A 57,671-nucleotide genomic window follows, 5' to 3' on the forward strand; every position below is an offset into this window, starting at 1 on the left:
GTCACCCTTGGAATTCATCAGCAAATTGTCCTTGCCTGTCTGATAAGACCCCGTCCGTCTGCCCAGCGCGAAGTTAGCGGAAGGGCTAATGAAGGTCCATTTGATCGAATCGGTGGCTTGCAGAATTTCCAGGTTCTTGCCTTGATTCGATGCGGTCGGCAAGAAGATCGCCGGAAATCCTGGTGTATCCATCACCCGGGTCGTCTTCGCTTCATCGACATACAGGCTGCCTGCCCCGCCGACAACGATCAATCTCGTATTCGGTGCTCCCTTCATCGCTTCGATCAGCACATTGCCAGCGTCCACATGCTGATGCTCTTGACCCCCGGGCGCGCCGAAGGCGTTCACCACGATATCGAAGCCTTGCAGATCCCCCGCCTTCAGATCGAACACATCTTTCTCCAGCACAGGCACTGTTTTATTATCCAATTTGGATGCATCGCGTACGATCGCGGTAACTTCATGTCCCCGATCCAGCGCTTCCTTCATAATACGGCTGCCTGCCTTGCCTGTTGCTCCTACGATTCCGATCTTTGCCATTGTAATTACCTCCAAATAATATAATGATATCTATCCATGAACATCCATCATGCGTGATGAGATGATATTAAGGATTAACGACCAGACGAATACCGATGCCAAAAGGATCAGTCACTGAGATCAATCCAGCTTCTTGCTCATACACAGCACCCGCTTGCTGTAGGCGGCTCCCAACCTCTTGAAGCGCTTCTTGGTCAGGTAATGTAATCGTGAAATACCGCAGTCCGACAGCATCCTCCGGATTCGGCGGCGCTCCGGTGCCCGCCCATATATTCAGACCAATATGGTGATGATAGCCCCCAGCCGAGATGAACAGCGCATCCCGTCCATAATGAGATACGATATCGAAACCCAGAACCTCAGTATAGAATTGCTTGGCCCGGTTCAGATCACCAACATGGAAATGGACATGCCCTATTTTGGTCCCTGCGGGCAATCCTCGCCATTCCGCTTGCTCCGAAATATTCAATAAGCCTTCGATATCGACAGGATCCGTAGTCATCTTATACTCGCCTTGTTCGTCCTTCTGCCAAGTATCGCGCGGCCGGTCTGCATAGATTTCAATGCCATTCCGATCCGGATCATTCAGATACAGCGCCTCGCTCACGAGATGATCCCCTTGCCCCACCGGAATCTGATGCTTGATCAAATTTCGCAGGGCCAGTCCCAGCGACACCCGGTCAGGAACTAGAATTGCAAAATGGTACAGGCCGGATACATTGCGTCCAGGCAGCATACGGAATGCCTCATTCTCCTCCAACACAAGCAGTACATGCTCCCCGTCCGCCGTCAGCTCAGCCACATGGCCCTCCTGCTTCAGCACTTGAAGACCTATTACCTCTTGATAGAAACGGAGCGAACGGTCCAAATTTTTGATCTTCAACCGTACGATCCCAATCTCTGCCTTAGGATGAATCGATGCCTTCATTTCTATCCCTCCCTTTCTCTATATCATCTATTGTAATCAAATCAGTTACAAGACCTGTAATCATTATAGTTACAACGCATTTTATTGTCAATCACTATTTTCAGCTATGAATCATATATATTTCTCAAAAAACCTACATAGGTCACGATGAAATAAACCAGATATATTACTGCAAAGACGAGCACGGCCAAAAGATAGTATTGGAAGATCCCTGCCTGAATCCCCGTGTAATAAACAAACCGTTCGCTGGCAAACAAGCCGATGAACATACTGAGCACAATGGATATGACAAAAGGACACATATAATAAACTCCCAATTGCTTCAGAACAACCCGGTTCGTCTCTCTTCTGCTCAGTCCCAGCTGCTTCAGTATGGAGTAGCGGAATTTATACTTAGAGGAATCACTTAACTGCTGAACCGCAAGGATCGTCAGCGCCGCGCAGAGAAACACAATCCCGATATAAGCCAGTACGAATGCCATAGATATCAGGGCCAATCCTACTTCCACGATACTGTTATCCCTTACCAGCACAATTCCCGAATAGCTGATAATATTGCTGCTCCCATATCCATATTGCATCTTCAAATGATAGTCTCCATTGCCATCATAGGAAGGCTGAATAGCTGCGAGACGTTCGCTCAAATCAGAGGGAGCTTTGCCCTCTAAACTCACGGCCAACAGGGAGTAATAAGGGTGCATCGTCTTCATATATGAATCCGGAACGACAATTAGATAATCCGCTCCGTTCATCCCTTTTTGTGACAGCGGCTCAGTGTACATCCCTTTGTAAATCAGATCCTTATCCTGTTGTTCCTCGTCCATTATCGAGCCATTTCGGGCCAACTGCTCCAAGTAAGGCTGTACTCGCTCTACGCAATGAATCAAATAACCGTTACTCCCGATCTCTACCGGACTATAGCCCAGCATGGAGCGAATATAATTATAGTCGCTGATGCCGATGTAAGTATCATAGGTAAAATAGGAGCTGCCTTCTCTCCCTTCGCCCTGCCAGGTCCCCTCCACATGGTCGTAGAGATACTGGTTAATGTGATCTGTATCTTTTTCGTATATGTTGTAAATATGCTGATCTTTGATCGTTGAAGCTTCTGATATGAGGCTTAATTCATGCTTGAAGTCAAATTTCGTGTCCTCGTTGAAGACTTGCACATCAAAGGGCAAGTTTCTGGCCAGCTCTTTATTCTGATAATCGGCGAACATCATGACGACCATCCAGGCTAGCAGCGCCGTTGTAAACAGAATCGTGAGCGTGCCCATCGTGAAGCGCATCGTTTTGATTTTTGAGGACAGCTGCCTAAGCACGAATATATTCGCCTCTTTGTATATGCCCTTACGCTGTTTTTTGATGTAACTGATAAAGAACGAAGACAGCCCTATATACAGGAGATAGATCGCGGCAAGCAAGCCGGCAATATATAACCACACCGACCCCATGCTCATATTCGAGTTCAGGACAAGCACATTAAATATAATGATATAAGCTACGGAAATGAACACAAGTAGCTTTTTCCACGTTTTTTTCTCATTTTTGACGAGCTCATTCTGTCTATCCAGGTATATCAAGCTGTTGATCGTCATCTTCTTGAATTTACGCTTGACCCGAAATAAGGCCAATATATAAGCGAATAAGAACAAACCAAAGGTCAGCAGCAGATTCCAGGGACTGAAATCAGGAGAAATATGATACTCCACATCTACTATAGAATAGAAAATATTAGTAAAAGAAATCTGAAAGAACATCCCCGGAATAGTCCCCACGAGCAGGGAAATCAAGCCAAGAAGGATATTCTCCCTGCGGAAGATAGCGGCGATCTGCTTCTTCCTCATGCCCAGCAGCAGGTAAGTCCCGAACTCGCGACTGCGCTTTTCCATCATAAAATTAATCATGTAGTGAACGAGCCAGATAACGATCATAATGATGAAAAAAGAAGCCATAGCGACAAAGGCGATAAAGATAGCGAATTCCCGATAAAGCTCCTTCATGTCTCTGGAGAACATCATGCCATTAAAGGCAAACATCAGCGAAGCCACTACCGCCATGGTCACGATGTAAATCATATAATCCTTGGAGGATCGTCTCACGTTGCGAAGCGTCAGCTTACCTAGCATCTGCAACATCACCTCCTGTGAGGGAGAGGACATCCAAGATTTCGTTCAGAAACTCACGCCTTGTCCCGTTCCCCCTCACCAGCTCATGGAATATTTCACCATCCTTGAGGAATAAAATACGTCTGCAATAGCTGGCGGAGAATGAATCATGCGTCACCATCAGAATCGTGGCTCCCAGCTTCTCATTCATCGCGGTGAAGGTGTCAAGCAGCGCCGTTGCCGATTTGGAATCCAGCGCTCCTGTCGGCTCATCCGCCAGAATCAGCTTCGGCTCATTCACCAGAGCTCTGGCGCAGGCGCAGCGCTGCTTCTGCCCTCCGGATACCTCATACGGAAATTTATCCTTGATCTGCGCGATCCCCAGCTGCTCCATCGTTTGCTTGCATTTGGCATGGATTTCTTGTTTTCGCTTGCCTTGTAATGTCATGGCCAACATAATATTCTCTTCAATCGTCAGCGTGTCGAGTAGATTAAAATCCTGAAACACAAACCCAAGATTAGCTTTGCGGAACAGCGCCAGCTTCTCCTCGTTCAATGTGGTAATGTCCTGATGTTCAAAATAAATATGACCGGAGGTCACCGTGTCAATCGTGGACAGCATATTGAGCAGCGTCGTCTTCCCCGAGCCGGACGCCCCCATAATGCCGATGAACTCGCCGGAATTTATTTCAAAGCTGACCCGATTCAGCGCTTTTGTAATATTCGACTGGGTTCCGTAATACTTCTCCACATCGCAAACTCTAATCAAACCACTCATGGTGCTTCATTCCTTTCCTAACTGATAACATAAATATAGACCCTATTGTGCCTAGGTTGTATGTAGTTATCTTTCATGAATCTTTCAGTTTTGAAAGGAAAGGATGCTTGGGAAAGAGCAGCGTGATCTCTGTATACTCTCCTTCCCGTGATTGAACGCCGATCTCAAGCCCCAGCTTGTTGCACAGTTTCCGGCAAAGGTACAGACCGATCCCTGTGGACTTCCCCCTGCTCCGGCCGTTGGAGCCTGTAAAGCCCTTGTCAAAAATACGGCTCTGATCCGGAGCGGCTATGCCCATTCCGTCATCCCGAATCATCAGCTTAACTCCGCTTGCCGTCGGCTCAGCCCGGAACGAGATCATCCCTCTGCCTTCTTGCTCCCGCTTGTATTTCACAGCATTCAGCAGAATCTGCCCTACGATAAACTCCAGCCATTTTCCATCACAAAATACCGTGATCCCATCGCATTCCACCTCAGCGCTCATCTGATGATGTATCATTACATATTTGTTCTTCTTCAATACATTCAGTAAGACGGCCTTTAATTCCGTCTCCTTGATGATGTAATCCTGATAGACCTGATCAGACCGGGCATAGAATAGGGCCTGCTCCACATCATGATCCAGCTCGGTCAGATATCTCTCGATGCGCCTGTTATTCCCTTGCTCCTGATTATGGCAAGCCAGGCGAATGCCGGTGATGGGAAGCTTGACCTCATGAATCCAGCCTTCAATAAATTCACGATACTCCTTCTGTTCGTTCTCCAACTGATAGATACGCTCGACCACCGCTTTGTTGGATCGTCTGAGGATTTCCCGATACAGCTGATCCTCCAGCCGCCAGGAGTTCTCCATAAATTCCTGCACTAGATAAGGCTGATCAAGCTTGGACATTAATCGGTTGATATTGTCAAAATAGCGCTTCCGCCCCCGATAGTTGACCGCAGCCCAGCTCAGAAATGCTATGATCCATGTTGCGGCGATAAGGCTCACCGTGACCCGGCTATTCCCAACCGCCAGCAGATAGAGAGAGAGGAGGAACACACCGATTCCGTTCATAAGGATCAGTATGATTTTATCCTGTACATATTTGCCCAAGCTCATATCTGGTACCCTACCCCTCTCTTGGTTCTGATCAAATCCGTCACCCCCAGCTGCTCCAGCTTGCTTCTGAGTCGGGTCATATTGACACTAAGGGCATTATCATCGATAAATACATCCTGATCCCACAGGTACTCGATGATATCCAATCTGGGAACAACCTCGCCTCTGCGCTGGAACAGGTAATGCAGCAGCTTGAATTCGTTCTTGGATAATTCCTCCTCGCTGGCGCCATATCTGATCTTGTAGGAGCGAAGATCGAGGGTAAGCCCCTTATATTCGAGCATTTGCTCTTCGTCTCGCCCCTGACCCCGGGTCCGCTTCAATACAGCGGATATTCTGGCTAACAGCACGGAAGGGTGATACGGCTTGGATATATAGTCATCGCCCCCGAGAGTAAATGCCTGCAATTCGTCAATCGATGTATTTCTCCCGGTTATAAAAATGATAGGGACCTTGGAAAACTTGCGGATGCTGGTGCAAATGGAGAAGCCGCTGTATTCCTGGAGATGAATATCGAGCAATACCAGATCAGGATTGTTATCCTTCACCTCGTCCTCTGCCGTCAGAAAGTTGTCGGTACAGATCGGCTCATAGCCTGCATTTCGCAACAGAATTTCCAGCTCTTCTCTAATGAATGGTTCGTCCTCTATTATTAAAATCTTCAACATAGAATCTCGGCTCCTTCGATCACAGAAAAGATAGAATAACCGGCGCAGCCTACGCCACCCCGGTTATTTGAAGTATGTCCTTAACGCTTCTGCTCTATCATTCTATCATTCACAGCTTTTAGCTTCCTGCTCCCCGATATCCTCTACGATATCCTGTAACGTGATCTTCGCCAGAGTATCCTCCATCGCCTTCTGCGCTGCCGAGAAGATCGGTTCAATCGCAGCCTGAATATTCCGCCCCACCGGACATTCCGGATTAGGCTTCTCATGCATGGAGAACAGGCCATCCTCTTCGACTACATGCACTGCCCGGTATACATCAAGCAAGGTGATCTCCGACATCTCGCGAGCTAATTTGGCTCCGGCTACGCCTGGGCGCACATGGGTCAGTCCTGCCTTGTTCAGCATACTCATAATCCGGCGAATAACAACTGGATTCGTGTTGACACTTCCAGAAATGTATTCCGAAGTAGAGACGCCATCTTTGTTCAGTTCCAGCAGCGACAATATATGAATAGCCACGGCGAATCTTGAACTGATCGTCATGAGTATCTCCCCCTTTCGCTATCCATTGTAACAATGATAGTTACACTAGTGTGGAAATGTCAATAGGATATATTTTAGAGCCGGTCCAGCAGAATCATCATATGCTCCAGCAACGAGTCAAAATCATCGACAATCTCCTCACCAAACTTGCGGTGAAATTGCAGCGACAGCTTCAGCAGATGCGGTGCTTCCTTGTTGCCGTAGACTGTCCTGATCTCCAGTAAGGGTTCATAGCGAGCGCCCCATATTTCCTCGGCGTAGCGGACAATACGCGGACACTCCTCTTCCGGATGTCGGACCGGGATATAGAATACCGGCTGCATGGAACAGCCCGGCTTATGCTGACTCAGCTCCATAATTTCCGCGGCCAGATCGGCTGTATCCGCCCAGAGACGAAGCTCGGCGTGAATCTGCTTTTTCTCCGGCAGGCAGAAACGAAGCGCATAATAGCGAGACATCGTGGATAATTCGACGCGATCCTGACGCCCAACAACATGGAGCTGTCCTCTCAGATCGAGATCATACACGGTGCCCTCGAGTACAACCTTTAGGTTTTCAAATATGGTCGGGTCAAACATGTGTATACTCCCTCTCTGATCCAGATGCAGGTGATCCTGCTTATTTTGAGAAAAAAAGAGCACTTTCCGCACTAAAAGGCAGAAGCACTCCCCATCCGATCTATAACATAAAGCACTGATTACTGCTCTTATTCATACACGATCATATCACGGATTTGCTTGGCTAACTCAATATACGGACCCTCGGATAAATTGTCAAACCCAAGGTGGTTCGCCCGCATGCTAAGCAGCTGATCCCCAGGACACACTCCAAATTGCTGCCAGGTCTCCTCCGGCAGTTGAATATACCTGTCCTTGTCCAGATACGCCCAACAGAAGAGACGTTGCTTGAAGGCGATCGCTTCCCCCGCCGGAATCGAAAAATTCTGAACCTCTGGTACATTATTAAAAATGGAAGCAAGCGGAGAATTAGAGATTAATTCTTTACAGAGAACGCTAAACCCCTTCAACGTATTCCGGCCTGACATCAGAATCACATTGGATTCTGGCGAAATGAAATATTCCTTCAGGGCTTGATCCGACAGGCAGAAGGAGCCGTCAGGGAGTATTTTGCTCCAGGCGTAGAAGTACTTCCCAGCTTTGGCGGTTACCGCCATAAATATCATCCCCCGAGAGTATAATTTCTATTTTAAGGATCGTTCAAAAAGTCCATTTCCGGATTTTTTGAACTCATACTATATTAGTAAATTAATCATCTCTTATGATGCAGGATGGAGATATGATATTGATCACGGTTACATGATAAAAATCTCACACCGGATTTACGTTTTCTGGGTTCTGAACATTTTAATGGCACGGATGGCAGCGATTTTAAGCATCATATACACGGGAATCGCTAGCAACATCCCTAATATCCCGGCGAAATCCCCGGCAATCAGCAGCAGCACGATCGTCGTGAGCGGATGAATATTAATCGTCTTACCGTAAATATAAGGCGAGATCAGATTGGCCTCTATTTGATGAGATACGACTACAACGACTATCACCCAGATCACCATAGCCGGAGAAATCGTGAAGGCGACGATGACACAGGGGATAGACCCCAGCAGCGAACCGAAATAAGGGATAAAGCTGAATAGAGCCATGATTAACGAGAGCATTAATGGATATGGCAGCCCGATAATCCAAAATCCGATCAGTGTCATTACAGCAAGGACGACAGCACCGATCATCCGCCCCGCGATAAATCCTCGAAGCATATTATCGATTTCCTGCAGCACCTGATCCCCGTCCTCACGGTAACGGTCAGGAAGCGCGCTGACCAGCATCGGCCGAACCCGATGGTCATCCTTCAGCATGTAATACAGCATAATCGGCACGGTACCGACGACGATGACGAAATCATTCAGGAAGCTGAATATATGCGATATATATCCACTCGCCGCTTGAATCGCTGAATTGGCATATTCCATCAGCTTGTTCGTAATCGGCAGGTCTGAGCTGTTGACCATGGAGAAGTACCGGTTCTCACGGATCTCGTTCATTTGGCTCTGCAAGCCGTAGACTAGCTTCGGCACATTATTGATGAACTCCGTAATCTGATACTGCAGCGGCGGCCAGACAACGACCAGGAAGATCGTGATCACGCCTGCGAACATGAGATAGATCAGCAGAATGGACAAGATCCGGTTCATCCGCCTCTCTTCCAAATAAATGACGATCGGACGAAGCAGATAATATAAGAAGGCAGAGATGGTCAGCGGCACGATCAGAATCTGAACCATCGTCACAAGTGGATTAAATATAAACCGGACCTTGGATAATAAATAGATGATCGTTAGCGCCATAATAATACCGAGGCTTCTCCGGTAATAGGGTCTATCCATCATAATAGGCGGTCACCACCTTTAGTCCATGATAATTAGATATCTATGATTATTCTAGGCTTCAGAATATGTATTCCAGGCAGCATCAAGCAAAGCATCGAACCATTCGTCGTCCTGTTCAATCCGTTCGTCAACGGCCAAAAGTTCTTCTTCGATTCCCGGTTCCTTCGCGTAATGCAGGCTGTAATCCCAGTCCCAGCGGTGCTTGCTGAAGAAGGTGATTTCATAATCCGCCTTATGCGATTCAATCTGAAACACCGTCTTGCCCAGATAGCTCCCGTCTTCTTCTTTATGCATTTCAGCCTGTAAGATCTTCATATTCATGCTGGGTAGCTCCTTTGTCAGTTAATTATGGGGAGTGAAAATGATTCGATATTTCCGCATTTTTCAATTATAATCGTAATTCGAGGCAGAAGCACCTCCTCATTGCAATATCGTACCATTTTTTTGCTCAATAGCAATAACTAGAATTATGAGGTGAACATCCGTTGTCCAAGCAAAAAAAGAAGCCGCGCTCTCTTACACCGGCTGAGATTCTATCCTACGGTTTCGGTATTATTATCATTATCGGAGCTTTTCTATTGTACATGCCCATTTCTTCTGTTAACGGGCGTCGTTTAGATATAGTGAATGCCTTCTTCACCGCTACCTCGGCTACCTGTGTAACCGGACTGGCTGTCGTGGATACAGGTACTCATTTTACCCTATTCGGTCAGATTGTAATATTGTCGCTCACCCAGTTGGGCGGACTCGGGTTCATGACCTTCGGCACGCTCATCGCCCTGGCTCTGAATCGGCGAATTACGCTGAAGGACCGACTCGTGCTGCAAGAAGCGATCAATTACAATTCCATGGACGGCCTGTTGATGCTGATCCGCCGCGTCGTCCTCTATACGGTAACGATCGAAGGCATAGGAGCTCTGCTGCTCTCGGCCAGATGGGCCATGGAAATGCCGCTCGGCAAGGCGATATATTTCGGGATCTTTCATAGTATATCCGTATTCAACAACGGCGGATTTGACCTGTTCGGCTCGCATTACGACGCAAGCGGGTTCAGTAACTTCCGCAATGATCCCTTTATTAATATCGTGATTATGCTGCTGATTTTCCTGGGTGGGATCGGCTTTATCGTCATTCATGATCTGCTGCAATTCCCCAAGTCCAAGAAATTATCGCTGCATTCGAAGATCGTGTTGACCATGTCCGCTTGCCTGATCGCTATCGGGGCGCTGGTTATTTTCGTCATCGAGATCTTCAATCCGGCTACGCTCGGGGAGCTGCCGCTCGGCAAGCAAATAACCGCCTCCTTCTTCCACTCCATCAGTTCAAGATCTGGAGGGGTTAGTACAGTGGATGTCAGTGCCATGCAGCATTCTACTCAATTCTTCCTCGTGCTGCTGATGTTCATCGGTGCGGCGCCTGGTTCTACGGGAGGCGGGATCAAGGTCACTGTATTCGCCATTTTACTCGGCGCAGTGTATTCCATGATCCGAGGCAAGCAGGATATCGTCTTCTTCAAGAAGCGGCTGCCTCAGGAATCCATCCTTCGCGCGATTACGCAGACCCTGATGTCTCTATTCCTGGTCATTTCTGCAGCAATGGCCCTATCGGCGCTCGAAGACAGGGAGTTTCTTCCCCTTCTATTCGAGACGACCTCCGCCTTTGCTACGACGGGCTTGAGTCTGGATCTGACGCCAAGGCTTACAACAATTAGCAAAATCATCCTATGCTTCGTCATGTTCATCGGGCGGATCGGACCGCTGACACTCGCCTATGCTATTAGGCCTAAGCCTAAGAAAGATCTGATTCGCTATCCGGAAGGAAAAATTACCATCGGTTGATTAAACCAAGTTCTTTTATTGGATAGTAACGGTAAATCGTAGTATGATAACAGAATAACCCTTTTTATTGGAGGAGTAACTATGGCTATTGAAAATTTTCAAGAGAAGCTGCAGAAGTATGCCGAGCTTGCGGTCAAGATTGGTGTAAATGTGCAGAAAGGCCAAACCTTGGTCGTCAATGCTTCCGTTGATTCTGCAGAACTTGTGCGTTTGATCGTGAAAAAAGCCTATGAGGCAGGCGCAAGAACAGTTAAGGTGAATTGGAGCGACGATACCGTCACCCGTCTTCGTTACGACATGGCTGCTGAAGAATCATTCCTGGACGAGCCTAAATGGTATGCCGGTGAGATGCTAGAGCTGGTCGAGAACGGCGCTGCCATACTCCATGTCATCTCCTCTGATCCGGATCTTCTTAATGGCGTATCGACAACGCGAATTACGAACCATCAGAAAACCTATGGAGCGGCAATGAGCAAGTACCGTGCGCTGCAAATGGCGGACAAATTCAGCTGGTCGATCGTCGCTGTGCCGTCCCAAGCCTGGGCTGCCAAGGTCTTCCCGGACTTGCCGCAGGATAAGCAGGTTGAAGCCCTGTGGGAAGCGATCTTCCGTACAGTTCGCCTCGATCAGCCTGACCCGGTTGCCGCATGGCGCGAGCATATCAAGAACCTGTCGGAGAAAGCGGACTATCTGAATAGCAAGAGGTATAAGAAGCTGCACTACATCGCACCCGGTACCGATTTGAGCATCGAGCTGCCTGCAGGACATATCTGGGTGGCAGCCGAGAGCATCAACGCGAAAGGCAACACCTTCCTGGCCAATATGCCGACGGAGGAAGTGTTCACCGCACCGCTCAAGACCGGTGTGAACGGTACAGTATCTAGCACGAAGCCGCTGAGCTACAACGGTAACATCATCGACCGTTTCAAATTAACGTTTGAAAATGGCCGTATTATCGATAGCTCGGCAGAAGTCGGCGAATCCGTGCTTAAGCATTTAATCGAGCTGGACGAAGGCTCCCATTATCTTGGGGAAGTAGCGCTCGTACCGCATGGCTCACCTATTTCCCAATCTGGCATTCTATTCTACAACACGCTGTTCGATGAGAATGCCTCCAATCACCTGGCCATCGGTAATGCCTATGCCTTCAACCTGGAAGGTGGCAAAGCGATGAGCAAAGAGGAGCTTAACGCAGCCGGATTGAACTCCAGCTTCGCCCATGAAGATTTCATGGTCGGCTCTGGAGAAATGGATATCTTCGGTGTGACAGAGGATGGTTCAGAGGAACCGATCTTCAAGCAAGGCGCTTGGGCGTTCTAATTAGCCCCAATAGCGATGCCACGTTTCGTTAGATTTGGAAAACGCCTCTTTTGACGCAATTAGCGATACCCTGTTTCGTTATAAACTAGATAACGCGAAAAATCCCGGGAAGGCCTGCAAAGTCGCAGGCTTTTCCGGGATTTTCGAGGTAGGATATGGTCGCCGCTGCTTCAAACCAAATGGCAAGCGACATAATGCTCGCTGCCCATATGGCGAAATTCCGGTACTTCGGATTTGCAGCGTTCTACCGCAAACGGACAGCGTGTATGGAACTTGCAGCCGGAGGGCGGATTGGCCGGGCTCGGAATATCGCCCTTCAGCACGATTCTATCCCGCTTCAGCTTCGGAATCGGGATCGGGACCGCGGATAACAGCGCCTTCGTATAGGGATGAAGCGGATTCTTGAACAGTTCATCCCGCGGCGCCGTCTCCATCATCGTGCCGAGATACATCACCCCGATCCGCGTACACAGATGCTCTACTACGCTCAGATCATGCGAGATAAAGAGATAGGTCAGGCCGCGCGTCTCCTGCAAATGACGGAATAGATTAATAATCTGGGCCTGAATGGACACATCCAGCGCCGAAACCGGCTCATCCGCGATGATCAGATCCGGATTCAGCACCAGCGCGCGGGCGATTCCGATCCGCTGCCGCTGTCCGCCGGAGAATTCATGCGGGAAGCGGTCGATATGATAGGAAGATAGACCGCAGGAGGCCAATACCTCCTCGACCCGCTCCCTCACCTCTCCCGCCGGAACAAGGCCATGGTCAATCAGCGCTTCGCCGATCGCATCCCCGACCCTGACCCGCGGATTGAGCGAGCCGTACGGGTCCTGGAAGATCAGCTGGAGCTGCGGACGAATTTTGCGCATTTCCTGAGGGGATAAGGTATATAAGTCCTGCCCCTTAAAGATAATGTCCCCGGCTGTCTTCTCCGTCAGACGCACGATGCTTTTCCCAACTGTACTTTTCCCGCTGCCGGATTCCCCGACGAGTCCGAAGGTCTCCCCGGGCTGGATAGCAATACTAATATCATCTACTGCGCGCACATGACCGACCGTGCGATTCAACAGACCTGCCTTGATCGGAAAATACTTCTTCAAATGATTGACTTCCAACAATGGCTCAGACACGAGCAGTCGCCTCCTTCTCATACAGCCAGCAAGCGACCTTCTGCTCCGTGCCTAACTCCTGCAGCTCAGGGGCTTGTACTTTGCAGATCTCCAGGCAATGCTCACAGCGATCATGGAAATAGCAGGATTCCGTCAGATCTAACGGATTAGGCACTTGCCCCGGTATGGAATACAGCTCATCCTGACGCTGATTCAGAATCGGCTTCGCCTTCAGCAAGCCTTGGGTATAGGGATGCCGCGGATTCGCGAACAATTCCGTCACTTCGCCCTCCTCGACCACCTTACCGGAATACATGACGATCACATAATCGGCCATCTCGGCCACGACTCCCAGATCATGCGTAATCAGCAGAATCGACATGCCTGTCTCTTCACGGAAATTACGCAGGATGTCGAGAATTTGCGCCTGAATCGTCACATCCAGCGCCGTGGTCGGCTCATCGGCAATCAACAGCTTCGGCTCACAAGAGATGGCGATCGCGATCATAATCCGCTGCAGCATGCCCCCGCTAAGCTCATGCGGATAGGAATTGGCGATTTGCTCCGCCCGCGAAATGCCGACCTGCTCAATCAATTCAATCGCCCGTTTACGGGCTTCCTTCTTGCTCATTCGCAAATGCTCGATCAACGGCTCCATAATCTGCTGCCCGATCGTCAGCACCGGATTCAGCGAAGACATCGGCTCCTGGAAGATCATCCCGATCTCCTTGCCGCGGATGACCCGACGCTCATTCCTGTTCAGCTTGAGCAGATCTGTTCCCTCTAGATCTATTTTGCCGCTGACTACCTTACCCGAAGGGCCTTGAATCAGACCCATCACCGACATCGCAGTGATGCTCTTCCCGCAGCCGGATTCACCTACGATGCAGACCGTCTCTCCCTTGCGTACCTGCAGGCTGACATCGTCGACCGCCTTCACAGTCCCTTCCTCTGTATAGAAATAAGTGCTTAAATGCTCAATATCAAGCAAATGACTTGCCATTATCACTGCCACCTACCTTTTATGTTTGGGATCCAGCACATCTCTCAGCCCGTCGCCAAAAATATTGATCGCGATGACTGTGATGAAAATACATAGCCCCGGCGGAACCCATAGCCATGGTCTCTCCTGGAAGTCGATCAGGTTGTTAGCCGCATCGATCATATTCCCCCAGGTCGGGGTCGGCTGAATGACGCCGAGCCCGAAGAAGCTCAGCACCGATTCCATCAGGATCGAGCCGCCGATATTCAATGTGGCGATAACGATCAAGAGCGGCGTAATATTCGGCAGCAAATGATGGAACAGCTTACGGCGATCCCGCAGCCCGAGCACAATCGTCGCCTGCATATATTCGCGCTCCCGTAGACTGAGCATCTCGCCTCTGACCAGCCGCGCCAGTCCCGGCCAGCCGACGACGCTGAGCATCAGCATGACGATATACATCCGGTAATCCGTCGGAACCTTCCATGCCGACAGCATCGCCCCGGCGATGAACAGCAGCGGCAGACTGGGAATCGTCAACAGCAGATCCGCGATCCTCATAATGATCTGATCCACAACGCCGCGATAATAACCGGCAATCGCGCCCAGCAAGGAACCGATGAATACCGATAGAACCATCGACGCGAAGCCGACGGTCAAGGAGATGCGGCCGGCCAGCATGACCCGGGTCAGAATGTCGCGTCCCAGCTTATCCGTTCCGAGCCAATGCTGGGCACTCGGCGGCTTATTCATCATCGCCAGATTGTTGTGATTGCCCGAGTATGGCGAGAAGAGCGGACCGATAAAGCATAGTAAAATCATAAATACAACCGTCACAAACCCGCTAACAGCGAGCTTATTTCTCATAAGGCGTCTGATCGATTGCCTCCACAGCGAAGACTTCGCGACTGGCGCCTTCACAGGCGTCTTCGCTCCTCCGGAGGCCAGATTACCACTTACAGCTGACATAGGGCACATGACCTCCTTATAGTTTGACTCGTGGATCAGCCAGTTTATAGAGCAAATCCGACAGCAAAGTCCCGATCACCGTCAGAATGGCAATGAACATCGTAAATCCCATCAATAGCGGATAATCCCGCGATGAGAAGGAAGACATATAGAGCTGGCCGATTCCGGGCCAGTTAAATATTTTCTCAATGATCAAAGAACCTCCAAACAAGCCCGGCAGCTCGAAGCCCACCAGAGTGATCGCCGGAAGCAGCGCATTGCGCAGAGCATGTGTGAACAGGACCTTGCGTTCCTTCAGCCCCTTGGCCCGGGCCGTCCGGATATAATCCTGCTTGATGACATCGATCATATTGCTGCGGAAATAACGGGTTAAGGAACCGAGGCTAAGCAGCGTCATGACCATAACCGGCAGCGCCATATGCTGAATCACTTCCTTAACATAAGCGAGCCCGGTCGCGTTGCTGCCTGTCGTTGTCATGCCCCCAGGAGGCAGCCATTTCAAATCGACCGCGAAGCCCTTGATTAACAGCAGGCCGATGAAGAAGGACGGAATCGACATGGCGGCGAAGATAATGACCATGATTAAGGAATCGAACAGGGAGTATTGCTTGTATGCGGCGATGACACCGATAATGACGGAAATCAGCCAGGTAAAGAAGGTTGATACAATCGCCAGCAAGAAGGAGTTCCAGATATATTCATTAAAAAGCTGCAGAACCGGCTTCTGCTGGGCCAATGAATATCCGAAATTACCGTGGAAGGCGTTCTTCATCCATATAGCGTAGCGTTCTAGAACCGGTTTATTAAGTCCGTATATTTGTCGGAGCTCCTCCTTGCGTTCCGGACTGAGCTTCAAATTGCCGCTTATGAAATCACCAGGGGTAAAGGCATATAAGCAAAATATAAGCAAGGAAGCGGCGAATAAAATAATTATCATATAAGTGAGACGTTTAACAAGATATGTACTCATGATCGGCTCCTTATGATGCATCCCCCATACTGCCAGGCAGTACAGGGGATGGCGGTTAATAATTTATTTCAGAGACCAATTATTCACATCCTGGAAGCCAGCGAACGGATTGTTCACCACGCCGTCCAGACGGCCGTTGTAAGCATAATAGCTCTTTCTGTAGCTTGTAAAAATAATCGGCAGCTCATCGTTCAAAATTTTGTACATTTCCGCATAATACTTCTTGCGCTGCTCTGTATCGCTAGTGGACAGGGCATCAAAATACAATTCCTTCACCTTCGGATTGTCGTAGCCCTTCACTTCGCCGTTGATGAACTGCTGCACGCCATCGGATGGATCGCTCAGAATTGGCGTTGAGAAGGAGACGAGATCATAGTCGCCACTTTCGTACTTATCCACCAGCGCGTTGAAGTCGGCAAATACCTCCGGCTGGAAGTCCACACCGATTTCCTTGAAGCCCTCAGTAGCCAGTGCGATGAAGATATCCGTAGACGGACTCTTGCTGCCCAGGAAATGCAAGGTCAGCTTCTTGCCATCCTTCTCGCGGATTCCATCTGAGCCGACGGTCCAGCCTGCTTCTTCCAGCAATTGCTTCGCTTTTTCCGGATCATACTCATAAGGGTTGATTCCTTCCTCCGTATAAGACCAGGAGATCGGCGCCGTTGGAATATTAGCGACCTGTCCCGCTCCTTGGTTGGCCTCAACATAGATGCTTTGCCGATCCAACCCATAGGTAATCGCTTGACGCACTTTCTTATCCGCATAGGTCTCATGCTGCAGATTAACTCCGAGATATCCGTATACGCTTGGTGTGTAAGGAACGATATTCAAGTAACCCATATTCTTCAGCTTCTTCAGATTGTCCTCAGTTGCCGTGAAGGAACCATAGTCCACTTCGCCAGTCTCCAGATACTGCCAAGTATCTCCCTCGGAGGTTTTATAGATGAAATGCTCAGTCTTTGGCTTGCCCAGATAGAAATATTCATTGGCTACGAAGCGAACCTCCTGACCTGGGATGAACTTCTCCAGCTTGTAAGGGCCATTGCCGACCGGGTTCTCGTGCAGCTTCCTAATGTATTCGAGATCACCGAATTTATAATCCTTGCCGTAATAAGCCTTGGACAGAACCTCGCCGCCAAGTGTGATCGGTGCCGTTGCGATCGGCTTCTCCAGGGTTACTGATACGGTCAGCGGATCGCTAACCTGGATGCCTTCGATCGAAGTGGCTTTGCCTTCTTTATAATCTTGTCCGCCCTTGATGCCAATCGCCGTAATGATCGAATCGCCGTCATAGGCTTTGTCGTACAGCAGCGTCCAGGTAAAGGCCACATCCTCCGCCGTCATCGGCGAGCCATCGCTGAATTTCAAATCTTTGCGTAGATGGAAGGTATATGTGAGTTGATCATCGGATACGTCCCAGCTCTCGGCAAGCTCTGGAACCGGTAAGCCTTGCTCATCCTGGGTGACCAGTCTGGAGTACAACAACGACGATACGTTGCCATCATAACCGCTTTGGTGAAAATAAGGCGTAAATGCACCGCTCGGGTTCTTCAACCCGACGATGATCGTATCCGTGCGTTTCTGCGCCAATGCCGGTAATTTCGACATATCACTGGCCGCAATTGGCTGGTCATCGGTGACTGCACTGTTCTCCGCGCTGGTATTGGCCGCTACATTGCTTGATTCGGAACCTGCTGCGGTATTATTCCCACCGCCACTAGAGCAAGCCGATAGTAACAATGAACCCGCTAGTATTAACGTAGTCAATAGAATTGCACTCTTTCTCATGAACCTCTCCTGCCCCTCTGTAAATATAAATTTGACTTCAACATCTGAGTAGTTCATCCTATGTACATAACCCTATTATTCCGACAGACTCAGTATGTTTTAAAATCCGTTAGTGCTTATTATAAGTATGTCTATCGGTTCTGTAAAGAGAGAACTGAAAAATATTTCTCAATATAGCGAAACTAAAAAAAGCCCTTCCCTCCAAAAACACGAGGAAAAGGCTTTGCGATCTATTTTTCAATATAATCGATTAATTTGCTCTGAAATTCATGCAGCGCTTTGCGTCGTAGGCTGTACTCGGAAGCCGTCTCGCCCTGAATATGAACATAGATCAGCCCGGCACTTCGCAGCTTCGAAATATGATCGTGGGTAATCCCTTTGGACAGCTTCATCTCTCGTACAATTTCAATAAAGGTACGCGGTCCCTGATGTAAATAACGGAGTATCCTAAGTCGGCTCTTCTCGGATATCGCACGGATCATGCGAAAATCATGCGCAGGCATGAAATTCTCCTGTTGGCAGTCCGTCCGGGAGGAATAGTGACAGAAGATTACATTTCCATACTGAATAATGACATTCATCGGTTGAAAATGATACTGCGGAACCAGCAGCAGCTTGTCCACCCCGGGAACGGGCTCGAACACCAGGCCATTCGTCGTCTCGTCAATGAAGGCTTCCTGATCCATCCGGGCCATAGCGGCCTGTCTTTCCTGATAATGCTCCAGTAGTAAATGATGGATCGCCGGAACAGATTTCTCGAAATATTGCCGGTTCCATTCGCTGAATACCGCAATCATCCGCTGCTGAAATTCCCCCATATTAGCCGGAAATTGATTGCCGTAAGGAGCGAATAATTCATACAGGTCTCCCGCCGAGAGCGTTTGCAGCCAGTCGATCACCTCACTGATTTCCTCTTTTCCCGTGGACAACAGGATGAGCAGATAGGTGAACTTCCAATCTCCATTTACCTCCAGCTCATCAAGCATCGCGCCCAGCTCAGGCGTAATTTGCTGCCTAACATCCCGCGCCCAGTTCTGTGTCAGATCGATTTTCTTATGGGATTTACGGCAGATATAGCTATGTAAGCTGCTCATAAATTCGAATTTGCGGCTATATTGTATGTCTAACTGGTACGCCACCTATCTCCACTTCCTCGCTCAATTTAAATATGCATCTGTTGTAAAAGAAGGACACGATGAAATGCTCACCGTGCCCTTCTTTTATCTATAGTTTAAGCGCCAGCTTCCTCTAGCGGAATAAATTCCTGCTGCAGAAATTTGACGCGCGAAATTCTCTTGTTGTCTGTTTCCTCTATGATGTACAAACAGCCGTCATACTCTACAGTTTGGCCTACCTGGGGAGGTAGCACCTCAATTCTAGAATAGAGCCAGCCGCCAATCGTGTCATAATCATCCGAATCCAATTCCAGTCCGAAGCGATCATTGATCGATTCGATCAGCATCAAACCGTCGATCGAGTATACATTCTCTTCGATTTGCTCGATGCCCGGGCGCTCTTCGTCAAATTCATCCTGTATTTCCCCGATAATCTCCTCGATGATATCCTCCAGCGTGACCAGACCGGACGTTCCGCCATATTCATCGATCAGAATCGCAATCTGGCATTTGCTTCGCTGCATCTGCTTCATCAGATTACTGATCGGCATGGACTCAGGAACCGCTATAATGGGACGGATCAGAGGATGATAGTCATCCGACTCGGAACGGATCAAATCCTTGATATGAATAAAGCCTATAATATGGTCTTTATCTTGATTACATACCGGGTACCGGGTACGTTTGCCATCCAGAGCAATCTCCAGATTCTCATCCATCGTATTCTGCGTATATAGACAGATCATTTCCGTACGCGGTATCATCACTTCTCTTGCTGTTGTATCTGCAAATTCGAATATATTATCAACCAGAGACATCTCAGTACTATCGATCAGGCCACTCTCACTGCTCTCCTTCATCATGACACGGATCTCTTCCTCCGTATGCAATGATTCCAGCCCAGAGACCGGCGTAATTCCGAATAATCTCAATAAGCCTGAAGACATGCGATTCAGCACCCATACTGCCGGGTACATGATTCTATAGAATACCTTCATTGGCGGAGCTAATAATAGGGTTACGGATTCGGCTTTGCGTACAGCGATCGTCTTAGGGGCAAGCTCCCCAAGCACCACATGAAGCATGGCGATACACACAAATGCCAGAATCAGTGAAGTCACATGCACAGCGCTCTCGCCCATACCTGCCCATGCGAACAATGGAGCTAGCATTCGAGCCACGACGGGCTCACCAAGGAAGCCTAACCCTAATGAACATAGCGTAATTCCGAGCTGGCAGGCTGATAAATAGCCTTCCAGATGATTCAATAAATGCTTAGCAGTGACAGCACTCTTACGTCCTTCTTCGACCAAAGCATCAATCCGGCCGCTCCTGATCTTTACGATGGCGAACTCAGCCGATACGAAAAAACCATTTAGCAAGACCAATAACAGCATTAGTCCTAATGAAAAAAGACTTGGTAAAGGGTCAGTCAATACGGATCCTATTCCCGCTTACTTACGGAGAATAGGTGCACCTCCTTCGCGGTATAAAATAATATTGTTGTTTATTACGGTTATATATCGTCAACTCCCCAACGAACTCATCTCCTTTTGAAGTCGGTTTTCTTATCAAAAGCCAACTTTTTGAACTATATCTATAATTATATTATTATACACTACACAGTCAAACCATAGTGTATGACTGGAGTTAAGGCGTTTTTTATGAAAATTTTCTACCTCTCTACATAACAGGAAAGAGCCCCCTTATCATACAGGAGGCTTCTCTTTCCAGCGGATCGTTCTTAGCGACAACCTCTTGTCGGAGGTACGCTGCCAGTAGCATATGGATATTGATAATTCAGAGGCTCATCAAATGTAGCATAATCGAGGTTAACCATCAGCAGAACTGTTCTCACTCCCGTGTTGGGATCACTGATAATGATATGATCGCGCCCGGCCGCTTCCAGCACACCCTTGAAGATTTTGGCATTCCATTCCGAATTGTTCTCGTAGGTCATATAGAAAGTTCCGACTTTTCCCAGATTCATACGCAGAATATTCTCGATAAAAGATTGCTCAAAAGCCGGTGTCTGCGTAGGCACGACCGTACCTGTGGAGGTCATGGGACTGCCCGAAGGTACTTGCGGTGGCATCCCGGAAGTTTGGGTCTGCGGGTTATACATTTGCGGAGCATTCGATTGACCGGATGGCATCTGGCCCATTGGCATTTGACCTGTAGGCATCTGTCCTGATGGCATGCCGTAGGTGCCTACCCCTGGATAATTGCCAGGAGCAGTATTTCCAATCTTATAGCTTACTGGGCGGTAGGGTGTAAACATGGATCTTTTTCCTCCTTAAAATTAAAACTTATTTCTTCCGACTTGATCAGAATACATTCGGGCAATCTTCACCAGAAGGTGCAAAGAAGCAATGTGCCTTAAATCTTCCCGTATTCTGCTGATCATACCAAGTGCCCGGGCAATCCCCGGCCGGTCTGAAGAACCACAGCGCATTGCTGGCTGGCCAGATCTTCTCGCCATTAATGACACGTTGGGCTAGACGGATATCGCGATCACGGGCAGCTTGATAGAAATAACCTTTTTGCGTGGCTTCAAAACCACCCGGTGACTGGAATACCATATCATCCATGCTGCGGATATTCCTGAAATCGAGACAATTGCCGAGAATCCGGTTCACGCCTACATTTCCAACCATGAGCATTCCCTGCTCGCCTTCCCCTTCGGCCTCGGCGCGAATCAGTCTCGCCAGCAGCTTAACATCATTGGAGTTCGCTTTAATAACTGCCACGTACCGTTCCCCTTTCCTTACTTCTCAACGCTATATCGTATGTGCGATCGCCTATATTGGTGCATCGGAACTCTATAATTTAATCATGTCAAGGGGATCGAGACACGCTTATGACTGAATGCGATTCCAATTTCGAATATTTAGTGACTATTTCTATGGACGCGCTTACATGAATAGCATATACTGTAAATGAATATGGATAATACATACTTCGTAAGCGTACTCACCCAGAGCTCCTTCCATAAAACCTTTTAGGAGGTTCGTAAATGAAAATCGCGATCATTGGCGGTGGACTTGCCGGCTTAACTGCCGCCGCTTACCTTTCCAACAGTCCAGACACCGAAGGTACGGTGTTCGAGCGCAGCCCGCAAATTGGCGGAAGAGCGTTCACTTATGAGAAATCGGGTTTCACATTGAATTATGGAGCGCATGCAGTATATGGGATCGACAGACACACGCTGCAGAATATGGAGAATGAACTGGGCCTTCAGTTTCAGAGCAGGCAGGTCGATAAACGCAAAGTAGTGTATGCCAAGCGCGAGAGCTTAACGCCGGCTCCTCTCGATTTTGTTAATATTGTGAAGACCGAAGTTCTTACCGGTATGGAGAAAGTCAGATTTATAACCGAAATCGCCGCCATTATCGGTCACCTCCATCAATTGAAGAAGCATCGGACCTTGGGGGAATATCTGGAGCATTCCCAGGCTTCCCAGGATGTCAAGGAATTATGGGAGCATCTGGTCTGCTCCAACTTCTTCATCAGCCCGGAGGATGCGCGCCAAGTATCCGGTGAAGCCATTGCAAGCTATTACCACAATTTATTCCTGTCCGGCCGGCCGGTCAGCTACATTCTTGGCAGTTGGTCAACGATTACCAACCAGTTGCGCAGCAAAGTTGAAGCAAATGAGAAATGGAGCATCGCCCTCAAGGAGCCTGTCGAATCCATCCGTAAGGAGAACGGCAAGTACATTCTGAAGACCAAAACCCGGGAAGATCTGGAATTCGATCAAGTTGTCCTGGCGATGCCTGTTCAGCAGGTAACCAAGCTGCTGGAGACTACACCATGGAATCAAGCGATTGAGCCGTACAAGAACAATACGGCGAATGAAGTGCTCGTATACGATATCGGCCTCTCGAAGATCGTATCACGTCCGTTCCACTACATTAGCGATATGGATAACAAGCTGTTCATCAGTGATGTATCGGCGACCGATCATACTGTGGCGCCATCCGGAGGACAGCTTCTGCAGGGCATCGCTTATCTGAATGATGATGCATTGAGCGATGACGAGAAGAAGCAATACCTGGAGAGCAAGGTACAGCAGATGGAGAAGCTGTTCGACACCTACTATCCAGGCTGGCGGGAAGTTACCGAGGTCAAGCGCATGTCGAAGAAGGCCATGGTATCCAGCGTTAAGAATATCGTGACTAACCGGCTGCTTCCCCATCAATTGCCGGATGTGCCGCTCTACTTCTGTGGTGACGGCTGCGAAGGCAAGGGAGAGCTCGCTGAACGATCCTTCTCTAGCGGCAGGGCTGTAGCCAAGCTGCTCTTATCCCGGACCGGAACACTGACGCACTAATATACATTAATCATTTACGAATACAATCATTCACGAAAAAAAAAAGAGCTGTCCGAAAAGGACAGCTCTTAGCTCTTGCATTAATTTAGAAATTCAGTATTCATGCAGCCCACGATACATTCTACTCGAGCGTTCAAAGCCATAATACCGGCTTCCCTGAAACGTCAGCTTCCCTTCATCTCCTTCAGAGCATCTGCCATACTCCTGTCCGCTTACTGCAAATTCGAGCCGATCTCCGCTCTCCACCTCAAAAGTGATGAAATACTTCGTATCCGAGCGATTGACGGACTGCTCTGTATCATGTCTGTGGGATACCTCGGTACGCTTGCTTACGATGATTGATGTAACGTTCAGGACAGGCTGTCGGTTATTGGCAAAATAACGTCTAAGGCCACTCGCCGAGGTTAGAAGCATCACCCCTAAGATGACGACGAGGAAGATCGGAAAAGCGGTATTCATTACTCCTAGCATTTCGGACCATGATTCCATTCTTCTCCCTCCCTATCTAGTCGAGCGGTACATTTGTTCACGCCCTTTGTTGTCCTTCTATGTATATGCCCGCTAACTCAAAACTTGATATCTGCAATTGCAGGGACCGCTCAAAAATTCCACTTTTGATCACGAAGTACATCAAGAAGTAATTCGACATCGAATCTTGAATTCACTCGGGCCTTCCGGTACTCACGTACCCACCACGTACGCTGCGTTCCTCACGCCCGACTTCATCCAACCTTCTCGGTGCTGAAAACCGGAATTTTGAGCCTTATTGCAGGGACCGCTCAAAAATTCGGGTTTTGATTCCGGGGCTTATCCTTATTTAACAGCAAAAGCCCTCGATCCCGTGAATGGAATCGAAGGCTTATAATGTCGAGGTGACGACAATGGGATTATGCGTAGTATAGTTGCAGCAATTGACGAGTTTCCTCAGCTCCGTCATGTTCTTCGTGTAACATTCCTTTCTCAGCCCAGCAAGCTTGACATGCTTCCTCAGTAGTACACAGATGAGCGTCTTCACAAGTATAGCAGAATTGCAAATAATTACGGGTTGTTTGCTCTTGATTCATTGTTTTCATGACTACTCACTCCTAAGTTTATTTTTTGGTTGGATTCTCTCTTGTTATGTCTTATCTTCTTTCAAGTTAAATATATCACAAAGTCTCAGGGTAACATGTGATTATTTTCACAATATGAGAAGTATCACAATAATTATTTTTGTATAACAAACATACTAAAGAGAAACTGAGTAGAAGTGACCGATAAAGCTTGCAAATACCGCGAATGTTAGGCGGCCTGATAAATTAATAACTTAGAGAACACGAACCAGCGGTTGCCCTATATTGTACCGAAACAGGGTATCGCTATTAGCCTCAAAACGAGCCATTTCAAAATCTGACGAAACTGGGTATCGTTATTTGGGCAAATCAGGGGGGAAACGACGGTTTTTTACTCGAATAACGATATGGTGTTTCGTTAGATTAGAATGGGTGCTGATTTCGAGGAAATAGCGATATGGAGTTTCGTTAGAGCTAATTTCCACAACGTGCGACACGGCACACAGAACACGACTCTTATAGCACGCGCCAGCTCTCACCACCATCCACTGTCTGCATGAGCAGAGAGCGTTTGCCATCTCCCTTGGCCACGAGCAGCCAGCCCACTTTGGCTGAGAAAAATTGCAGTTTTACAACTTGACTATATTCCAGCTTCGTCATAACATCCCTTAGCTTCGAGCTTGGCGGCAGAGGACTCCACGTCTTCCCTTGATTCACAGTGTGATATACGGTCCCCTCGCTAATATTCCACCCTTCCTGACTATTGAGGAAGAACGGAGCCGCGCCCTTATTGGTCTCGGTCATCCAGTCGATATCAAAAGGAGTGAAGGACCAGGTTTTCCCTCCGTCAGAGGTGAAATATCCATTATATTTCGCCTCTTTATCACGAACGCAGCCGATGGGAATCCAGCCTGTGGCCGGATTGCTTGAGAAGAAGGTTGGCGTCCCCGCCAGAAAAGCGCGGCAATTCTTGAATTTGCTCATATCAAAGAACTGATCGCTCTTATTCCAGGACACCCCGCCGTTTCTCGTCACATAAAATTCCGGCTGTCCAAATTCTATAGCGCTAATATAGCCGACTTTCTCGCTGGTGAAGACCATAGAGATGGAGCTTGTCTGAATCGGCGCGGTTGTAGCCGCAGAAGGACTGGTCGGGAATAACGGATTGCTCATCACTTTAATCCAGCTCGCCCCACCATTATTCGTCAGATGAAGCGTTTTCGTCACATCGCCGCTCTGACTGCTGTCAACCGTAAGAATCCAACCCCGTTCCTCATTGATAAAAAATACGGAAGCAACCTCGTTCGCCTTAGGCAAAGAGGCCATCTTCCAGGTAATTCCCCCATCTACCGTCCGAAGCACAATCGCTTCTCCAGTGTCTGTGAAATTACGGATAATCCAGCCATGGGTGGGGCTGGTGAAATATATATCCTTGCCATATTGAGGATTACTCGAAAATAATACCGATGTGGCCGGAGAAATATTCGTCCAGGTCTTACCGCTATCATGAGTGATATACAAGCGGAGTTCACTGCGGGTCGTCCCCCAGGCAAGCCCGGTGGAATCCCCCAGCAGCTGAAAATCCGTCAATCTCGTCTGAATCTGATATTTCTTCGTATCATTCACGGTCGAATCCGCATCCGGCTTATTCCCCGCCGCGTCCGGGTTAATGACAGTCAAGGTTTGTCCTTCTTCGGACCCCTCCTCCAACTGAGCCTTATTATCGGCCGTAGGCGGATCGGAGGCACAGGCCGTCAGCAACATGCCAGCCACCGTCATAATAACGATTAACTTATACCACCTTCTCAAGAAATAAAACCTCACTTTCAAATGCTCGTCCAGCCCTGCTATAAAGCTGCTCTATCCTCTTAAATCGCTACGATTCTATCAAAATTATAGCATAGGGCTCACATAGATTTATAATCTCTTATCCTTGGCGAAGTTCACTGAGAAGTGCTGATCAGGCTTGTAAACGGCGAAGGTATAGCCTTTGTCTCTCAAGTAATCGATAACCTCCGGCAAAATCTTGACCGTCTGCGATCTTTCATGCATTAAGATGACTTCAGTATCACGATGTACCTGCTTCTTGACTTCCTGCAATATCTTGTTCGGACTCTTCGAATAGCTCCAGTCCTTGGAGTCGACCGTCCAGTCCCATAGTTTGAAGCCAGACTTCACAATATCATCACGGAACTTCTTATCGATCATCGGCGCGCTCCCATAAGGAGCACGGATCAGCCATGGCGATGTTCCGATAATATCTTCAATCAGACCCTGTTCCTTCTGAAACTCCTTGATGAACGGCTTGCTTCCCTTGCTTTTATCGTATAATTTCTTCTTGTCATGACTCATACTATGCATACCGATATAGTTACCAGCATCGGCCGCCTTCTTCACAGCCTCCTCATTTCCCGCCAAATTGCTGCCGACCATGAAGAATGTAGCGTGAATCTCATTTTCATTAAGTATTTTGACAATCTCGGATGTAAATTTGCCTGGGCCGTCATCGAAGGTCAGATAGACCACCTTCTGGTCCTTGTTCTGATCCGTCTTCTTAACCGGCTTCTGACCAGCATTATTGTTCTTGCCCTCTGGCGATTGACCTTTATCTTTGTCTGCCGCATTTGACTCAGGAGCTTCCTTGCCAGAATCCTTCTGATCTACAGCTTCTTTATCTTGACCTGCTGATTTGTCTTGCTCTCCTGAATCCGGGACGTTGGAGGGCTCGTCTGAATTTGCCTTCTGATCAGAGGGATCGCCGCTATTATTATCACCTTCATGAACAACCTCAGTTCCTGAAGATGAGGAATTGTCCTTCGGACTTACTAATTGGGGAGAAACTACCGTGGCTGTAGAGCCCGTATCATCCTTCCAAAAGTTCTGAGCTGCTACCACTGATAAAATAATGGCAACCGACGCCAAAAGAACCGCGATAGATACAAGGGGCTTAATTCGACGTTTTTTCTTCTTTCTCGAGCTTCTCGATCTCCAAAACTCTGGATCTTCTGTGTTTCTAAGATTAGACATTCATATCACCGCTGTTTCTATCGTATTTAATAATTACATTAATAGAATAATATATTTAGACTGCGCCTTCCTTACAGAATGGTTACAATCTATTACATTTGGTAATGCGCCTGGCTGAGCATAGATCTCTTCCCTTTATTAAAATCCCTGAATAAAAAACGTCGTTTATTGGCATAAATATACCATTGCAAACGTTGAATCCTTTTTTTCGACAAAGCTTCGGTTCGACATTTTATATTAAAATTTTGTAGTTTAATTTATAACATTTTAGTTCAAAATTTACTGGTTTCATGTACAATGAATGAAGTACAATCTGCCGAGGTACACATACATATGGGTGATGTACTACTTTTCGAATCAATAAGGAGTGAAGTGAATGGAAACTCAAGTCTGTTCAAGTAAAGTAGTTATTATCGGTACCGGGGCCGTAGGAGCAACAACAGCTTACACCTTATTGCTTCGGGAACGGGTATCGGAGCTGGTTCTGATCGACGCGAACAAAGAGAGAGCGCTTGGCGAAGCTCTAGATATGAATCACGGTCTGCCGTTCACCGGCGGCATGAAAATTTGGGCGGGCGATTATAGCGATTGCGCCGGGGCCGACATTATCGTCATCGCGGCTGGAGCCTCCCAGCAGCCCGGCGAGACAAGACTCGATCTGCTGAAGCGTAACGCCAGCATATTTGACAGCATCATCCATAATATCGTGCAATACAATACCCATGGTATCATTCTTGTCGCTACGAACCCAGTGGATATTTTATCCTATGTATCCTTGAAAAAGAGCGGCTTCCCTTCCAACCGGGTTATCGGCTCCGGGACTCTGCTAGACAGCGCGCGCTTCCGCTATCTGATCGGCGAAGCCAAAGAGATCAATCCGCGCAGCATCCACGCCCATATTATCGGGGAGCATGGGGATTCCGAATTGCCGTTATGGAGCCTGGCTAATGTGGCCGGTATCGATGTTGAATTCACGGCTGAAGAGCGCGAACGCATCTTCGAGAGCACCAAGAACGCGGCATATGAGATCATTAATGCGAAGGGCGCTACCTCTTATGCTATCGCCCTGGCACTGGATCGCATTATCGTCTCGATACTTAAGAATGAAGCGTCAGTCTTGAACGTCTCCACCCTGCTGAATGATTACAACGGAGTATCCGATGTCTATCTTGGAGTGCCTTGTATCGTAGACAGCACGGGCGTACGCGAGGTGCTCGATCTTGAGCTGAATGATAAGGAGCTGGAGAAATTCCAGGCTTCTGCGAACAAGCTCAAAGAGGCGATTGCCGAACTGGACCTGTAAGAAAATAAAAAGCAGCCGACATGCGGGGGTGACCTGCGAATCGGCTGCTTTTTTCATTATTCATTTGAGGGACTCATTCTATTCTATGATGGTTATTATCAATAAATCACAATATTCCCTTCGCGTCGCTGCTCACGATCCTGGCGGCTAATGAGACGATTCATCGCTTCCAGATAAGCCTTGGCGCTGGCTTCGATGATATCGGTGCTCACCCCGCGCCCGCTGGCCGACACCTCGCCCTGTCTCAGCACGACATGCACCTCGCCTTGCGCATCCGTTCCTTGGGTCACGGAATGAATCGTATAGTCCTCAAGCTCAGCCGTAATCCCCGTAGCCTTGGCGATCGCTTGATATACAGCGTCCACGGAACCATTTCCTACCGCAGCCTCCTCGACGACATCCCCGTTCTCCATCATGATCCGCACCGCCGCCGTTGGCATCGTCTTATTACCGTAAGATACCTGGATATTGTCGAGCGTAAACGGCTTAGGCCCGTCAGCTAGATTCTCGTCCAGCAATGCCCGGATATCCTCAGACAGAATATTCTTCTTGCGGTCAGCTAGTACCTTGAACTTGGCAAAAGCGATATTGAGTTGCTCCTCATGAAGCTCATAGCCCAGATCAATCAACTTCTCCTTGAAGGCATGGCGTCCAGAATGCTTGCCAAGCACGAGCTTGCTTGAGCTGGCGCCGATTGTCTCCGGGGTAATAATCTCATAGGTGCTACGATTCTTCAGCATCCCGTCCTGATGAATACCTGATTCATGAGCGAAAGCGTTGGCACCCACAATCGCTTTATTGCCAGGCACGCTCATTCCGGTCAATTTGCTGACCATCCGGCTAGTACGGTAGATTTCACTCAGATTCAAGGAAGTCTTCGCTCCATAGTAATCGCTTCTCGTCTCCAGCGCCAAGGCGACTTCCTCCAGGCAGGTGTTGCCCGCCCGCTCGCCGATGCCGTTGATCGTTCCCTCGAACTGGTCAACACCGTTGGCAATTGCAGCTAGCGTATTGGCCGTAGCCATGCCCAGATCGTCATGACAATGCGTGCTAAGCTGAATTTTCTCAATTCCCGGCACACTCGCTTTGATCGTCTTGAACATATTGCCGAACTGCTCCGGGGTCGCGAAGCCCACAGTATCCGGCAGATTGACCACGCTGGCGCCAGCATCGATCGCCATCTTGGTCACTTCACACAGAAAGTCGATCTCCGTACGGCTGGCATCCTCTGCGGAGAACTCCACCTTGCTGAAGAATTTCCGACCGTAGCGAATCGCGGATGCCGCGGTTTCGAGAATTTTCGCCTTATCCATATGCAGCTTATGTTCACGGTGGATCGGCGAGGTGGCCAGCACGAGATGAAGGCAAGGGTCCTCGGCTTCGCGCAGCGCTTCGACAACCGCATCGATATCCTTCATATGACAGCGGGCCAGACTGAGCAGCGTCGCATGCTTGACCTGTCTCGATACCGCGCGGATGCTCTCGATTTCCCCCGGAGATGCCGCCGCAAAGCCAGCCTCAATCCGGTCGATCCCCAGCTTCTGCAGCTGCAGAGCAATCTCAACCTTCTCCTCTGTCGTCAGACTTACTCCTGGAGATTGTTCTCCGTCACGCAGCGTTGTATCAAACACGTAAATTTTTCTCATTCCCCATCTATCCCTTCAAAATTAATAAAAAAACCTCCTTCGCCTCCGCGCCAAGCCATTCACTGACCTAACGCAGGGGCGAAAGAGGTTTACTTCCGCGGTACCACCCTTGTTTTGCCGTCCATGCCAGACAGACCTCCAGATTTCCCCGGAAACTGCCCATTAAACCATGTACATGTACGGCCTCTTAACGAATCACGACCTGTTCACGGTCTGATTCTTCATGCGATAACGGGCACAGACCCGGCAGCTCTTAATGACCTTCCTCTTAACAGTCGGAAATCGGAGAACGGCGTTCGGAAATGCGGCTCCAAGGTGAGTTGATACGTGGATTAAGACGGCGATTTCAGCTGCTACACCGCTCTCTGGACATAAGCCCTCGTATCTGGTCCTTATCATAGCCATTGGTTTGATATATACAATAAAAAAAACCCCTTCATCCCGCACGCAAAATATGCGCTACAGGGACGAAAGGGATTAACTTCCGTGGTACCACCCAGCTTCACTGCACATCGCAAAAATGTACAGCCTCAAAGCAGAGCGAGTTCACTCGCTATCTGCACATGTTAACGGTTGCCAGCCGGCTCTCCCTATCGCTATTCAGCGGTTCAGGACAGCAGCTCGGAGGCGAGTCGGTACTCGGGATTAAGACGGTGATTTCAGCAACTACACCGCTCTCTGGACATAAGCGCCCGCATGACCTGCTCCTCTTCATAGCCAATCTTTTCAAAAACTTGATCATATTATATTCACAAATTCAAATTTTAGTCAACCTTTATTTTTTTTGCATATTGATCATTTCGCTGAAGATCCCGTATCTTCAATGATCAGATTTACATTACATTTCACTTCAGACCTGGTGAAGGCGCTGTCCCAATCCTTCTCCAACTTTCTCCACATTTTGGGGTGCTGAATTCGAAAATGATCGCCAAAACCACCGACGTCCACATGATAGGTATCCCGCATTTTGCGGATGACATCATTCATCATGTCCTCCAGCTGCCGTACAAACAGTTTCTCCACTTCCCTGATATACTCTTCGTTTTCAGACGACTCCCTCGTATCCCAATTCTCAATAAGCCTGCCGATTGTTTTCACATTAACCTCGAAGGATATTTTATCCCCTTCCACCTTGGACTTAATCTTGGTCTTCTCGGAGATCACTTCATACGTGATAGTCTGTCCCCCTTGATCAATGGTTTTGAGTACTCCTCCTTTAACACTTCCTTGAATCCAGGAGAGAGCCTGAACCTCCCATTCCGATAATGATCCGACCAATTTTCTCGTCTTCCCTTTAATAATCGATGCGCCGGCAACAGCGACCTCATCCACCGAGCTAGCTAGATTCTGCAGAGTGAAGCTGGAACCGGAATTGATGATTCCATCCAGCTTGGTAAGGTTTTTGGAGGGCAAAATATTATTGGATTTACCCTGATTCTCAACCAGCCCGACAAGCTCCAGAGACGGAATCTCGCCGGAATTGTTACTGACGAGAACCTGGCTCGCCTTGCCCTTGCTCATTAACACAATGCAGCTCGGCCTGATCGCGTTATCCCTGAGGACGAATTTCAGCAGCTTGTCAATCTCGATTTTCCGGGCCAGCTCCTCCGAAATGACGATCACCTTCACATGATGCCCCATCATCGGTTTGGATCTTCGGTTGGCCATCTGGCGAATCATCTGGAAGATAGAATCTCCGGTCTCTTGAATATTCGAATATAAGTCACTGCTCGATTTATCTGATTTGCTGGAAACCTGTCTTTTCTGAAAAGGAATGATCTGAAAGGTAAGTGTAACCAGTTCCTTCCTGGGATAAATACTACCGCTTTCCGCGAGCTGCTCCTCCTCTGAAGAGCGCTGGGCAACATCCATACCAAGCCCTACAAGAATCGTCTGCTCCTCAATCTCCTTATTGCCCCAGCAGCCCGTCAAGCTGAGCATAAGCAGGAGTGAGAGAGCAATCAGAGTCTGACGCTTCATAGGATACATTTTACCTCACGGCTCCTTTCTTGAAGATCTTGGCATACACAAGCAGTAAAGGAGGCAAAATCACGAATATTACAACACCGATATCCCCAAAAATTTTACTGACCATAAATAGCTCATTCACATCTCGCGGAATCAAAGCGATGAATAATATGATCGGCATGGAACAGAACATGAATGGTCTCATCCGTGTCTTGAAGGTTTGAGCAAACCCCAACGAGGAGTTATACTGCAAAATCGAAAAGGTGGTCAGAATTTGCATGATCCAGATCACTAGTAGAAAGAAATCGAATCTCTCAAAGAAAAGCCCCGTAATTTCAAAGCTGCGCAGCAAATCCACGGTCGGCCAAGTGCTACTGATGACCCCATGGACACTCATCCCCCCGATCACCATTACAAAAGCGACCAGATTCAGAAATAAAGGGATCGAGATGCCGATAATTACTGCCTTTCCAGCCTTCTCCGGATGCTGCATAGAGGCCGTGAGGGTGAACATCAGCTCATGACCTAAGAATACGAGTATCGTTGAGCTTACCCCCTTGATCACCGGAAAGATCCCATCTCCCAACACAGGCAGTAAATTGTCCACCTCGAATATTTTGCCGCTCAAGATCATTGAAAACACAAATACAACGACGGTGCTCGGCAGTATGATCTCATATAGCCGAGCGATTGCTCCAAGTCCGCCCTTGATGATATACAAACCGACCCATATAAAGGACATGATGATGGCCCATCTGGGTATATCCTCAAGCAAATATAGGGTCGTAACCTCGAACATGACTCTCAATTCAAAAGCGGCTATGAAAATGTAAAATGTGGCGATCAATATACTGAATATGCTGCCACACCATTTCCCCATGAGCTCCCGGGAAAATTGGTAGAGCGTTTTCCCCGGAAATCTTTGCGATAATCTCACGATACAGAGCCCGGCCAGCATAATTAAGATTCCGCCCAGAATGATCGAGATCCAGCCATCGGAGGTCTTCATACTATCCGCAAGCACCCTTGGTAAAGTGAGGATTCCCGAACCTAGTATGCAGTTGCTGACGATGACTACCGTCTGTGAAGTCGTGATTTTCTTATCCTCTGTTAACATAGAAATACTCCCTTCATCACGCCATCATTTGTCCCTGCGGCTAGAATCCTTCGTCTTCATCATTATGGGACGCCGATTCATGACCTTCAGCGGCATGCGCACAATGAAATCCTTCCAATCATTCCACCGGAAGGGACTCATCGGGCTCACATACGGTACGCCGAAGCTCTTCAGTCTAGCCACATGGCTGCATACTAGGATGAAGAACAGCACGGTACCATATAAGCCGAGAAAAGCTGCGCAGAACATCGCTAGGAAGCGAAGAATACGAAGAGTAATCCCCGTGCTATAGGACGGAATAGCAAAGGATGAAATCGCGGTTACCGCTACCACAATGACCAGGAAGGGACTGATAATTCCCGCATTCACTGCCGCATCCCCAATGATCAGACCTCCAACGATACCCATGGCAGGCCCGATCGGCTTCGGCAGGCGAATACCCGCTTCCCTAAGAATTTCAATCGAAATTTCCATAATCAACGCCTCAATAATGGAGGGAAAGGGGACGCTCTGCCGCGATTCAATAATCGTAACCACCAGCTCGGTAGGAATCAGCCCTTGATTATACGAGATAAAGGATATATAGATAGCTGGCGTAAATACCGCCAGAAAAGCGGTGAAGAATCGCAGCAAGCGCAGCAGTGTCGCTGGTATCCATCGTTCGTAGTAATCCTCTGGCGATTGAAGTAGCATGCTAAAGGTGACAGGAACGATCAAGACAAAGGGAGTTCCGTCGAGCAAGAGGGCGACCCGGCCCTCCATTAATGCGCCGATCACCCGATCCGGCCTTTCCGTACTCTGAACCTGCTGGAACAAGCTGAAGCTATTGTCTTCAATCAGCTGCTCAACATAGCCTGACTCCGCCACATAATCGAGATCGATCGCCTCGATCCGGTGGATGACCTCATCAACCAGCTCGGAATTAGCAATATCCTCTACATAAGCGACGATCAGATCCTTCTTGACCCTCGACCCAACTTTGAATTTGGTCATCCGCAAGCTCTCATTCCTGCCATGCCGTCTTAATAAAGCCGTATTCTCGCTTAACGTCTCCGTGAAGCCTGTCCGCGGCCCTCTTAACAGGCCTTCCGATACCGGTTCTTCAATCGCTCTACTATTACCGGCTGAGCCGCTAAGCATCAGCACCTCTTCCACGCCTTCTACCAGCAAAGCGACCGTGCCTGTCAATATGTCCTCCACGACTTGATGCAGCTGATGCGTATCACTCACCTGGCTGATCGGCAGGATCAGATTCAGCAGATTCTCCTTCGTGACCGGGATATCATCGTCTGGATGCCCCTCCTCCCCACCCTTATTCATCAAGGATTCCAGAACCTGCGTGTCAACCAGCGTCTTATCATAGAGTCCATCGACATATAAAAGAGCCGCTCTGTTCTCGCCTCCCACCATGAACTCCCTGATGTGTATATCACAGTGCTTCGTCGCCCGCTCCTTAAGCCAAGCGAGATTATCCTCATACCTCTCCATGACCTGCTGTCCGTCCGCTTGACCCTGCTCATGAGGACTACTATTCTCAGCCGCATTGGACTTGTCCCCTGCATTGCCGCTGTCCTTCAGCGAATTCCGCCTGCGCAGATTGGTATGGGCCCATTGAAACAGATAATTGAAGATTATAGGCAGAATCAATAGCATTACAGCTTGAAGAACAACATCCCAACCGGGAAAATGATCCACTATGACTTTCCACATATATCCATCCCCCTAACCGCTCCATCGCCTGAAATTATAGAATCCGTCGATATTACTAGCACGAGTAGTATTTCCGTAGTGAAACAAATCATACGAAGCTGGTTCCGGCAAACGCAAAAAGCGCTTATTTGGCGGAATCCATACCGCAGCAAATAAGCGCATGCTTGTTATGAGGCTAATCGCTCTATTTTAAAAAGGAGGCAGGTCATCTTCCTCGGGCTTCTTCTCCATGATCCGCTGGGCCACAATCTCGAACGGGTCCGGCTGCAACAGCTCTACAGGGGAAAAAGCTTTATCAAACGTGATTGAATCGCCTTCGAGGATGACCGCGTAACGGCCATTCACCCTGGCGATATGAACCTCGTTGCCGAAATCGGCCAGCTTGCCCTTGACTACCGTATCCCCGATCCTGAATTTCAGCTCAATCTCCGGCTTGATCTCCACGATCCGTTCGGCTGCCTCGATCACTTCCGTCGGCTCCCATTTATCCTGAATGACTCTCTTCTCACTCGCTGCCCATAGCTCGATCTCCTTCTCCACCTGCTGGCGTTCCTCTTCATTCTCATCCGGCCATTTGGTCTCCACATAGGTCTGGACGAACTCCATCACCTGTTCATTAACGATTTCCGGGATCGACATTTCATAGGTGACGAAGCGGAGGAAATCTTCGAAATATTTAGCGTGGGAGGACTGATGGATCTTCAGCTCCCATTCATCCACCATACCCTCTTCATACATATACGGATATAGGATCGATTTCATATTTCGCGCGCTGATCGCCATCTCCACCTTGCTGATCAGGCTGTGTTCATCGGAAATCCGGGCAATCTTCGGTTCAAAGTCACATTTCAGCACGAAGATATACGGGTCCTCCGAATATTTCTCCAGCTTTGCCTGGACTACGATCAAGGCGCCACCGCGAACCGAGCTCGCCTCCAGATAGCCCCGGACCAGATCATCACAAGCATTCTTGTAATCCTCCTTGTCCTCGGCGCCGCGCAGCCGGGCGAACATATTGAAGTTCGGATTGCTGTCCAATTCATAGCCAGGCTCAACGATAAAGCGACCGATTTTCGTAGGAGCCTGCTCCACCACAGGATTCTTCTCTACCTTGCGCTTGGCGATCCTGGTGAACTCTCCATCGAGGAATGAGCGGATCTCACTCTCCAGATATTCATAGCCGTCCATCGTCTGAAAGTGCTTGTAATTCTTGACGGTCTGGCCTTCCTTCCCTTCTACCTGAATGACAAAGAATGATAAGTAATTAACCGTAAATTTCATGAAATGATAACCCCTTTACGTACCTGAAAAAATCCGTAGCAGACAACAGCTCATTATATCACGAAAAACGTTGGAATAGGGCTTTAAATCTGCCTTCCTTTTTGTAACAGAGCGGAGTTGTAGCTAGATAAACTGAGAATGGGCATAAAGGATGGATGTGCAAAAAACGTATTTAGGTTTTCTATTATGAATTTTTCATATGATGTAATTTTATAACGATAAACAATGATATTGCTATTTCTCGGCCGCTATCGTGTACAATAGATGTTGAACTCATACTTTCTAGCAAAGGAGATGCGCTCTCATGAATCATAGCAACGTCCCCGCTGAAATTATCGAGCGGGCCAATACACCCAGAGGCGAAATCCAGCTGCAACGTAGGGGGGAAAATTACGAAATCATCAGCAACGGCACATTTCTTATGGCGACTTATAATGGAGAATCAGAGCGACTGCTCGTCCGCAGCGCCTTGCAATATGTATCACAGCCCAAGCATGTATTAATCGGCGGATTAGGAGTCGGTTTCTCGCTGCAGGAAGCGCTGCTTGACCCTCGCATAGAACAGGTCACTGTCGTAGAGATTGAGCAGAAAATCATCGACTGGAACCGCACGGAGCTGGCTGATGTCTCTGACCGGGCTCTCGAGCACCCCAGGACCAGGCTGGTTCACGCGGATCTTATCGAATGGATTGGAACGACCCGCGATAAATTCGATCTGGTCTGCCTCGATATCGATAACGGACCGGATTGGAAAGTGTTCGAGCAGAACCACTCGCTCTATCACGAGAACAGCTTCGATATATTATACCGACTGCTGCAGCCCGGTGGCTGCATTACATTTTGGAGCGCCACAGCTTCTTCGCAGTTTGCGCAGCGGATGGAGCGTTATTTTGGCCAGGTCGAAGTGCTTGAAGTGAAGCAATCCCGCGGGGAACCGGATTATATATTTCTCTCTCGCAAGTCGGAGGTGTAGTGACGAATGAATGTACAAAAAGTAATCGACCGCAAGAAGCTGGACGAAAGAATCGTCCACATGCCCTGGTTCGTGCAGCAGTTCATCGATTATAAGCTGCCGGACCTCTCCCCCTCCACACTGTTAGAGTATGTTCGCGACTATGAGCAGTTCTTCGGCTGGATGCGCGCCGAGGGCTTGTCTGTCGCCGACAATAACGGGGGGGTTACCCTGCTGGAGCTGGAGACGCTGCGGATGGAGAGTGTGGTAGGCTATCGGCTGCATTTGACGACAAGGACCGAAGGGACGAACTCCCGCATTACCGTAGCACGCAAAATGTCCTCGCTGCGCTCTCTGTTTCATTATTTGAGCCAGATCGCCGAGGATGAGAACTTCTATCCGTTATTGAAGCGCAACATTATGGCCAAGGTGGAAATCAAGCGGATTCATAAGCCGAAGGATACCGCGGCCAAGCTGAAGGGGAAAATCCTTGAAGAGGATGAATTGATCGAATTCATCAGCTATATTGCCGAGGGGTATGGACATGACATCGAGAACAATAAGCAGGCGCTCTATTCCTACGAGCATAATAAGGAGCGCGATGCCTGTATCGCCAGCCTCATTCTGAATTCCGGGCTGCGGGTATCCGAAGTCGTCAATCTGAATGTCGATGATCTCGATCTGAACAATAAATTGCTCCAGGTCTACCGCAAAGGCAATAATGACGAGACCTTCAAGACTCCGGTCTATTTCCGCGAGCAATCGAAGGATGACCTCGTTCACTATTTGACGCTGAGACAATCCAGATACCGCACCCCGAAACGGGAAAAAGCCCTCTTCGTCGCTCTGCCCAACGGTCATACCGAAGGCAAGCGAATGACGAAGAGAGCCATCCAGGCGATGATTATCAAATATGCGAAACGCTTCGGCAAGCCTTATCTAACCGTACATAAGCTGCGCCATTCGTTCGCGACCGATTACTATTTGCAAAATGATATCTATAAGACCAAGGAACAGCTTGGACACGCTTCGACCGAGACAACCGAGGTATATGCCCACTTGACCGACAAGACGATGTCCGAAGCGATTGAGCGACGGGTTGATAGTCAATAGGACGACCGACGCTCTATGGGGCTGGGGATGCAATTCCTGCTTCCCTGGCAATCCAAGCTGCGATTTGCTGCGACTCATCCGCGCCAAAATGAAGCGGTGGGGCAGCGATAGCTCTAACACGTGACCCGTCTTGATTCCGCGTCACATAGGCTCTGACCTGGCTTAGCTCCTGTAGCAGAGACAGGTCCTCCCGGCCCCGGAGCAGCACAATCTTCGGATACGCTTCCCTCTTGAAGCCCTCTACCAAGATCAGATCATAGCACTTGAACCGCTCGATCAGCTGCACCAGTGAGGTCGCCTGTTCCTCAATTACCGCCGTCCGGTAAGGCGAAGTGATGGCAATCGCGGCCGCACCATGCTGATGATGCGAATAGGTGTCGGTTCCTTCGCGATCCATCTCAAAGCCATGCGCATCATGCTTAATCACAGCCACCTGCAGATTCATAGCTTTGAAGCTCTCCAGTAATTTGCCGATCAGCGTCGTCTTCCCACTATTCTTATACCCGACGATCTGGATCACTGCCGATTTACTCATCACCATGCGGCGCCAGACAGCTTCAGCGCTTTTACCTTCTCCCCAGCCTGTATCCCGGTGGTCGTCGGGGGGATTACGATCAGAACATCGCTATCCTTAATCGTAATCATCACACTCGATTCATCGAGCAGCGCCGGATAGACGACCGGCTTCCCGGTAGATAGCTCCAGCCGCCCCCTTACAAAACGGGTGAAGTTGTTGATTTTCGGATAATCTGCCCCCAGCTCCGCTTCAATCTCTGGCAGAAAAGGCTGCGGCCTGCCCAGCATCCCGCCGATCAGCGGTCGCACGAACAGCTCAAAGCCCACAAAACAGGCGCCAGGATTGCCGGAAAGAGCAAATAGTAGCTTGCCGTCCTGTACGGCAGCAGTCGTAACACTACCGGGACGCATCATAACCTTGTTGAACAGCAACTCGACATCCGGCCCCTTGACCAGATCGGCCATAATATCATAATCACCAACGGATACTCCTCCGGTCGTGATGACGATGTCATAGCTGGCCAAAGCCTCGGAGATGATCTGCCTTGCCCGGTCTAGCTGATCCGGGATCGCTTCCAGCAGATGAGGCTCCCCGCCGGCCTCGGCGATCTGGCAAGCCAGCATATACGTGTTGCTGTTGCGGATCTTGCCATCCTGCAGCGGCTCTTCAACCTTGAGCAGCTCAGAGCCGGTGGAGAGCACCGCGACCTGCGGACGCCGCATCACTGGAACCTCGGCCAGGCCGAAGGTAGCCAGCACCGAGATTTCTCCGGCAGATATTTTACAGCCTTTATCCAGCAGCTTGTCTCCATCCGCAACCTCAAAGCCGACCGGAGTAATGTTCTTCCCCGGCGGGATCTCCCGTATTAACTTAACATAAGTCACGCCGTCCTGTACCTTCTGTTCCGTCATTTCCAGCATGACGACCGTATCCGCCTCATCCGGCACCTTCGCCCCGGTCATGATCCGGGCGGCAGTACCCGGGAGGATCTGAATGGCGGGCAGGCTCCCACAAGGGATCTGATCGACAACCTCGAGTAGAACCGGCTGCTCCGCACTGCAATTCTGAGTATCCCCGCTAATAATCGCATAACCGTCCATCCCTGAGCGACGAAAATACGGATAAGGATGCGGTGCATAAATATCCTCAGCCAATATCCGTCCTGCGGATTCAGTAATCTTCACCCGTTCTATACCGCTTGTAGCTACAAAAGGCATAATTCTAGCTTGCGCTGCCGCGGCAGAAATCGCCTGGCGGTGAAATTTATCTCCAGTTGATGCTTCCTTATTCATCTCTCTATTCTCCTTCCATCGGCTTGCCCCTCATACTCGGAACAGGTGCTTAAATAATCTCTGAAAATGGCATCTGTACGAGCCGAGACTTCGACGATTTCAGCCTTGCTTAAATGATCATAATGAATTCCCATAATGACCGTGACTGTACGCCTTAGCTCCTGAGCAGCCTGATGGGCCATGCCAGCGGTTAAGACATGCTCTTTGTGGCCTGGCACTGCGGAAGTAATAACCTCTATCTTCTCTCCACTCCAGTATGCTGTGGATGTCGCCCCTATATGAGCAGCCCCGCCAGTAATCAATATCGCGAGATCTCGCCCCATAGGAACAGCCTGTAGCTTAATATCTTCAAATGCCATGTTTGCCTGCCTCCTAAGAACATCCTTGCTATTATTCTATAGGATGCCGCGGATTTCGTCCAAGCAGGATATCTTCTCGGAGATCATGAACTGTTCTAACTGCCCCAGCAGATCCTCTCCAGCACGTAAATTCATAAAATTATAGGTTCCGACCTGAGTAACCGTCGCTCCGGCCATAATAAACTCGATGATATCTGTCGCACTGCAAATTCCGCCCATGCCCATCACCGGGATGGAGACGGCTTGGCTGACCTGATGCACCATGCGCAGCGCAATCGGCTTGATCGCAGGCCCGGACAGACCCGCATAGAGATTATTGAATACGCTGCGGCGTTTATATATATCTATCTTCATGGCGGAGAAAGTATTGACCAGCGACACTCCGTCCGCCCCTTCCTGTTCGCACATCACGGCCATACTGACGATGTCCTCGGCATTTGGGGATAGCTTGATGACGAGCGGAAGTGTTGTCGCAGCGCGAACCTTGCGGACGACCTCGCGCGCCGTCTCCGTCTGGATGCCATAAGCCATCCCGCCCGCCTTCACATTCGGACAGGAGATATTCAGCTCGATCATATCGACCGCAGGCTTGCCTGCAAGCTGTCTTCGCTTCGCATCCGCTTCGATCAATTCCGCCCCTTCTACATAATCCTGAACGGTGTTTCCGCCCAGATTGACAATGCGGACAAGCTCCATCTGCTCCCAGCGCGGACATTCATCACGGAGGAATGCCTCTACTCCCGGATTCTCCAAGCCGACGCTATTCAATAGACCAGACGGTGTCTCAAAGACCCGAATCCCCTCATTACCTGCCTTAGGCTGCAGGGTCAAGCCTTTGCCAGAAATACCCCCAAGGCGGTTAATATCATAAATCGCACCGTATTCCTGTCCAAAACCGAAGGTTCCCGACGCCATCACGATCGGATTCTTAAAGGTCAGCTTGCCAAAAGAACATGATAAGTCGATCATTCGAACACTACCTCCTCAGCTGGGAATACTGGACCGTCTGTACAGGCCTTCTTCCGTTTATCTTTGCATTTCACGCTGCATACGAGACATGCTCCGATTCCGCAAGCCATCCGATTCTCCAACGATACATATACTTTAGCCCGGCCGGAGGAAGCCTGTTGCTTACGCTGCACCGCATGCAGCATCGGATGCGGTCCGCAAGCGATAATTGTGTCATAGGCATCAAAATCCACATCATCCAGGATGACTCCGCCCACATTGACATGTACCTGCCCGCTTGCTGCCTCGCGGAACTCCTCTACCATATAAGGCTCGCGGCTGAAGCCAAGATATACTTCGGCCGCCGGCACCTGCCGCAGGGCATAATAAAACGGGGCAATACCGATTCCCCCGCCAATAAAGGCTGTCTTGCCCTCCGGAGCCGTAAATCCGTTCCCCATTGGACCTTCGAGGGTAAGCTTGTCTCCCTTTTTCAATCGCGAGAGCAATGCTGTACCTTCCCCGACCACCAAATATAGAAATTCAATTCGTTCAGGCGTAATGTCAAAAATACTGAGCGGCCTGGACAGCAGCGGATAATTGTCCCAGGCGCGAATCATGTAAAACTGGCCCATCCTCCCGGCGAATTGACCGGCGACAGCCAGACGAAATACTCCTGGTGATACCTCGATATTGGATATTACTTCCGTCAATTTGTTCAGTCCCCTTTCTGTATCGTAGACGCCTGTTTTCGCTTATGTTCAGACACTTCATCTTAAGATGCAATTTTTTCACCCATCAGTCTGTGACAAACCTCACTACAATATCAACAGGTGAATAAATGAAGCGTTTTCTCGCAAAATTAATAATTCCATCATAATATTGGTCGAATATGGGCATACCAAAACATGACATTTATTTTTGGAGAAGAGGTAATGCTATGTCCACAGGGCTTAAACGCTGGATGATCGTCATCACAATACTGCTTCTGCTGTTCCCGAGCTCCGGGAGCATGCAAGCCGAACGGTCGTCACCGGGTGCACCGGGTGCGGAGGACACGGCACCTACATCCACAGAGGCCAGCACCAAGCCGCTTAATCTGGCGGAACTGCAGCGCAAGTATTCCGAGACCTTCGTATTCCGCGGTCCCCGGGTCAAGCAGGTGGCTCTCACTTTCGATGATGTGCCTGATCCCCGCTTTACCCCGCAGGTGCTGAAGATTCTGAAGCGTGAAGGAGTCAAGGCGACCTTCTTCGTCGTAGGCAGCCGGGCCAAGAAGCACCCGGATCTTGTGCGCAATATTCATAAGGATGGCCATATCATCGGCAACCACTCCTATACTCACCAGCAATTCAAGAAACATACGCTCGCTGAGTTCCAATCCGAAATTCTGCGCACCGAGAAGGTGATTCAGAATATCGTCGGTTACCGTCCGAGACTGATTCGACCCCCGTACGGCGATATTAACGAGGCACAGGTACGCTGGGCCAAGCGTCATAACTACCGGGTTGTGAACTGGAACGTCGATTCTCTCGACTGGAAAGGTCTCGACAAGGAGAAGGTCAAGCAGAATGTACTGGAAACCGTAGGACCCGGATCGATTGTATTGCAGCATGCCGGAGGCGGCTATGGCACCGATCTGAGCGGGACGATAGAAGCACTGCCTGAGATCATTCGCGAGCTCAAAGCCAAAGGGTATCAGTTCGTGAATGTGGCGACGATGCTGCAGACCGAGAAGCATAAATTATGATACAAAACGGGCCGCACCAGATTGAGAAAATCCGGTACGGCCCTGTTTATTGCTTCTATTTTAATACGTATAGCTTAACTTCCTGATATCCAAATTGATTCACGAATGACGGGCTGCCTGGAATGAAAATATCGATTCGCTTTCCTTTAATCGCGCCCCCGATATCCGTGGCCGTAGCAACGAACGCCTTCTTCGGCAAGCCATCATGACTATGTCCGGTGACCAGCACCTTGGTTCCCAGCGGAATGACCTTCGGGTCAACGGCGATCGTTCCGAGCTTAAGCGGATTACCATAGAAATCTACCGCGCCATAGCCGCCATTCTCACTCGGTGCCGAGGAGTAAGCAGATGCCTTCACATCGACGGTTTTGCTATAATTGAAGCTCTTGCCCCAGGCTTCGACGATCTTCTGATCAGCAAGCACGTTGAGCGTTGGCAGAATCGCTGCTGGGCTCGTAGACGCCGCCTTCACCTCAGGGGCAGCTGCCTTAGTACTGTTGCTATTATCGCTATTGCTATCATCAGGAATTGTGATACTAAGGCCCTCGTAGATATTCGTAGCCTTAACGGATGGATTAGCTGTAATCAGCTTGTCCATCGACACTCCATATTGCTTCGACAGAGTATAGAAGGTATCTCCTTCCTTCGCTGTATGTAACGAGTCAGCCAGCGCAGGAACGGTCTGCATCGCTCCGAATAATCCGGCAGTGATCATCGCCGTCTTCATAATACGCTTGAAAGTCCATGTATGTTGTTTCTTCATGTTGTCCTCCTTTTATGCGCCTGCGGAGTTAGTTGTCGGATTCGGGAAAGGAAGTTCCCTACGCAAGGAAGTAACAATCTTTTTAATAATTTGTTACTATTCTACCTGCGCTTCACCCCAAGAATGCTAATCTGGTATCGCTCCATTATCAGACTAGCTCTTCGTTAAATCGTCCCCCGCACTTGTTCTAGCAAGTTTCGGCCTTTTGAATATATCACAACTTTGTAACCAATAGCTCATGTAATTGTTACCATTTTCGCACAAAGCCTGATACGACGCGGATTTCCACAACTAAAATAATGACAAAAATTACGTCATCTTCGTAGATTATAGACTAGTGAAAGTGGGCTGGTGGCTGTTGAGTCTTGGTGAGTTAGCTGAGTAAGTTAGAGTAGTAGAGTAATAGAGTTTCATGTGAGGGGCGAGAGCTAAGTTTAAGGGAAATTAGTCGATACATTCGTTCGTAGGAGCTAGTACGAGGCAAATTACTGCGCATGGTGGGGAAAATTTGGATATGGTGCATCTAGTGTGTGAATTCCTGCGAAAGTGCATCTTTTTCCTCCGTTTTAGTTCGATTGCGGAGAAATCAAGTGAAAAAGCCTGCATTTCTGCAGGCTTTTTCACAAAGCTTTACTGGTTAAAGCACCTTGCTCAAGAATTCCTTCGTCCGCTGCTGCTGAGGCGCACCGAACAACTGCTCAGGTGGACCTTGCTCCAGTATCTGGCCTTGATCCATGAAGATAATGCGGTCGCCGACTTCGCGAGCGAAGCCCATCTCATGGGTGACGATCACCATCGTCATCCCTTTGTCAGCCAGCTTCTTCATGACATCGAGCACCTCGCCGACCATCTCGGGATCGAGCGCTGATGTCGGCTCATCGAACAGCATCACATGCGGCTCCATCGCCAGCGCTCTGGCGATCGCAATCCGCTGCTTCTGCCCGCCGGAGAGCTGCGAAGGATAAGCATCCCGCTTATCCTGCAGACCGACCGTCTGCAGCAAATCCATCGCGACCGCCTCCGCCTTGTTCTTCTCCATCTTCTTCACACGGATCGGCGCCAGCGTAATATTGTCGAGCACCGTTTTATGCGGGAACAGGTTAAACTGCTGGAATACCATCCCCATCTTCTGGCGCGTCAAATTGATGTTATGCCCTCGTGACGTAATCGATTCGCCCTCGAACAGAATCTCACCGTCAGACGGAGATTCCAGCAAATTCAGGCAGCGTAGAAAAGTACTTTTGCCCGACCCGCTCGGACCGATCACGACGACGACTTCCCCTTGCGAGATTTCCAGGTCAATTCCCTTCAAAATATGAAGCTGACCGAATTTTTTATGCAAATTTTTAACGGTTATCACTGGCCTTCAACTTCCTTTCGAACACACCCAAGATCCGTGATAGTGTAAATGTCAGAATAAAGTAGATCACTGCGACGATCAGATACGGAGTCATCCCGTTATACGTAATGCCGACGACAGAGCCGGATTGGAAGATCAGCTCCGTCACCCCGATAATAGAGACGATGGAGGATTCCTTAATGATCGTAATGAACTCATTACCAATGGCCGGGAGCACCGACTTGATCGCCTGCGGAATGATGATGAACCTAAGCGACATCCCCTGCGTCATCCCTAGCGAACGTGCCGCTTCCCCTTGACCGCGATCTACGCCTTGAATACCCGCGCGGAAGATCTCCGCTAAATAAGCCGAGCTGTTGATCGACAGAGTAATCGCGCCCGATTGAATCGGCGTAAAATTAACACCGAATAATTGCGAGAAGCCATAATGAATAATTAATAATTGCACCATCATCGGCGTACCGCGCAGGAACTCTACCCAGGCATTGCCAAGGAAACGAACCATTTTCCAGGGCGACATCCGCACGAGAGCGATTAATAGCCCCAGAATAAAACCGCAAATGACACCGATCGCAGCCAGCAAGAGCGTATACTGCACACCGGTGAAGAAGTAGTCACGGTACTCCCAAAACATCGTAAAGAACTTCATAACTAGATCATTCCTCCCATTTCATCCGAACACTTGCAGAAAAAGAGAAAATAGCGAAAAGCTGCTCCGCTATTTTCTAAATTAGATCCATAAAGAGCCTTTTTTATTTCACTGCCAGTTCACTGGCGGCTTGAATGTATTCCTCCATGCTTCCATCTTCCATCAGGCGAGTCAGGGTAGCGTTCACCTTCTCAAGAAGCTCGTCATTGCCCTTCTTCACAGCGACGATGTATCCATCATCCTCTGCCTCCGGCTGCGCCTCTGCGATGGTCAGACCATCGATATTACTTACATATGCCTCAGCTACAGGGCCTTCGATAATGGCTACGTCTACACGACCTGTTTTAAGCTGCATCATAATATCTTGAGTTTTCGCCAGAGAAGTGATCTTGGCATCTTGGATCGTCTGCGCGATCTCCTCCTGGATCGAGCCCTTCTGAACGCCGATCTTCTTACCTACCAATGTATCGATCGTCTTGTAGCTGCCTTCTTCTCCAGCACGAGTGACAACCGCCTGCGTAGCCGTGAAGTAAATCTTCGACATGTCTACTTCCTTCTGACGATCAGGTGTAGGACTCAAACCGGAAATGGCAAAATCAATTCGACCGCTGTTCAATTCATTCATTAATGAAGAGAATTGAAGATCTTTGATTTGCAGCTCCGCGCCCAGATCCTTGGCAATCTCCTTAGCGATTTCAATATCGAAGCCGACGATTTCATCCTCGCCCTTCTCATTCTTAATATGGAACTCATATGGAGCGAAGTCTGCGCTTGTTCCGAGCGTAACTACCTTCTTGCCAGCATTGCCGTTATTTGCGGCACCCGACTCTGGCGCGTCTCCATTATTGTTTTTATTTTGTCCGCATGCTGCCAGCAAGCTGGTCACCATCAATAGAGCTATAATTAATGTTCCCCACTTTTTCATTTTCTCTCTCTCCTGTCTTTAGCGTTCTTTGATTACTTGGCAATTATAAATCACAATGCATATATATGCAAAGGTTAATTTCGATTTTCATAATTATTTCACAAGTAAAGCGCAGAAAACAGATCGTTTTTTTCCATAAACTCCATCATACTGCACATTTACGCACCAGCAATCACTTGAACGCGTTAAATCGTCAATGAATATTTATTAATCAAATCATGCATTATTCAATTTTTAGTCACTTGGACATAATATGACTAAGGAGTTGAACCTTTATGCTGCTAGAAGCTCTATATCATGTCCCTAGAGACAAATGGGCCTATGCCTACGACAATTCGACGATCCATCTGCGGATCAGAACGAAGCGCGATGACCTGGAGCAAGTGATTGCTATGACAGGGGACAAATATAATTGGGCCGGTACCTACCAGGAATATCCGATGGAGAAGGCCGCCCATGATCGCATGTTCGACTATTGGGAAGTGGCGGTGCGTCCCCGGTATCGGCGCTTGTCCTATGCTTTTAAGCTAGTTGCTGGCACCGAGACGATCTATATGCTCGATTCAGGACTTCAGCATGACCCTCCCTCACCGCCCGGAGAATGCTTCGAATTCCCGTATATTCATGAGATCGACGTATTCAAGGTACTGGAGTGGGCCAAGGAAGCTGTCTTCTATCAGATTATGCCCGAACGGTTCGCCAATGGCGATCCGGGGAATGATCCGAAGCCCGTAGAGGGCTGGGGAAAGACCCCGACCTATGATAATTTCTTCGGCGGAGATTTGCAAGGGGTGCTTGATCATCTGAATTATCTTGTTGAGCTAGGGATCAACGCGATTTACTTCACCCCCTTGTTCGTCGCGCCTTCCAACCATAAATATGACACGATCGATTACAGACAAGTAGACCCTCATTTTGGTGATAATGCGTTGCTGAAGAAGGTGGCCGAAGCCTGTCATGAACGTGGAATACGCGTCGTGCTCGATGCCGTCTTCAATCATTGCGGGGAACAATTTCCGCCCTTCCAGGATGTGCTGAAGCATGGCCAGAACTCTAAATATGCCAATTGGTTCCACATTAATGAGTATCCGGTGAAAATCAAGGACGGGCTCCCCACCTATGACACCTTCGGCTTCTTCGGCAATATGCCCAAATTCAACACCGCCAACCCGGAGGTGAAGGAATATTTGCTCGGTGTAGCTGAATACTGGATACAGGAGATCAAGCTGGATGGCTGGCGTCTGGATGTAGCTAATGAGATCGACCATCATTTTTGGCGGGATTTCCGTAATGTTGTCAAGAGAGCGAATCCAGAGGCTTACATTATCGGGGAGGTGTGGAGCGATTCCCTTAACTGGCTGCTGGGCGATCAGTTCGATTCTGTCATGAATTATCCTTTTGCTGACAAGGTGCTGGAGTTTTTCGGCGGTGGTATGGACGGCTACAGCTTCTCGAATGAAATGGGCTCGCTTATTATGCGCTATCCCCAGCAAACGAATGAAGTTATCTTCAATATGCTCTGCACACATGACACGCCGCGACTGCTTACCCGAGTTGGTGGGGATACCCGAAAGCTTAAGCTCTGTGTCGTCTTCCTGTTCACCTATATCGGCACGCCCTGCATATTCTATGGCGATGAGATCGGCTTGACCGGGAATGGTGATCCCGATTGCCGCAAGTGCATGGAGTGGGATCCGCAGAAGCAGAATAAGGAACTGCTCGATTTCTATATAATCATGATTGCCCTGCGCAAGAAGCATGCCGTATTGAGACAGGGGCGCTTCCGCTTCCTGCAGGCCAAGAGCGATAACCCCTGCATTATCTACGAACGTATGAATGATAGTATGCATTTCACGATTTGGATGAACAACACGGATAAGGCCTGCGTGCTCTCGCATCCGATTCAGACCAGTGACTGGCAGGATGCACTGACCGGAGAGAACGTCGCCCCCGAAGCAGGCACGATGAATATTAAGCTAGATCCGTTCGGATTCCGCATTCTGTATCGCAAAATACAATAAAGCCGGGTCACAGCAGGATACCATCAGTTGGCGCTACTCACTGATCGTATTCTGCTGTGCCCGGCTTATTTTCTATGCTTGCAAGCGCGCATAAATCTCCGCATATTGCTTGGCCGATTGCTGCCAGCTATAATCCCCAGCCATCGCATTCTTCACGATGCCTGCCCATATTTCCGGCTGCCTGTAGAACGAGACGGCTCTGTTCAATGTATATAGCAGATCATGGGCATTGAAGTTATGGAAGCTGAAGCCATTGCCCTCCCTGGTATATTCATTATATGAATGGACCGTATCATTCAGCCCCCCCGTCTCCCGCACGACTGGAATGCTTCCATAGCGCAGCGCCAGCAATTGGCTAATTCCGCAGGGTTCAAAACGCGAGGGCATCAGGAACAGATCGCTGCCGGCATAGATACGCCGAGACAGCTGATCGCTGAACAGAATCTTCGCCGCCAGCTTCTGTGGATGACGGAAGGCTGCTTCCCTGAACCAATTCTCATAGCTCTGGTCGCCCGTGCCAAGCAGCACGAATTGTACATCATTGTTATGAAGCCATTCATCCAAAATCCGCGTCAGTAGATCAAGCCCCTTCGGCTCGACCAATCGGGTTACCATACCGATCAGAGGAATCGCCCCGTTCTCAGGCAGACCGACCTCTCTCTGCAATTCCAGCTTGTTCTGCTGCTTCTTGGCCAGGCTACTGCGATATTTTACATAAATCTGATCGTCTGTCGCCGGGTTATACAACTGCGCATCAATCCCGTTCACAATTCCGGTGAGCCGATCTCCGAGCGAGCGCAGCAAACCGTCCATTCCATAACCATAGTAGGGAGTACGAATCTCGGATGCATAGGTAGGACTGACCGTCGTCACATGATCGGCATAGACCAGCCCAGCCTTCATGAAGCTGACATTCCCGTAGTATTCAACCCCATCCGCTGTAAAATAATGATCCGGAACACTAAGCAAATCGCCTAGCACCTCACGCGGAAATATGCCCTGATACAGTAAATTATGAATCGTATAGACCGTGCGGATTCCCTGATAGGCCTCATCCTCCCGAAAATGCTCCTTAAGCAGTAGCGGGATCATCGCCGTATGCCAATCATGACAGTGGAGAACATCCGGCCGAAATCCAAGGCGCGGCAGCAACTCCAGTACCGCCCGATTCAGGAAGGCGAACCGCTCCCCATCATCTCCGTAGCCATAGACCCCGTCCCGGCCAAAATAATACTCGTTATCGATAAAATAGACCGGCACACCCTCATGCACCAGATATTCAATGCCACCATACTGTCTGCGCCAGCCGACAGGCACCTCCATCTCCCCCAGATGCTGTAGCTGATCCGTGAATCTGGATGGGATGTCCTTATATTTAGGCAGCACAATACGCACATCATGCCCCGCCTCATGCAGCGCCTTCGGAAGCGCTCCGATCACATCGGCGAGCCCGCCTGTTTTGATGAACGGGAATACCTCTGCTGCGGCGAACAATATTTTCATAATATAGGCTTCCTCCTTGATGTTTTTTTGCCTGATCCTGGGACGGTCGGTCGATGCGACGGCTTAAGCCTACGCTCTGCTCTTACTACCAGCTTCCAGATCATTATGCTAAGCGGTGGGAGCGTCAGCTCGATGCTATTCTCATGCTCATGCCACGGCTTCGGCTCACTGTAGAGCGGAGCGATGCGTTTCTGCCCAACCCCGCCATAGCTCTCTTCATTGCTGTTGAACAGCTCGACGTACGTCCCTGCTCTAGGAACGCCAATTCGATAGCTCTCCCGCTGCACTGGCTGAAAATTAATAATAATTAGCAGCAGATCACTGGCCCGCCGCCCTTTGCGCATATAGCAGATTACGCTCTGTGCGGCATCATGTGGATTAATCCACTCATACCCAGTATGGACATGATCCTGCTCCCACAGCCCGGGCTCTCTTAAATAGAGATGATTCAAGGCGCGGGTATATTCCTGCATTTTATGATGCATTTCGTAATCCAGCAGCAGCCAGTCCAGCTCGGCCTGGTCTCTCCATTCTATGAACTGCCCGAATTCCCCGCCCATGAACAGCAGCTTCTTCCCCGGAGAGGTCATCAGATATCCGAGCAGAACCCTTAACCCGGCGAATTTCTGCTCATAGCTCCCCGGCATTTTGTTCAGCAGTGACTTCTTGCCGTGCACCACCTCATCATGGGATAGAGGAAGTGTATAGTTATCCGCAAAGGCGTACCAGATCGGAAAAGTAAGCAGATGATGCCGCATCGAACGATCCCCGAACTCGCTTTCAATATAAGATAAAGTGTCATTCATCCAGCCCATATTCCATTTATAATTGAAGCCAAGCCCGCCTTTGTCTACTGGCATCGTAACTCCCGGCCAGGAACTGGACTCCTCCGCCATCATGAGAGCATACGGGTGGTATTGGAATACCGCCCTATTCAGCTGCTTCAGAAAAGCGATCGCCTCCAGATTCTCCACGCCGCCGAGTTCATTGACCGGATGCTGCCCCGCCGATTTCTCGAAATCCAGCCGCAGCATACTCGTCACCGCGTCTACTCTCAGGCCGTCGAAATGATACATATCGAGCCAGAACAAGGCATTGGAGATCAGAAAAGACCTGACCTCCGGCTTGCCAAAATCAAAGCTCAGCGTTCCCCAGCCGGGCTTCTCCGCCTTCTCTTCATCCGCGTACTCGAACAGCGGTGTTCCATCAAATCTGCGCAAGCCATGCGCGTCCTTCGTGAAATGGCCAGGCACCCAATCCAGCAGTACGCCAAGCCCCGCCTGATGACAACGGTCCACGAAATACATCAGATCCTGCGGTTCACCATAACGGCTCGTCGGCGCATAATAACCCGTAATCTGATACCCCCAGGACAGATCATAAGGATGCTCGGCTAACGGCATCAATTCGATATGTGTATATCCCATCGATACAGCATAAGGGATGAGCAGATCAGCCATTTCCCGATATGTATAGAAGCTCCCGTCCTCCTTCTGGCGCCATGTTCCGAAATGAAGCTCATATATATTGAGCGGCCTATCGTACAAGGCTCGGCGTTTACGCAGCCATTTCCCATCCCCCCACTCATAGCCGGAAATCGACTTCACGATCGATGCCGTTGCCGGCCGTATCTCCGCATAATAAGCATACGGATCTGCCTTCAGGAATTTGCTTCCATCCGCTCCGATTATTTCATACTTGTAAAAAATTCCTTCCCCCACCCCCGGGAAAAAGCGACTCCAAAATCCCGATTCGGGTATCTTATATAATAAATCATTCTCCCCGTCCCACTGATTCCAATCGGAGACCACAGCGACTTGCTGCGCATGGGGAGCCCATACGGTGAATCGTACACCGGCCTGACTGTTCTCCACTGCAGGATGTGAACCGAGGATAAGATAGCTCCGGTAGAGCGTTCCTTCATGAAATAAATAAATATCATCCGCAGATATTATTCCTGTTCGTTCGGACAATGTATAATCACCCGCTTCTTCAAATAATTTTTATAGAGTTTGCTCTTAGCCGCTTCCTATTTAGGAATTTTGCGATAACTCCCGATCTTGAAAGTAAAAATGCTTCATTACAAAAATTATTGTAATAATTTCTGATAATTTCCATACCTTTAGTTTCAACAACATCATATCTAGTGTATGTAAGAACAACACAGTCCAAACCACACGGGAGGGAAAAAAGAAGTGAATAAAAAAAATTGTATCGCAATGCTGCTAGCTGGAGGTGAAGGTCGCAGGTTATCCCCCTTGACATCCAAGCTCGCCAAACCGGCCGTACCCTTTGGTGGCCATTACCGAATCATCGATTTTCCTCTCAGCAACTGCGTTAATTCAGGAATCGACACCATCGGTGTACTTACCCAATATGAGGCGGAATCGCTCCATGAACATATCGGCGCAGGAGAGGCCTGGAATCTCCCGCAGCATGCGAACGGCGGAATTTCCCTGCTGCCCTCTTATAACGCCGGCGTGAAGGAATATGCAGGTACAGCGGATGCCATTTATAAGAATATCGAATACGTGGATCAATTCCAGCCTGATCAGGTTCTGATCCTGTCAGGCGACCATATTTATCATATGGACTATCGCAGACTGCTTGATTATCATCTGACGGTGAACGCTACAGCGACGATCTCCGTGATGCCAGTGCCTTGGGAAGAGGCGCATCGCTTCGGTGTGATGACGACGGATGAACAGCAGCGAATTACAGAATTCGCGGAGAAGCCGAAGCATCCGGCCAGCAATCTGGCCTCGATGGGGATTTATTTATTCAACTGGGATTTCCTGAAGCAGCACTTGATCGCAGATGCCGCCGATTCCCATAGCAGCCATGACTTCGGCAAGGATCTGATCCCGAAAATGTTGTGCGGCAGCCAACCGCTTCATGCTTACGAATTCAAAGGATATTGGCGTGATGTAGGGACTGTTCACAGCCTGTGGGAAGCTCATATGGACTTACTGGCCGAGAATACCGAGTGGAGTCTAACAAATAATAAGGCTTGGCCGATGTACACGCAAGGAATGTCCGCTCCTCCATCCTTCCTGAACCACCAGTCGCAGATCAACAACTCGTTAGTGCATAGCGGCTGCGAGCTTGAAGGCCAGATTGAGCAATCCGTGATCTTCGGAGGAGCCTGCATCGGCCGCTCTACGAAGATTAAAGACAGCGTCATTATGCCCGGCGCCAAGATCGGCCGTAATGTCTTGATTGAGAAGGCAATTATCGGAGAAGGCTCAATTATTAAAGATGGAGCAGTCATCAAAGGAACTCTTGCCGAGATTATGGTTGTCGGCCCAGGTGAGACCGTCACAGCCAAGCCTACACTCATTCCACAGCCATCCAGGCTGCTTATGGAAGTATATGAGAAGACCCCTCGGCTCAGAGCAGAGGGCATGCCTTCCTGAACATCATAAAAAGGGACTCTCTAGAAGCAATTCAGAGAGTCCCTCTTGATGTAACTATACTTCTGGCGTCTCCAGGACATCCATAGTCTGGGTATTGGCATCCCGAGCCTCGGAATCATGCACCGGCATAGGCAGGACAACCGATACCGTCGTACCTACATTAAGCTCGCTGCGAATGTCCATCTGGCCTTGATGCAGTTCCACAAGCTGCTGCGTAATCGCCAGCCCCAGTCCGGTTCCTCCGCCTTGATGATTCACCTGGAAGAAGCGGTCGCGAACCCGGTTCAGATTCTCCTCGCTGATCCCGATCCCGCTATCGACAACCTCCACCTGAACCTGCTCTGTTGAAATTTGCATGATCACGAGATGAATCCAGCTATTCTCGTGGGAGAACTTGATCGCATTATCCACCAGATTAAGGAAGACCTGCTTCAAGCGATTGCCGTCGCCGATCACTGTGATCGGCTTATCTGTCCGATCATCGAGCTTGATCTGAATTTGCTTCTTCTCCGCCTTGGCCCATACGTTCAGCATAATCTCCTTCAGCAGTTCCTGAAGATGGACACGGCCGATCACCAGCTTCATCTCATTTTGCTGCAGCTTGGAGAAGTCCAACATCTCCTCAACCAGCCCGATAAGCCGATCGGTCTCCTTGGAGATGATATTCATACCGATCTTCGTCTCTTCAGGATCAAATCCGCCGGAGGTCAGCGTCTCGCTCCAGCCCTTGATGCCTGTGAGCGGAGTACGAAGCTCATGAGAGATCGAAGAGATGAAGTCATCCTTGATCTGGTTGCTGCGGACGATTTCCTGAGCCATGTAGTTCAGCGTCGAAGCCAGCTCGCCTAATTCATATTTATAATCGCCCTCGATGCGCGTGTCGAATTTGCCTTTGGCCAACTGGGCAGACACAGCGCGAATATTGTTAATCGGCTTCACGATCGAATTCGCCAGCCCGATACTGAATAAGGTGACAAGGGCCAGAACGGCAACGCAGACCGCGGAAGAGATCAAGGTCAGGTTCATCATTTTGGAGTTGACTGCCTCCAGCGAAGTAACATACCGCACGATATAAGCATTATCTCCCCTTACTTGAAGCGGCGAGGAGACCGCCATAACCATCTCGCCCGTGGAGGGCTGCCTGCCGATCCATTTGCCCACACTGCCCGATGCAGCCTGCAGCACATCGCTGGTCTGGATCGCCTTCTCATCCTGGAACGGATTGCTGCTTGCCTTGACATCGCCTTTGCGGTTCAGTATAAGAAGCTCTGTGTCTTTCAGTTCAAAGGCATCCAGCATTTCCGTAAAATAATTCGGATCATTATCCGCATTCAGCTTTACGAATTTCTGGAAATAATCGGACGCCCATGTCGTGTGATTCGACATATGGTTATAAATCGTATCGTAATAGTACATGCGTATGGCCAAAGAGAAGATCAGTTCGACCATGAACAGCGTTACGAATACGACGATAAAATAGTGCATGACAATCTGTCGTCCGATACCCTTCTTGATCATTGTCCCTCGCCTTTCCATTTATAGCCGAATCCCCATACCGTCTGGAGGAACATCGGCTCGGAAGGATTGTTCTCGATCTTCTGACGCAGCCGGCGAATGTTAACGTCAACGATCTTCGGATCGCCCATATATTCTTTGCCCCACACATGATCCAGCAGCTGATCGCGGCTCAGCGGGGAATTCTCATTCTCCAGGAAATATTGGACGAGCGAGAACTCCGTCGGGGTCAGCTCGATCAACTGTCCGCCGCGCTTGAATTGCTTCGAGATCAAATCGAGCGTGAATGGTCCCGAAGTAAAAGTAACCTTCGTGCTGCTCTCCCGATATACATTCACCCGCCGCAGCAAAGAATGGATGCGGGCGATCAGCTCGGTCGGGCTGAATGGCTTGCTGACATGATCATCCGCTCCGACAGACAGCGCATAGACCTTATCCTGCTCCTGCACCTTGGCAGTCAGAAAAATTATTCCGATCCGCTCATTCGTCTCGCGGATTCTACGGCACACCTCGAAGCCGTCGATGCCGGGAACCATCACATCAAGCAGCGCAATATCGATATCCGGTACGCTCTGGAGCTTCGCCAGCGCCTCATTCCCTTCCGCGGCCTCCAATACTTCGAAGCCGTTCCGCTTCAAGTTGATCACAATAAAACTGCGGATCGATTCCTCATCTTCCAATATCAAAACCTTACTCACTTCGCGTCTCCTCCCTCTATCATAAACAGCAAACTCCCGTTTAACGCTTGATTTCCTGCTCGCCCTTATTCACCTTCACATTCGTCTTGCTATAGAAGCCGATGACCTTGTCATAATCCCAAGCCAGAAGCTCCCACTGATCCTTATAGTTCTCCCACTCCGATAGCGAGAAGAAGCGTATTTCAGCCACCGTCTCCCCGGTATCCACCTTGACGAACCATAAATGCTCATCCGGGTCTGACTTGGCATCGACTGTAACATTGCCTGGCCAATCCTTCGGGAAGTTGAAGTAGAAGCGGCCCGACGGGTCCATATACTGTTGTCTTATAAACTTGATCCCGCCTCCTTCTTCCCACTGATAGTAAGAGAAGAGCGGTATTTCGTACTGGGGTGATTCCCAGCCGATCGGCTTCTCGGAGCGGCCCACCTCAAGGATTCCATCGCCATCTACATCACCGCTATATACCGGATAGTTCTTATACATGAAATCCTGCGATGGCACTACATCCTCGAACTTGCCGTCCTTCATGACGAGCACATGGGAATAGGCATGATGCGACCCAAAGGCAGCATCCAGAATAATCCCCTTCAATTTAGGAGTAATATTACCGCTAACCGTATTGTAATATTCCTCTATATTATCATCCAATTGAATGGAATCCAGCTCCTTGAATGATGATCCTTCAAGCTGATACGTCGTTACTGTAGCCCCCTGGAGCCGCTTCAAATTAACGACCGTAATATCCAGTTGACCATCCTGATTCAAATCATCAATCAGGAAGTTACTATAGGGGATCGTCAGCAGATTTTCCACTTTCTCACCATCATAGGAATAGACCGTCAGACCTTTCTGCACATCCTCTCCACCACCTGAGAAGCCTGCGATGATGTTGAGTCGGCCATCACCAGTCAGGTCCTTCAGATCGAAGGTTTCGAGGTTCTGGCCCTCGCCATCAAATCTCACCTGAACGACCCAGCTATCGCCCTGCTGCTCCAGAATCATCCCATGAATACGCACAGTTTCATCTGGAGTCTCATAGAAGACGATCGCTTCCTTGACACCATCATTATCCAAATCCGCCGTCCGAATAGAGCTCTTCACATCCTTCGGTGCGATGATGGAGCCCTTCGTCTCGACATTAATCACATTGAATAAGGATTCCCGGTCAGAGGATAGCTGCGGTGTTCGCATCAATGATTTGGGATCATCGATAATGCCACAGCCGCTAAGTATGAACAGCAGCACGCAGCCCGAGCAAACCATCAGCACATATCTCAG

At 49.2% G+C, this 57,671-nt stretch carries 52 protein-coding genes and 1 riboswitch (2 of these 53 only partly in view); of the genes, 9 read left to right on the top strand and 43 right to left on the bottom strand.

Going from position 1 to position 57,671, the window contains the following annotated elements:
• The 11 genes from BFJ94_RS07230 to BFJ94_RS07280 form a co-directional block, all read right to left on the bottom strand.
• Nucleotides 1–540 carry the 5' portion of an NAD(P)-dependent oxidoreductase gene (locus BFJ94_RS07230; protein ID WP_120462050.1) on the bottom strand. 99 nt of this gene lie to the left of the window's left edge, so only the first 540 of its 639 coding nucleotides appear in the window; the start codon lies at nt 538–540; its stop codon lies off the left edge, out of view.
• Nucleotides 541–607: 67 nt separating this feature from the next.
• A complete protein-coding gene (locus tag BFJ94_RS07235; RefSeq protein ID WP_120462051.1) occupies nt 608–1,468 on the bottom strand; it encodes a VOC family protein in 861 nt (286 codons plus the stop codon).
• Between the two features lie 104 nt (nt 1,469–1,572).
• Complete coding sequence (locus BFJ94_RS07240) at nt 1,573–3,597, bottom strand: ABC transporter permease (protein ID WP_120462052.1); 2,025 nt, start codon at nt 3,595–3,597, stop codon at nt 1,573–1,575.
• Nucleotides 3,587–4,354, bottom strand: coding sequence for an ABC transporter ATP-binding protein (locus BFJ94_RS07245; RefSeq protein ID WP_120462053.1), 768 nt, complete (start codon nt 4,352–4,354; stop codon nt 3,587–3,589). The genes BFJ94_RS07240 and BFJ94_RS07245 overlap by 11 nt, the downstream gene beginning before the upstream one ends.
• Before the next feature lie 73 nt (nt 4,355–4,427).
• The gene (locus BFJ94_RS07250; protein ID WP_229716912.1) at nt 4,428–5,456 is read right to left on the bottom strand and encodes a sensor histidine kinase; all 1,029 of its coding nucleotides are present in this window, start codon (nt 5,454–5,456) and stop codon (nt 4,428–4,430) included.
• Nucleotides 5,453–6,124: a response regulator transcription factor gene (locus BFJ94_RS07255; RefSeq protein WP_188831407.1), complete on the bottom strand. Its 672-nt coding sequence runs from the start codon at nt 6,122–6,124 to the stop codon at nt 5,453–5,455. Before BFJ94_RS07255 ends, BFJ94_RS07250 begins: the two co-directional genes overlap by 4 nt.
• Nucleotides 6,125–6,229: 105 nt before the next feature.
• The gene (locus BFJ94_RS07260; RefSeq protein WP_120462054.1) at nt 6,230–6,670 is read right to left on the bottom strand and encodes an Rrf2 family transcriptional regulator; all 441 of its coding nucleotides are present in this window, start codon (nt 6,668–6,670) and stop codon (nt 6,230–6,232) included.
• Between the two features lie 74 nt (nt 6,671–6,744).
• Nucleotides 6,745–7,248 (bottom strand): hypothetical protein, encoded by a 504-nt coding sequence (locus BFJ94_RS07265; protein WP_120462055.1) that lies wholly within the window; start codon nt 7,246–7,248, stop codon nt 6,745–6,747.
• A gap of 128 nt (nt 7,249–7,376) precedes the next feature.
• Nucleotides 7,377–7,844: a hypothetical protein gene (locus tag BFJ94_RS07270; protein WP_120462056.1), complete on the bottom strand. Its 468-nt coding sequence runs from the start codon at nt 7,842–7,844 to the stop codon at nt 7,377–7,379.
• A gap of 165 nt (nt 7,845–8,009) precedes the next feature.
• On the bottom strand, nt 8,010–9,077 hold the full coding sequence (locus BFJ94_RS07275) for an AI-2E family transporter (RefSeq protein WP_120462057.1): 1,068 nt from the start codon (nt 9,075–9,077) through the stop codon (nt 8,010–8,012).
• 51 nt (nt 9,078–9,128) lie between these two features.
• Complete coding sequence (locus tag BFJ94_RS07280) at nt 9,129–9,398, bottom strand: hypothetical protein (RefSeq protein WP_120462058.1); 270 nt, start codon at nt 9,396–9,398, stop codon at nt 9,129–9,131.
• 164 nt (nt 9,399–9,562) lie between these two features.
• Between BFJ94_RS07280 and BFJ94_RS07285 the strand changes: the two genes are divergently transcribed.
• Both BFJ94_RS07285 and BFJ94_RS07290 read left to right on the top strand, forming a co-directional pair.
• Complete coding sequence (locus BFJ94_RS07285; RefSeq protein WP_120462059.1) at nt 9,563–10,915, top strand: TrkH family potassium uptake protein; 1,353 nt, start codon at nt 9,563–9,565, stop codon at nt 10,913–10,915.
• Nucleotides 10,916–11,002: 87 nt separating this feature from the next.
• Nucleotides 11,003–12,235 (top strand): aminopeptidase, encoded by a 1,233-nt coding sequence (locus BFJ94_RS07290; protein ID WP_120465136.1) that lies wholly within the window; start codon nt 11,003–11,005, stop codon nt 12,233–12,235.
• 170 nt (nt 12,236–12,405) lie between these two features.
• On the opposite strand, the gene BFJ94_RS07295 is transcribed toward BFJ94_RS07290, so the two are convergent.
• The 9 genes from BFJ94_RS07295 to BFJ94_RS07335 all read right to left on the bottom strand — a co-directional run bounded on the left by BFJ94_RS07295 (nt 12,406) and on the right by BFJ94_RS07335 (nt 21,924).
• Complete coding sequence (locus BFJ94_RS07295; RefSeq protein WP_120462060.1) at nt 12,406–13,371, bottom strand: ABC transporter ATP-binding protein; 966 nt, start codon at nt 13,369–13,371, stop codon at nt 12,406–12,408.
• A complete protein-coding gene (locus tag BFJ94_RS07300; protein WP_120462061.1) occupies nt 13,364–14,353 on the bottom strand; it encodes an ABC transporter ATP-binding protein in 990 nt (329 codons plus the stop codon). Before BFJ94_RS07300 ends, BFJ94_RS07295 begins: the two co-directional genes overlap by 8 nt.
• Nucleotides 14,354–14,365: 12 nt before the next feature.
• Nucleotides 14,366–15,301 (bottom strand): oligopeptide ABC transporter permease, encoded by a 936-nt coding sequence (gene opp4C, locus BFJ94_RS07305; protein ID WP_120462062.1) that lies wholly within the window; start codon nt 15,299–15,301, stop codon nt 14,366–14,368.
• A 16-nt stretch (nt 15,302–15,317) separates the two neighbouring features.
• Entirely contained in the window at nt 15,318–16,271 is a 954-nt protein-coding gene (locus tag BFJ94_RS07310; protein ID WP_120465137.1) for an ABC transporter permease, read from the bottom strand.
• Between the two features lie 63 nt (nt 16,272–16,334).
• The gene (locus tag BFJ94_RS07315) at nt 16,335–18,059 is read right to left on the bottom strand and encodes an ABC transporter substrate-binding protein (protein WP_120462063.1); all 1,725 of its coding nucleotides are present in this window, start codon (nt 18,057–18,059) and stop codon (nt 16,335–16,337) included.
• A 230-nt stretch (nt 18,060–18,289) separates the two neighbouring features.
• Nucleotides 18,290–19,198 carry an ArsR/SmtB family transcription factor gene (locus tag BFJ94_RS07320; protein WP_229716910.1) on the bottom strand — a complete coding sequence of 303 codons (909 nt, stop codon included), beginning with the start codon at nt 19,196–19,198 and terminating at the stop codon, nt 18,290–18,292.
• A gap of 92 nt (nt 19,199–19,290) precedes the next feature.
• Nucleotides 19,291–20,571: a hemolysin family protein gene (locus BFJ94_RS07325; RefSeq protein ID WP_188831405.1), complete on the bottom strand. Its 1,281-nt coding sequence runs from the start codon at nt 20,569–20,571 to the stop codon at nt 19,291–19,293.
• Nucleotides 20,572–20,918: 347 nt separating this feature from the next.
• Entirely contained in the window at nt 20,919–21,455 is a 537-nt protein-coding gene (gene gerQ, locus BFJ94_RS07330) for a spore coat protein GerQ (protein ID WP_120462065.1), read from the bottom strand.
• A gap of 46 nt (nt 21,456–21,501) precedes the next feature.
• Nucleotides 21,502–21,924 carry a cell wall hydrolase gene (locus BFJ94_RS07335; RefSeq protein ID WP_120462066.1) on the bottom strand — a complete coding sequence of 141 codons (423 nt, stop codon included), beginning with the start codon at nt 21,922–21,924 and terminating at the stop codon, nt 21,502–21,504.
• A 266-nt stretch (nt 21,925–22,190) separates the two neighbouring features.
• Here BFJ94_RS07335 and BFJ94_RS07340 point away from each other — a divergent pair, with 266 nt between their 5' ends.
• Nucleotides 22,191–23,507, top strand: coding sequence for a protoporphyrinogen/coproporphyrinogen oxidase (locus BFJ94_RS07340; protein ID WP_120462067.1), 1,317 nt, complete (start codon nt 22,191–22,193; stop codon nt 23,505–23,507).
• Nucleotides 23,508–23,600: 93 nt separating this feature from the next.
• Here BFJ94_RS07340 and BFJ94_RS07345 read toward each other — a convergent pair whose 3' ends face one another.
• The 4 genes from BFJ94_RS07345 to BFJ94_RS07360 all read right to left on the bottom strand — a co-directional run bounded on the left by BFJ94_RS07345 (nt 23,601) and on the right by BFJ94_RS07360 (nt 27,586).
• On the bottom strand, nt 23,601–23,996 hold the full coding sequence (locus BFJ94_RS07345; RefSeq protein ID WP_120462068.1) for a DUF2500 domain-containing protein: 396 nt from the start codon (nt 23,994–23,996) through the stop codon (nt 23,601–23,603).
• A gap of 398 nt (nt 23,997–24,394) precedes the next feature.
• Nucleotides 24,395–24,580: a hypothetical protein gene (locus BFJ94_RS07350; protein WP_120462069.1), complete on the bottom strand. Its 186-nt coding sequence runs from the start codon at nt 24,578–24,580 to the stop codon at nt 24,395–24,397.
• Between the two features lie 495 nt (nt 24,581–25,075).
• Complete coding sequence (locus tag BFJ94_RS07355; protein WP_229716908.1) at nt 25,076–26,368, bottom strand: WD40/YVTN/BNR-like repeat-containing protein; 1,293 nt, start codon at nt 26,366–26,368, stop codon at nt 25,076–25,078.
• A gap of 108 nt (nt 26,369–26,476) precedes the next feature.
• The gene (locus tag BFJ94_RS07360) at nt 26,477–27,586 is read right to left on the bottom strand and encodes a polysaccharide deacetylase family protein (protein ID WP_120462071.1); all 1,110 of its coding nucleotides are present in this window, start codon (nt 27,584–27,586) and stop codon (nt 26,477–26,479) included.
• Between the two features lie 376 nt (nt 27,587–27,962).
• On the opposite strand from BFJ94_RS07360, the gene BFJ94_RS07365 reads away from it, so the two are divergent.
• Nucleotides 27,963–28,889, top strand: a complete 927-nt coding sequence (locus BFJ94_RS07365) for an L-lactate dehydrogenase (RefSeq protein WP_120462072.1) — start codon at nt 27,963–27,965, stop codon at nt 28,887–28,889.
• Between the two features lie 98 nt (nt 28,890–28,987).
• On the opposite strand, the gene BFJ94_RS07370 is transcribed toward BFJ94_RS07365, so the two are convergent.
• From BFJ94_RS07370 to BFJ94_RS07390, 5 genes are all read right to left on the bottom strand, one after another.
• Nucleotides 28,988–30,535 carry a 2-isopropylmalate synthase gene (locus BFJ94_RS07370; protein ID WP_120462073.1) on the bottom strand — a complete coding sequence of 516 codons (1,548 nt, stop codon included), beginning with the start codon at nt 30,533–30,535 and terminating at the stop codon, nt 28,988–28,990.
• Nucleotides 30,536–31,330: 795 nt separating this feature from the next.
• The gene (locus BFJ94_RS07375; protein ID WP_120462074.1) at nt 31,331–32,524 is read right to left on the bottom strand and encodes a Ger(x)C family spore germination protein; all 1,194 of its coding nucleotides are present in this window, start codon (nt 32,522–32,524) and stop codon (nt 31,331–31,333) included.
• Nucleotide 32,525: 1 nt separating this feature from the next.
• A complete protein-coding gene (locus BFJ94_RS07380) occupies nt 32,526–33,620 on the bottom strand; it encodes a GerAB/ArcD/ProY family transporter (protein ID WP_120462075.1) in 1,095 nt (364 codons plus the stop codon).
• Between the two features lie 24 nt (nt 33,621–33,644).
• Nucleotides 33,645–35,330 carry a spore germination protein gene (locus BFJ94_RS07385; RefSeq protein ID WP_120462076.1) on the bottom strand — a complete coding sequence of 562 codons (1,686 nt, stop codon included), beginning with the start codon at nt 35,328–35,330 and terminating at the stop codon, nt 33,645–33,647.
• Nucleotides 35,331–35,519: 189 nt separating this feature from the next.
• The gene (locus BFJ94_RS07390; protein WP_120462077.1) at nt 35,520–36,611 is read right to left on the bottom strand and encodes a DUF3900 domain-containing protein; all 1,092 of its coding nucleotides are present in this window, start codon (nt 36,609–36,611) and stop codon (nt 35,520–35,522) included.
• 304 nt (nt 36,612–36,915) lie between these two features.
• Here BFJ94_RS07390 and BFJ94_RS07395 point away from each other — a divergent pair, with 304 nt between their 5' ends.
• Both BFJ94_RS07395 and xerS read left to right on the top strand, forming a co-directional pair.
• Complete coding sequence (locus BFJ94_RS07395; RefSeq protein ID WP_120462078.1) at nt 36,916–37,584, top strand: spermine/spermidine synthase domain-containing protein; 669 nt, start codon at nt 36,916–36,918, stop codon at nt 37,582–37,584.
• A 6-nt stretch (nt 37,585–37,590) separates the two neighbouring features.
• Nucleotides 37,591–38,676, top strand: a complete 1,086-nt coding sequence (gene xerS, locus BFJ94_RS07400; protein ID WP_120462079.1) for a tyrosine recombinase XerS — start codon at nt 37,591–37,593, stop codon at nt 38,674–38,676.
• A gap of 13 nt (nt 38,677–38,689) precedes the next feature.
• Here xerS and mobB read toward each other — a convergent pair whose 3' ends face one another.
• The 5 genes from mobB to BFJ94_RS07425 are packed head-to-tail and all read right to left on the bottom strand — an operon-like array spanning nt 38,690 to nt 42,505.
• A complete protein-coding gene (mobB, locus tag BFJ94_RS07405) occupies nt 38,690–39,211 on the bottom strand; it encodes a molybdopterin-guanine dinucleotide biosynthesis protein B (RefSeq protein ID WP_120465139.1) in 522 nt (173 codons plus the stop codon).
• The gene (locus BFJ94_RS07410) at nt 39,211–40,485 is read right to left on the bottom strand and encodes a molybdopterin molybdotransferase MoeA (protein WP_120462080.1); all 1,275 of its coding nucleotides are present in this window, start codon (nt 40,483–40,485) and stop codon (nt 39,211–39,213) included. The genes mobB and BFJ94_RS07410 overlap by 1 nt, the downstream gene beginning before the upstream one ends.
• The gene (lpdD, locus tag BFJ94_RS07415; RefSeq protein WP_229716905.1) at nt 40,482–40,844 is read right to left on the bottom strand and encodes a prenylated flavin chaperone LpdD; all 363 of its coding nucleotides are present in this window, start codon (nt 40,842–40,844) and stop codon (nt 40,482–40,484) included. Before lpdD ends, BFJ94_RS07410 begins: the two co-directional genes overlap by 4 nt.
• A 36-nt stretch (nt 40,845–40,880) precedes the next feature.
• A complete protein-coding gene (locus BFJ94_RS07420; protein ID WP_120462081.1) occupies nt 40,881–41,813 on the bottom strand; it encodes a dihydroorotate dehydrogenase in 933 nt (310 codons plus the stop codon).
• A complete protein-coding gene (locus BFJ94_RS07425; protein ID WP_120462082.1) occupies nt 41,810–42,505 on the bottom strand; it encodes a dihydroorotate dehydrogenase electron transfer subunit in 696 nt (231 codons plus the stop codon). Before BFJ94_RS07425 ends, BFJ94_RS07420 begins: the two co-directional genes overlap by 4 nt.
• A gap of 227 nt (nt 42,506–42,732) precedes the next feature.
• Between BFJ94_RS07425 and BFJ94_RS07430 the strand changes: the two genes are divergently transcribed.
• A complete protein-coding gene (locus BFJ94_RS07430) occupies nt 42,733–43,542 on the top strand; it encodes a polysaccharide deacetylase family protein (protein ID WP_229716904.1) in 810 nt (269 codons plus the stop codon).
• Nucleotides 43,543–43,597: 55 nt separating this feature from the next.
• Here BFJ94_RS07430 and BFJ94_RS07435 read toward each other — a convergent pair whose 3' ends face one another.
• The 4 genes from BFJ94_RS07435 to BFJ94_RS07450 form a co-directional block, all read right to left on the bottom strand.
• A complete protein-coding gene (locus BFJ94_RS07435) occupies nt 43,598–44,305 on the bottom strand; it encodes a 3D domain-containing protein (RefSeq protein WP_120462083.1) in 708 nt (235 codons plus the stop codon).
• Between the two features lies 1 nt (nt 44,306).
• Nucleotides 44,307–44,518, bottom strand: a riboswitch (cyclic di-AMP (ydaO/yuaA leader).
• A 424-nt stretch (nt 44,519–44,942) separates the two neighbouring features.
• On the bottom strand, nt 44,943–45,665 hold the full coding sequence (locus BFJ94_RS07440) for an amino acid ABC transporter ATP-binding protein (protein ID WP_120462084.1): 723 nt from the start codon (nt 45,663–45,665) through the stop codon (nt 44,943–44,945).
• On the bottom strand, nt 45,652–46,314 hold the full coding sequence (locus BFJ94_RS07445) for an amino acid ABC transporter permease (RefSeq protein ID WP_120462085.1): 663 nt from the start codon (nt 46,312–46,314) through the stop codon (nt 45,652–45,654). Before BFJ94_RS07445 ends, BFJ94_RS07440 begins: the two co-directional genes overlap by 14 nt.
• Before the next feature lie 103 nt (nt 46,315–46,417).
• Nucleotides 46,418–47,239: a transporter substrate-binding domain-containing protein gene (locus tag BFJ94_RS07450; protein ID WP_120462086.1), complete on the bottom strand. Its 822-nt coding sequence runs from the start codon at nt 47,237–47,239 to the stop codon at nt 46,418–46,420.
• A 275-nt stretch (nt 47,240–47,514) separates the two neighbouring features.
• On the opposite strand from BFJ94_RS07450, the gene BFJ94_RS07455 reads away from it, so the two are divergent.
• The gene (locus tag BFJ94_RS07455) at nt 47,515–49,260 is read left to right on the top strand and encodes an alpha-glycosidase (RefSeq protein ID WP_120462087.1); all 1,746 of its coding nucleotides are present in this window, start codon (nt 47,515–47,517) and stop codon (nt 49,258–49,260) included.
• A 72-nt stretch (nt 49,261–49,332) separates the two neighbouring features.
• On the opposite strand, the gene glgA is transcribed toward BFJ94_RS07455, so the two are convergent.
• Together glgA and glgB are read right to left on the bottom strand one after the other, a co-directional pair.
• A complete protein-coding gene (gene glgA / locus BFJ94_RS07460; RefSeq protein ID WP_120462088.1) occupies nt 49,333–50,763 on the bottom strand; it encodes a glycogen synthase GlgA in 1,431 nt (476 codons plus the stop codon).
• Nucleotides 50,760–52,736, bottom strand: coding sequence for a 1,4-alpha-glucan branching protein GlgB (glgB, locus tag BFJ94_RS07465; RefSeq protein WP_120462089.1), 1,977 nt, complete (start codon nt 52,734–52,736; stop codon nt 50,760–50,762). Before glgB ends, glgA begins: the two co-directional genes overlap by 4 nt.
• Nucleotides 52,737–52,958: 222 nt before the next feature.
• Between glgB and BFJ94_RS07470 the strand changes: the two genes are divergently transcribed.
• Nucleotides 52,959–54,179, top strand: coding sequence for a glucose-1-phosphate adenylyltransferase (locus BFJ94_RS07470; RefSeq protein ID WP_120462090.1), 1,221 nt, complete (start codon nt 52,959–52,961; stop codon nt 54,177–54,179).
• A 54-nt stretch (nt 54,180–54,233) separates the two neighbouring features.
• Here the strand turns inward: BFJ94_RS07470 and BFJ94_RS07475 are convergent, their stop codons facing one another.
• The 3 genes in view from BFJ94_RS07475 to BFJ94_RS07485 are tightly spaced (at most 40 nt apart) and all read right to left on the bottom strand, a layout consistent with a single transcriptional unit that may run on beyond the window.
• Entirely contained in the window at nt 54,234–55,697 is a 1,464-nt protein-coding gene (locus BFJ94_RS07475) for a HAMP domain-containing sensor histidine kinase (protein ID WP_188831403.1), read from the bottom strand.
• Complete coding sequence (locus BFJ94_RS07480; RefSeq protein WP_120462092.1) at nt 55,694–56,392, bottom strand: response regulator transcription factor; 699 nt, start codon at nt 56,390–56,392, stop codon at nt 55,694–55,696. The genes BFJ94_RS07475 and BFJ94_RS07480 overlap by 4 nt, the downstream gene beginning before the upstream one ends.
• 40 nt (nt 56,393–56,432) lie before the next feature.
• Nucleotides 56,433–57,671 carry the 3' portion of a hypothetical protein gene (locus tag BFJ94_RS07485; RefSeq protein WP_240431899.1) on the bottom strand. 18 nt of this gene lie beyond the right edge of the window, so the window shows 1,239 of its 1,257 coding nt (coding positions 19–1,257); the start codon falls outside the window, past its right edge; it ends in the stop codon at nt 56,433–56,435.

This window comes from Paenibacillus aceti, from assembly GCF_003614185.1.
GTDB lineage: Bacteria > Bacillota > Bacilli > Paenibacillales > Paenibacillaceae > Fontibacillus > Fontibacillus aceti.

Bases quoted from the DNA above. Each gene is read 5' to 3' on its own strand.
- BFJ94_RS07235 (WP_120462051.1), bottom strand. From the start codon at position 1,468: ATGAAGGCATCGATTCATCCTAAGGCAGAGATTGGGATCGTACGGTTG.
- BFJ94_RS07240 (WP_120462052.1), bottom strand. From the start codon at position 3,597: ATGCTAGGTAAGCTGACGCTTCGCAACGTGAGACGATCCTCCAAGGAT.
- BFJ94_RS07245 (WP_120462053.1), bottom strand. From the start codon at position 4,354: ATGAGTGGTTTGATTAGAGTTTGCGATGTGGAGAAGTATTACGGAACC.
- BFJ94_RS07250 (WP_229716912.1), bottom strand. From the start codon at position 5,456: ATGAGCTTGGGCAAATATGTACAGGATAAAATCATACTGATCCTTATG.
- BFJ94_RS07255 (WP_188831407.1), bottom strand. From the start codon at position 6,124: ATGTTGAAGATTTTAATAATAGAGGACGAACCATTCATTAGAGAAGAG.
- BFJ94_RS07260 (WP_120462054.1), bottom strand. From the start codon at position 6,670: ATGACGATCAGTTCAAGATTCGCCGTGGCTATTCATATATTGTCGCTG.
- BFJ94_RS07265 (WP_120462055.1), bottom strand. From the start codon at position 7,248: ATGTTTGACCCGACCATATTTGAAAACCTAAAGGTTGTACTCGAGGGC.
- BFJ94_RS07270 (WP_120462056.1), bottom strand. From the start codon at position 7,844: ATGGCGGTAACCGCCAAAGCTGGGAAGTACTTCTACGCCTGGAGCAAA.
- BFJ94_RS07275 (WP_120462057.1), bottom strand. From the start codon at position 9,077: ATGATGGATAGACCCTATTACCGGAGAAGCCTCGGTATTATTATGGCG.
- BFJ94_RS07280 (WP_120462058.1), bottom strand. From the start codon at position 9,398: ATGAATATGAAGATCTTACAGGCTGAAATGCATAAAGAAGAAGACGGG.
- BFJ94_RS07300 (WP_120462061.1), bottom strand. From the start codon at position 14,353: ATGGCAAGTCATTTGCTTGATATTGAGCATTTAAGCACTTATTTCTAT.
- opp4C (WP_120462062.1), bottom strand. From the start codon at position 15,301: ATGTCAGCTGTAAGTGGTAATCTGGCCTCCGGAGGAGCGAAGACGCCT.
- BFJ94_RS07310 (WP_120465137.1), bottom strand. From the start codon at position 16,271: ATGAGTACATATCTTGTTAAACGTCTCACTTATATGATAATTATTTTA.
- BFJ94_RS07315 (WP_120462063.1), bottom strand. From the start codon at position 18,059: ATGAGAAAGAGTGCAATTCTATTGACTACGTTAATACTAGCGGGTTCA.
- BFJ94_RS07325 (WP_188831405.1), bottom strand. From the start codon at position 20,571: ATGCTGTTATTGGTCTTGCTAAATGGTTTTTTCGTATCGGCTGAGTTC.
- gerQ (WP_120462065.1), bottom strand. From the start codon at position 21,455: ATGTTTACACCCTACCGCCCAGTAAGCTATAAGATTGGAAATACTGCT.
- BFJ94_RS07340 (WP_120462067.1), top strand. From the start codon at position 22,191: ATGAAAATCGCGATCATTGGCGGTGGACTTGCCGGCTTAACTGCCGCC.
- BFJ94_RS07345 (WP_120462068.1), bottom strand. From the start codon at position 23,996: ATGGAATCATGGTCCGAAATGCTAGGAGTAATGAATACCGCTTTTCCG.
- BFJ94_RS07350 (WP_120462069.1), bottom strand. From the start codon at position 24,580: ATGAAAACAATGAATCAAGAGCAAACAACCCGTAATTATTTGCAATTC.
- BFJ94_RS07360 (WP_120462071.1), bottom strand. From the start codon at position 27,586: ATGTCTAATCTTAGAAACACAGAAGATCCAGAGTTTTGGAGATCGAGA.
- BFJ94_RS07365 (WP_120462072.1), top strand. From the start codon at position 27,963: ATGGAAACTCAAGTCTGTTCAAGTAAAGTAGTTATTATCGGTACCGGG.
- BFJ94_RS07370 (WP_120462073.1), bottom strand. From the start codon at position 30,535: ATGAGAAAAATTTACGTGTTTGATACAACGCTGCGTGACGGAGAACAA.
- BFJ94_RS07375 (WP_120462074.1), bottom strand. From the start codon at position 32,524: ATGTATCCTATGAAGCGTCAGACTCTGATTGCTCTCTCACTCCTGCTT.
- BFJ94_RS07380 (WP_120462075.1), bottom strand. From the start codon at position 33,620: ATGTTAACAGAGGATAAGAAAATCACGACTTCACAGACGGTAGTCATC.
- BFJ94_RS07385 (WP_120462076.1), bottom strand. From the start codon at position 35,330: ATGTGGAAAGTCATAGTGGATCATTTTCCCGGTTGGGATGTTGTTCTT.
- BFJ94_RS07390 (WP_120462077.1), bottom strand. From the start codon at position 36,611: ATGAAATTTACGGTTAATTACTTATCATTCTTTGTCATTCAGGTAGAA.
- BFJ94_RS07395 (WP_120462078.1), top strand. From the start codon at position 36,916: ATGAATCATAGCAACGTCCCCGCTGAAATTATCGAGCGGGCCAATACA.
- xerS (WP_120462079.1), top strand. From the start codon at position 37,591: ATGAATGTACAAAAAGTAATCGACCGCAAGAAGCTGGACGAAAGAATC.
- mobB (WP_120465139.1), bottom strand. From the start codon at position 39,211: ATGAGTAAATCGGCAGTGATCCAGATCGTCGGGTATAAGAATAGTGGG.
- BFJ94_RS07410 (WP_120462080.1), bottom strand. From the start codon at position 40,485: ATGAATAAGGAAGCATCAACTGGAGATAAATTTCACCGCCAGGCGATT.
- lpdD (WP_229716905.1), bottom strand. From the start codon at position 40,844: ATGGCATTTGAAGATATTAAGCTACAGGCTGTTCCTATGGGGCGAGAT.
- BFJ94_RS07420 (WP_120462081.1), bottom strand. From the start codon at position 41,813: ATGATCGACTTATCATGTTCTTTTGGCAAGCTGACCTTTAAGAATCCG.
- BFJ94_RS07430 (WP_229716904.1), top strand. From the start codon at position 42,733: ATGTCCACAGGGCTTAAACGCTGGATGATCGTCATCACAATACTGCTT.
- BFJ94_RS07435 (WP_120462083.1), bottom strand. From the start codon at position 44,305: ATGAAGAAACAACATACATGGACTTTCAAGCGTATTATGAAGACGGCG.
- BFJ94_RS07445 (WP_120462085.1), bottom strand. From the start codon at position 46,314: ATGAAGTTCTTTACGATGTTTTGGGAGTACCGTGACTACTTCTTCACC.
- BFJ94_RS07450 (WP_120462086.1), bottom strand. From the start codon at position 47,239: ATGAAAAAGTGGGGAACATTAATTATAGCTCTATTGATGGTGACCAGC.
- BFJ94_RS07455 (WP_120462087.1), top strand. From the start codon at position 47,515: ATGCTGCTAGAAGCTCTATATCATGTCCCTAGAGACAAATGGGCCTAT.
- glgA (WP_120462088.1), bottom strand. From the start codon at position 50,763: ATGAAAATATTGTTCGCCGCAGCAGAGGTATTCCCGTTCATCAAAACA.
- BFJ94_RS07475 (WP_188831403.1), bottom strand. From the start codon at position 55,697: ATGATCAAGAAGGGTATCGGACGACAGATTGTCATGCACTATTTTATC.